Raw genomic sequence first — 44,230 nt, 5'->3', positions numbered from 1 at the left:
TGCGACCTGCCGGTCACGGACCGGGATCAGGGTGCCGTCAACGATCCATAACCGGTCGGTGCCCGGCACCGGCCTGGGCACCGGCTCCAGCGCGAACAAGGGTCGCAGGCGCTGGATGACACGGCAGACGGCGGCAGGTGAGCAGCCGAAGAGCGGGGCGAGCTGCCGCATGGTGAGGTTCGTGCGGTAGTACACGGCCACCAGCAGCACCCGCTCGGCCAGCGGAAGACACCACGGCCGGCCCCCACCGGGGCCATTGCCGCCTCGCTCCCGCACCACCCGCAGCAGCTTCTCGAAGCGCCCCATCCGCAACCCGGTGAACGTCTCCACCCACACCGGCTCGGCCTTCAACACCCCACCCATATAGGCAAAATGCCCGCAGCCAAGCCTTCTGCAACACCCTTTAGGGACGAGCCGGGCCTACTCCTCCATGCGTTCCGCGTCGTCGGGGACCCAGGGGAAGGGGGCCTGCGGCCAGCGGGCGGCGGCCCACCCGTCCAGGTCCACGGCGAGAACCGCGTCCATGAAAACCTGCGGCGGCTGATAGCCATGCGCGGCGACGTAGTGGCCGATCAGGAACGGAGCGGCGTAGGCCACCCCGGGAGGGCCCGGGATACGGATTTCCCTGTTCCCTTCTGGACCCTGCTCCGGCGGGCACAGGTCGCACTCATGCAGTCCCAGGCAAACGTTCATCCACTGGACTCTTTGGATAGCCTGCAACTTCTCCGTAAACGTGGCGGAGACCGGACCGGTCGGGTACGGCCTGCCAGCCTCCAGCTACCCGATGTTCAAGCGGGTGTACGCAGGGCGGTAGCTGGGACCGTAGAAACCCGATCCCTGTCCGTGAACTCGTCCTCGACCTGATAGTCGTACACGGTGAGATCCTCGTAGAACACTCGTGCATCATCGCCGCCCAAGGCCCTCAAGAGCCACGCGATTCGCTCCGAGCTACGACCCATCGGACACGGCCTGGTGTCGGAGGCCCTGGGGTCAAGCCGGCTAGAGATCATCCGCGCCGTAACCGGCGAGGGCGAGGTGAGCCCCCGACCGGAATCACCCGTTTTCCCGTCATCGGTGTTTGGAGGCGGTGATACTGACCGCATGGCGTTGTACGCACTCTTCGTGGGGATCGACGAGTACAGCGGACCGGTTTCGCCGCTGCAGGGATGTGTGGCAGATGTACGGGCGTTCGGGGAGTACTTCGGGGCGCTCGTCGCGCCGCAAGGGCTGCGGGCGCATGTCCTCCTCGACGCGGACGCGACCCGCGAGAACGTCATGGACGGGTTCACTCGCCACCTGACACAGGCGGGACCGGGCGATACCGCACTCTTCTGTTTCGCCGGTCACGGGTCGCAGGAACCAGTGGAGGAGCGGTTCTGGCATCTGGAGCCCAGCGGGTTCCAGCAGACGCTGGTGTGCGCCGACAGCCGTACTGGCGGCCTGCCGGATCTCGCCGACAAGGAGCTCAACGAGTTGCTCGGCGGGGTCGCGGCGGGTGGAGCGCATGTCCTCGCGGTCCTCGACTCCTGCCATTCGGGCGGCGCCACGCGGGAGGCCCACGGCCAGCGGCGAATCCGGGCCGCTTCACCGGTCACCCGACCGCGCCCGCTGTCGTCCTATACCCGGGGTGTCCGGGCGGCGCTCGCCGCAGGGGCCCTGCCGCAGACAGCCCGGCATGTGAGCCTGGCCGCCTGCGAGTCCGGGCAGACGGCCGCCGAGATGCGGATCGGGGGAAGCGTCCGCGGGGTCTTCTCGGTCGTCCTCCAACGGGCTCTGTCCCGGCTCGGCCGCTCCGCCACCTACCGCGACCTGATCGGAGCGGCCGCAGTGGGCGTCCGCGACCGGGTGCACGGCCAGGATCCAGTGGCCTTCGCCGCCGAACCGGACGATCTCGACCAGCCCGTGCTGGGCGGGATCGCCACGCCTCGCGTCTTCGACCTGCTAGTGGAGCGTTACCGGGGGTCCTGGTGGCTCAACGCCGGCTCGGTCCACGGCATCGTGCCACCGATAGGCGAACTCACCACAACGCTTGCGGTGGACACGGCACCGCTCTCCCGGGTGACGGTGACCGAAGTCGAGCCCGTCCGCTCCCGCGTCGCCGGCGCCGACGGGTTGGACCCGGCCGACCGCCATCCGGTGCGAATCGTCGGCGTCCCCTTGCCGCCGGCATTGGTCGATCTCCAGGGGGATCCGGCGGCGATCGCCCTGGTGCGCGAAGCGCTCGACGGATCCGCACATACCGCGGAGGGTGCGGATCCCGGCCCCGAAGGCGACCGGTTCCTCGTGCTGGCCACCTCCGACACCCTCACCGTCACGCGGGCCGACGGCACACCGCTGGCGAATACCTGCCCCGCGACTGCCGCCGGAGCCAGGCGCACCGTGTCGCGCCTGGACCACCTCGCCCGGTGGCACACGCTGCGCAGGCTCGACAATCCCCTCACCCGCCTTCCGGGATCGGTCTCGGTGGAACTCCTCACGGCGCTCCCCGGGGAATCCCCACCGCGGCCCTGTACCCGCGCACCCCTGACGCCAGCGGTAGACGGCGCCGTCCACCTGCCCTGCCCCTCAGCCCACCAGACACCCCAGGTCTACGTCTACCTTCACAACCTCAGCGACCGGCCGCTGTTTGTCACACTGCTGAACTTGACCGACCGCTATCGCTGCCATGCTGGTCTCTTCTCCGGCGACCACATTCCGGCGGGCGGCACCGCGGTCGCCCACGGAGGCCGACCGGTGAGTGTGTCGATCCCCCGAGAACGGCTCTCCCGTGCCGAACCCGAGGTCCGTGACTGGCTCAAGGTGGTAGCCGCCGAACGCCCGTTCTCCAGTGACGCCTTCGAGCTTCCCGTCCTCGACGGCGTACGCCCTCCCGTCCGCGCGGTGGGCGGAGGAATCCTGGAGACCCTGGCGCTGCGCCGCGACTTCGGCGACGCGCCGCAGGAAGTCTACGAATGGACGACCTCGATCCTCGAAGTCCGCACCCACCTGCCGAAGAATCCTCTCGATGCATAGGCGGCAGGCCCCCAGGGCGTACGCCGACCGCAGGCTCGCCCGCCTGCTGTTCAAGATCTTCGAGGACCGGAACGGGCTGGCTTGGTGGATGCCCACACGGCGGCTCACAGTCCTGGCCGTCCTGCACGGCGAGGTCGGCTACCCGGGCGACCTCGTCGGCCTCATCATGGAGGAGATCCGTAGAGGGGCGATTGTCCCCCATCGCCACCCGTATGAGATCCCCGAATACCAGCTCGTCAGCTTCGCACCTGTGTCGTTCGTCGATGAACTTCCCCTGCTGCAGTACCTCAGCGATCTCGGACTGTTGTTCCTGTACGAGGAAGCCGATCCCCCAACGGACGCGCCCCGTTACGGGCTCCCTGACGCGATCACCCGCCAGTTCCTCGACGCGGGTCTGGCCAGCCACCTCGACAGCATCGACCGCAGGTTGAGTAACCTCGGAACACCCTCTGACGAACTCGCCTACGAGGGGCTGATGGCAATGGCCCTGGCCAGCGCCACAGACGGCGGAGGTCATCCCGCGTTTTTTCTGCCCGAGGCCAGCCGGATCTGGGCGGCGGAAACCGAGCCGCAGTGGGCCAGGTTCGCCGAAGCCGAGGCATTCCTCCTCAACGAGCTCCCGCCGCGGCTGCTCGGATTCCCTGACGTCGTGGAGCTCGCCCGGTCCGCGTGCGAGGTCCGCGCCCGGCTGCTCGACGGCCCGATCGACCTCGAAAGGGAGTTCGCCCCCGTCCTCCACGCCGCGCGAAGCCTCGGCGCCTCCTACCGGGACGCCGCCCTGGCGACCGTTGACGGGATCACACTGTCTCCTGAAGGGCTCACCCTGGTCACCGGCCTCTACCCGGGCGACACCGTCCTCGCTACGGTCACCGCAGCACCTGAACTGGCCCTCCACCGCGCGGAAACTGCCCTGACGGGCCTGGCGGACGTCCCCAAGCTGCTGCTCGTGCCCGGCACGCGCCTGTGGATGCCGCCCCTTCACGACATGGTCCTTCACGAGATCTACGCTGGCGACCCTCCCCGGGAGGTCCACACCCATGCGCCCTTCTGACCGGGAGCAGGCTGCCCGCTGGTTCCAACTTGCCCTCGACCAGGGTACGGACGAGCCGCCACCGGCGATCGGTGGCCCGGACGCCTCGCTCTTCGACGCCGCCATCGAATGCCTGACGCTGCCGGACGACATCACGGCCGCTCTACGCGCCGCAGACCTCCGCGCCCGGTGCGCCGAGGCGGGCTGGCACCAACTCGCCGCGCTCCTCGACGTGGTCTGCCTTCTCCCCGCGCTTGGAGCCCCCTCTCATATCGAAGCCCTGACCGGCCCCGTTCCGACGCCCGACTGGAACATCTCGCATTTCCTCATGATGACCGAGGAGCGTCCGCCGAATCCCTCCGACGCCCTGTCGTTACTGCCGGTCTTCATCGCCGGTGCCCGCACCCGGCCACGGCCATCACGCGCGCCTGGGGCCGTGGACTGGCCCCGGTGCGAACGGCTGCTCGACCAGCTCGAAACGCTGATGGCCGCAGCAGACCGGAACGGACTGCCAGCGCTCGCCGAAACCGCGGGACTGCGATTCCAGGGCGGCCTCACGCTCCTCACCGCGTCGGCCGGCCGACACGGAGAATGGCCGCTGGCCCTGCGATACAGGGCAAGGTACCGGGTTCTGAACCGGCCGAGCCAGCCACCTGCGGATCCGTCCTTGGACCGTTCACGGATGATTCAGAAGCTCGCCGCCAGCCTGGCCACGATGCACGATTTCGGCGTGCGTCACGGCTCCCTGCTTCTGGAGAACGTGGGCGCCGACGGAAGACTGAGCAACTTCAGCGAGACACAGCACCAGGACCAGCGGGTGCGGGACCTGATCGATAGCGTCGTCGACCTGGCCGAAAGCGTCGTCGACGCGGTCGATGCCCCCGACCGGGTGGCCGAACAGGCGGCACTACTCGAAGGCCTGAGAGCCGAGCTGTGGGAGCCCGACACCGACGACGACGTGGAATGGCTAGTCGGGGACCTGATCCCCCTGCGCCACCAGCTCGATGAGGCCGAATGGGCGGCGGCGGCCGAGCAATACGTCACCGCGGCCCGGAGTTCCCGGGCCCGCGATGTCGTGTCCCGCGTCGACGCCGCCGTCTCCCAGGAGCAGATCGAGGCAGCCCTGGACTCCCTGCCGCGATGGACCCCGGACGAGCCGCACCTGGAGATCAGGCTCGCCGCGATCGTGGCACGCCACGACCCGGACGCCGACCCTCGCCTCGAAGCAGCGCTCGCCGACGCCCTGGCCCGGCCCTCTGCGGCCGAGCGGGCACACGCACTGATCGAGCTAATCGCGATCTGCGATCTCGTGGACTGGCGCGTCCAGGACCGGGCCATCGACGTACTGCTGCACCTGTTGGAAGAGATGACCCAGAGCGCGCCGACCGAAGCGGACGTGATCGCGGAATCCGGTGCCAGGGCCGCGGGGGCAATCGGGCACCGGCCCCTGCAGACCGCGCTGTCACGGGTCTGCGGCCGGAACCGCCCCGACGAGTCGCGCCCCGCCAACGAGCCCGACCTCCCATCACAAGACGTCCTTGAATTCCTGTCCGAAGAGGCCCTGCGCATGCTCGGCGAGCAGGATTGGGCGCGTGCGTCGGTCCTGCTGAGTGCCGAACTCGACGAACACGAACGCCGGGACCCCGGAGGCATGCCCTCGCTGCTGACCGCCGGATACCTGGGCCTCGCCCTGAGCTCGAGCATCGAACTCCACCCGGATCTCGGCGAGGGCCTGGCCCTCCAGATCCTCCGAGAAGGTGTGCGGTTCGGCCCCGGTCTGCTGGCCGCCGTCCGCGGCCTCCAGCGAGCGAGTCACCGGCTGGTCCTGAACGCTGCGGCCAACCTCGGGCATGCCATGGCCGCCCACTTTTCCGACCGCCGGGCCTCGCGCGAGGTTCTCCAGCTCGCGGCCGACCTCCTCTCCGAGACGCTGCTGCGCACCGACCCCGAACAGGAACCGCTCACCTACTCCACCCGCGCCAACAACCTGGCGCTGTGCCAGCTGACCGTCGCCGAAATGCACCAAGACGACGAACGGATCGCGACACTCCACAAAGCCCATGACCTGTTCCTCGAAGCCACCCGCATCGGCGAAGAGAACGTCGGCAGAGGAGCCGACACGCGGTTCATCGACTACAGCAACCTCGGCGCGACCCGCATGGCCCTCGCCCTGGCCACCTATGACGCCCAGACGATCGACCACAAGCCGGTGGAGTCCGCGCAGTGGTATCGGTTGGCTCTGGAGGCCTATCACCACGCGGCCGAACTTGCAGACCAGAGCAACTCCCCGGAGCACCACGCCGCCATCCTGCTAAAGGCGGCCGCCGTCACTTTGGATCTGTGTGACCGGTACGCGCTCGAACGCTATTGGGCCGGCGGGGATCTGACCGGAGCGTTCTACGACTGGCTGCGCGCCTTCGCAGGCGATCACATCAGGACGGACTGGCTGATCAGCGACTGGGCGAGCAGCGCTCTGGCTGGCATCTCCCACGCGGCGCGGATCGCCGTCGGGGGCAATCCCACCCTGGTCCTGACGTGCGTCGAGGCCGCCGTCCGTCTGTGGAGCCTCGGCCAATGGCGCAACGGCATCCCCCGCGCACATGCCCGTCACGCGCTCGCGCTCCTGGTTGAACTCACCGACGCGCTCGAAGACTCCGGCATGTTCGCCGCCTTCCCCGACCAACTGTCCGAAGCCGCCGAGCTACGGCCGCTCTGGCAGGCGCTCGCCCTGGTTGACGCGCACACCACCGGCAGCGCGAGCGAAGACCAGCTCAGCCTCGCCTCCCGGATGCTGCAGAATCTCGGACGTAGCCGATCTCCGCTGCTCAGGTCCCTGGCACTCCCCTACCGACTGTCTCACGAGTTCGAACGGCGCGCCGACGGTCTGCTGGTCAACGGATTGTTCCTCGAACCCGACGACGGCCGCCTGTCACTCGTCCTACCGTCCCTGCAACGCGCCATCCAGCTCACCGGGCTACGCATCGGCGAACTGCGCTGCGAGCGGCGCGACGTCCACCACCTCCGTACGGTCAGCCTGAACTCTCTGCGCCACCTGTCGCCTATGGTCTCCTGGGACGACCTGCCCGGAGAAGTGCTCGTCGCCCGCGGCACCGGCACCGTCGACAACACCCCCGTCTCCTTCGAGGCATTCCGGCTCCCGACCGGAACCTGGGAGACCTGGCTGATACACCTCGCTCGCCACGGCACCGGCGACACCACCATCGGCCTGAACGTGCCCTACCAAGGGATGTACGACCCGGTCTCCGGCACCTTGGACACTGGCGCCACCGGCAACGTCACCGACGACGTCCACGTGCTGGTCTTCGGCGAACAGGGCATCACCATCGAGGTCAGCATCCCCTTCGCCGACGCCGGACAGGCGCAGGCCGCGGATCGCGAACTGGTGATGCGCACCCACGAGATCGACCTACTCATCAAGAGCACGCCACGGATCGCATCCTCCGACGCCGCCTTCATCGTCAAGGACGACGGCAGCACTGCGGCGTCGGTCTGCGCCGCCTCCTTCACCCACGCGGCCCCGAGTATCAGCTTCCCCGCCAATGCCGTCCACACCTTCAGCCCCCTCTTCTACTTCCGCGACCGACTCGACACCGGCGCCAGGAACCTCCTCAACGAAGTCCGGCCACGGGAGATCGTCTTGGTCGGCGTACCCGATGACATCGAGGACGCTGTCGGGCTGCTCGGCGACCTGTTCGATGCGCGACGAGGCCTGCTCTGGCTGGTGGAACCGGACGAAGCTGATCGCGCCACGCGAGCGCAGGCCACCTTCGTCCAGCGGCTGGAGGAAGCGCCCGGAGCCCGCTACCTCCTGCGGGCCGCCTCCTCGGCGAACGCGGCCTACCGGCCCGCCGACCATCTGCAGATCGTCATCGTCCCCCGTGACCTGGCTGCGGCGGCCGCACAGATCGGCCTCGACCTAGCAGCCGCCCGGCGGCGGGACACAGAAAACATCCCCGTCGTGCTCGAAGGACAGCCCACTTACATCAACGGCAAAGGCAACGTGACCGGGGCACGCCTGCTGAAGATCCTGTTCGACGGACCGGTCGAATGGGACACCTACCTCGAACGCTACATCCCCCTTCTGGGCACCGGCGTGCACGGCCAGGCACTCCTTCACTCCTCACCGCAGACGGCGTCGGTCTTCGAGGCCCTGCACGCGACCATGGCACGCCGTCCCGTCCACATCCGCCACCACGACGAACCCGCCGCGATCGCCGCGCTCCCCCATGCCCGCCTCACCGGAGCAATCGTCCTCCCCGCGAACGACGAGTCCTTCGCCCTGCTGGAGCGCCTGAAACCGCCCGAGGTCCATATCCGGCAATCACTCACCAACGCCGTGCCTAGCGGCCCGTGGACCGTTCTGCCACTTCCCGAGGATCCCGCCGCGATAGCGCTCATGTTCCAAGAGCTAGCGCGTGAGGACCACAGACGCCGGATCGCCGACCTGCCTCGCACCCATCCGCACCTGGTCGGCAGCACGGAACTCCTCGCAGAGACCGGCCCCGCCGACTACGTCCTGCTCGGCCCGCGGGACCCGGCCCAACGAGCGTACGCCTACCTCGCCGCGAGCTATGCCGCCGCACTCAACGCCCCGCTCTATCTCATGACCGAACCCATCGACCCGCACATCGGAGGCCGGGCTGAAACGCTCGCCACCGCCGGATCCGGCAACAGCCGCAGTCCGGTCACCCGCGACTTCCTCGCCGACGAAGCCGACACCTTGCCCTCAGAACTCGCCGACATCTTTCCCGCGACCCTGGCCGACCTGGATCTACTGTCGCCCACCTATGTCTCGCTGGTCACCCCCTTCGCCGGATTTCCCATCGAACTCGTCGGAACCCCGCCGCTCGCCACCCGCTTCGCCCTCGGCAGGCTCGCAGGCCCGGACCTAGCTTCGACGGCACTGCTCATCGCCCGCGCCGCTCTCGCCGAGGACATCACCCGGCCCGTCAACGTCCACGCGGTCCTCACCGACTGCTCCGACGCCATCCCTGACAAGACCGTCCCCGACGCGCGGGCCGAGATTCTCGCCCTGCGCGACCAACTCGCCGCCCAGCCTCGTGTCCACGTCCGCCTGGTCGACGACCTCACCGGCTTCCTCCAGGCGGCCCCCGGCGCCGCTGTCCTCCATTTCGCCGGGCACTGCCGCTTCGTCAGCAACGACCCCGACCAAAGCGGTCTAGTCTTCCGCGAAGGCATCCTCACCCCGAGCACGTTCACCGCAGTCCTCGGCGCCCACCCCCTCGTGTTCGGAAACGCCTGCGAATCCGGGCTGCTCACCCCGGCCACGTCCTCGGACGGTGTTCTGTGGACGGGCATCGCCGCGGCATTCCTCGCAGCAGGCGCCGGCAACTATCTCGGCAGCCTCTGGCCAGTATTCGACGCCGGCGCCCGCCTCTTTGCTGAAGTCTTCTACACCACCCTCTGGGAAGGCATGCCCGTCGGAGAAGCCCTCCGGCACGCCAGGCTCCACGCCTACGAACGCGGCGACCCAAACTGGTCCGCCTACGCCCTCTACGGCTGCCCCCGTAACCGCTTCCGCCCCCCACGCCACCGGCTCCACGACCTCGGCACGAGCTAACAGGCGGCCTTTCCGGGAGGCCATTTTGCCGGGACGAACTCGCCGCCGAAATGGCAGGAGACGAGCGTCGGCATGCGGGTCCCTCGCTTACGCCGTCCGGGATTCCAGGAACCTGCGCGCTTTCCCGTGCGGCGTGTGGGAGGCGGTCTACATCATCGAGGGGCTGCTGAAGAACGAGTCCGAGCTGCAGCCAACCACGATCCACGCGGACACCCAGGGCCAGAGCTTCCCTGTCTTCAGCCTCGCGCGCCTGCTGGGCTTCGAGCTGATGCCCCGGATTCGCAACTGGAAGGACCTAGTGTTCTTCCGTCCCACCAGGCAGGCCTCCTACCTGCACATCGCGCGCTGTTCGGTCCGGCCGGGCGCAACGCCATCGACTGGGACCTCATCGAGACGCACTTCAAGGACCTCATGCGGGTGGCACTGTCGGTGCGCGAGGGCAAGATCTCCTCCGTGCTGCTGTTGCGGCTCCTGCGCTCCGGGTCGCACAAGAACGCCCACTACGCGGCGTTCCGCGAGGTCGGCCGCGTGATCCGCACCATCCATCTGCTGCGCTACCTGACGGACCCGCAGATGCGCCGTCGGGTGACGGCGGCGACCAACAAGGTCGAGGCGTTCAACGGGTTCTCCGAGTGGGTGCGCTTCGGCAACCGGGGCGTCATCGCCGACAACGACCCAGTCGAGCAGGAAAAGGCCGTCAAGTTCAACGCCCTGCTCACCAACTGCCTGATCTTCCACAACACCCTGGACATCGCCCAGGCGGTCCGCGAGCTGCAGGCCGAGGGCTGGAAAACCGACCCCGAGGACTTGGCCGAGGTCTCGCCCTACCTGACCGAGAAGATCATGCAGTTCGGCGAGTACTCCACTCACGAGCTCGACCTGCCCCAGGAGGCGTACGAGCCGCACCTAGATATCGACTTCACCAAGCTCGGCCCCGAGTACGAGGCAGGGTAGCTGTGCCGTTCCTCAAGGGCTCCCACTGAGCGTGGGAGGGAGCAGCCTGTGTGGGTCAGGCCGCCCCGTTGCCCGTCAGCGCAGTCCGCTGTAGGCAGCCATGATGATCTCCATGCCGCGGTTGTCCTCTTGGCGGTCCCGGTCGATCATCTGGTTCATGACGTAGGCCACCGTCATGCGTGAGTCGGGGTCGCTCGCGACCAGCGAGCCGCCCCAGCCGCCCCAGCCGAAGGTGTTGCCGAACTTGCCGAAGCCCACTGTCCAGCACATCGGGGTGCCCAGCACGCGGTCCCCGCCGCGGAACACCTCCTGCCAGGCGGGCTCACACCCCTTGGGGGACAGCAGCCGCACGCCGCCGGCCGAACCCTGGTTCGCCAGTACCGACTGGACGAGGGCGACGGAGCGGGCGTTGCCGAAGCCGTTCACCGCCGGGATCTGCGCGCGCCGCCAAGCCGGGGAGTTGGCGTCCTTGACCCGGATCGCCACTCCGGTGTTCTCCCGGCGTGTGCCATCCGGTCCGAGCGGTGCGCTGGCGGCGTACTCGTCGGTCAGTGACGGCGGCGGGATGAGCGGCGCGACGCGGTGATCATGTTCGGTGGGGAGCCCGATGTGAAAGTCCGCACCCAGCGGTTTTGCCACCTCTTCGGCGAAGAACTCGCCGAGACTGCGGCCGGTGATGCGGCGGACGATTTCACCCGCAAGGAAGCCGAAGGTTAGTGCGTGATAGCCGGCGGCCGTTCCCGGTTCCCATTCGGGCGCCTGCGCGGCCAGCCCCGCCGTCACGCTGTCCCAGTCGTAGAGCTCCTCGACCGTCGTCGGCCCGGACAGGTCCGGCAGCCCCGCGGTGTGCGACAGCACGTGCCGCACCAGCACCTTCTCCTTACCGGCCGCGGCGAACTCGGGCCAGTAGGCGGCGACCGGCGCGGACAGATCGAGCTCGCCCCGGTCGGCCAGGATCAGCGCGCACAGGGCGGTCATGTTCTTGGTCGTCGAGTTCACGCCGGTAAGGGTGTGTCGCTCCCAGCCGACGGAGCGGTCCGCATCGGCGTACCCGCCCCAGATGTCGACCGCCGGCTCGCCGTCCACGTAGACGGCCGCCGAGGCACCCACGTCGTCCTTGCCGAGCAAGGCTGCCAGGGCCGCCCGTACTGCCTCGAACCGCGGCTCGCAAAACCCCTTAATATCAGTCATGCGCGTAAGCCTCATGCCAGGTCAGGGCTTCCTGCCCGACAATTCCCGCACCGGTTTTGTCGGGCGGGGCGCGACCACATCTTCTCTACTCCAGCAAGGCGGCCTGACGGCCGCGCGGGACCGCTCCTGCCTTCGCCCCACGGTCGGCCGATGCCAGTTCAACGCCCAGTTGCGTGCGGCGGTGGAGAAGCAAGAAGAAAGGACGGATAGGCGTGCTGGAGCGGCTGAATCAGGCGCTGGACCACCTCGAGGCCTGCCTCGACCGAGAGGTCGACATGACCGAGGTGGCCCGGATCGCCGCGGTGTCGGAGTACCACTTCCGGCGGCTGTTCTCCGCGCTCGCCGGGATGCCGCTCCCGGTCTACGTGCGGCGCCGACGAATGACCCTCGCCGGGGCCGAGGTGCTGGCCGGGGACCTGACGCTGCTCGACATTGCGGTCCGGTACGGATACGGCTCGGGCGAGGCGTTCGCCCGGGCATTCCGATCGGTGCACGGCATCGGACCGGGCGAGGCCCGGCGCACGGGTGCGGTGCTCACCGCGCAGCCGCGTATGTCCTTCCGTGTGGTCGTCGAAGGGAGCACGACCATGCGCTACCGGATCGTGGAGAAGGAGTCGTTTCGAGTCATCGGCAAGAAGGCCCGGCTCCCGCTCGTGCCGGAGGGGATCAACGCGGCCGCCGCGGCGCACCTGGAGAGCCTGGACAAGCCGGCGATCGTACGGATGAAGGAGCTGGCCGGCCAGGAGCCGGACGGGATCTTGTCGGCGGTGGTGTACCTGACCGACAGCCGGGAGGAGGGCGCCGAGGCGGACTACTGGATCGGCGTGGTGACCGGTCCCGAGGCGGCCGCCGAGGAGCTCGACGCCCTCGACGTGTCAGCCGGGACCTGGGCGGTCTTCGACAACCACGGGCCCTATCCGAGCGCCCTCCAGGAACTGTGGCGAGACGTGTTCACGCAATGGTTCCCCTCAAACCCGTACACGAGCCGGATAGGTCCAGAGCTCCTGCGGACGCAGCCGGTGGAGATCGGCGCCGAGACCGACTCCCAGCTGTGGATCCCGGTCGAGCGGGACGGCGGGAGCGCCGGGGCGTGAACGCCCACCGGGACGCCGGGCCGGGGGCTGGCACACTTGACGCTCATGGACCTTGACGATTTAGTACTCCAGCAGCGGTTCGTGTCCTGAGCTGGTTTTTCGATAGTGGCAGCGGCGGGCGATGGCTTGACAGCGTCTCCTCCAGGCCGACCACTTCAGTGCGTGGGTGACGGTGTTGCGGTCGGCTCGTGGGTGAGGCAGGAGAGCGTCCAGGAGTCGCCGTATCTCTGCAACGGTAAGCGGGACGAGGGCTGATCCGTTTCTGCAGCCCCCTTTGCGGCATCGTCGGCCTGGGCTGCGAGTGCTGCCAGGAAGGCGTGGGCGAGCATCGCCAGGGTGATGTGCCGATACCAGCCGATGTAGCGGCGGACCTCGTACTCGTCCAGACCGCACTCGTTCTTCGCGGCCTGGAAGCACTCCTCGATCGCCCAGCGGGAGCGGGCGATGCGGACCAGTTCGGCCAACTCGATGCCGACGGGTGCGTAGGCGAGGTAGTAGGCAAGTTCGCCGGGATCGGACAGGCTGCGGCGGGCCATCACCCAGCGGTGATGAGTCGGCGGATCGGGGTCGAAGATCAGGTTGGCAGGAAGCGTGGCCGCGGCCCAGTCGTAGACGCGCGGGCCCTTGGCGCCGTCGCCGCAGGAAGGCCGCTGCCAGGCATCAAGGGGTGCTTCCTCGATGAGCTGGTCGATGCGCCAGATCCCGGCCAGGGACTTGATCGACTGGGACTTGGGCACCGCGACCACGTAGCCGACATCGAGTTGTTCGAGTAGACGGCGGAAATGCCAGTCCTGCCCATAGGCTTCGTCCGCGGTGACCCAGGCGGCGGGCAGACCCGCCGCGAGGCATCGGCGGACGATGTTCCGGGCCAGTTCTCCCTTGGTGGCAAAGCCCCGCTCGTCGGGGATCTTCGCCACCCGGCAGCGCTCGCGGTCGCAGGTCCAGGCTTTCGGCAGGTAGAGGTCCCGGTCGACCAGGGCCCGGCCCGAGCTGGTGGCGTAGGCGGCGAACACCCCGATCTGACAGTTGTCGATCTTTCCAGACGTGCCGGTGTACTGCCTCGACACCCCGGCCGACGTGGTGCCCTTCTTGACGAACCCGGTGTCGTCGATGATCAGTACACCGCCCGGACCGAGACGCTCACCGACGTAAGCACGGACATCGTCACGCAGTGCATCCGCGTCCCAGACGCTGCTGTTCAACAGCCGCTGAAAGCCGTCCGGAGTGCGATGGCCTGCCCATTCCGCGAGCTGCCAGCCGTTCTTCCTCGCCTGCTCGAACGCGAGCCGCAGCGCTAGTCGTTGGTGGTCCCCCAGTAGCCGATCTGCGCGGGCCGGTCGTCGCGGTAGAGCACCGTGCAGTTCCCCTGGCCACGGCCCGGGAAGGCCAGCCGCTCCGACTCAAGGGCAGCGTCCCATTCCTCGTAGGTGGGCCGGCCCTGAGGAGCCCACGCGCGCACCTCGGCGTCGGTCAGGGGCCGCATGAACGGGCCGTCGTCGGTGTCCGTGGCGTTGATCATTGAAGGGAAGTCCAGCACGCTGGCCGTGCCGCCGGTGAAGATGTGCTCCTGCCACTGCGGGTCACGCCACAGCTCCTCAACCGACCGGCCCTCGTAACCGTGGTTGTCCAGCGCCAGTTCCTCTTCCTGGGCCTGCCGGAACGCGGCCTCCAGATCACGCCGATACGGACCTGTGTCCTGCCATTCGTTGCCGCCCACCCCTGTCCCCTGCCCAGCTGAACCGTTCGGTCAAAGACGCAGCGTAGAAGACGGCACCGACAGTACGCCGCGCTTGATCACTCATACTCCCGCAACAGGCCCTCCATCTCGCGGTCGGCGAGTCGGTGCCCGCCGTCGATGCGCCTTGGCGCAACGGCTCAGCAGGACTTCGACGCTGCTGCCCGCACGCTCGGCGACGCCGAGGCCTACAACCAGCCCATCGTCCACCAAGCAGCACTCCAGCTCCTCGCCAGCCTCATATGGGCCCGGGAACGGGTCGCGTGATGGGAGAGGCATGCCCTCAGCCGCTATGTGCTCCGTGCCGGATGACGCCTGGTACTTGGAACTGGACCTTGTGGCCGGGCAACGGAACCTCGTGACCGCAATCGTTCCGACGAGGATCCGGCCCGGGAGCCGACGGTGTGCTTCAACCCGCTTGAGCCACACGTGGACGTTCCCTACGAGGTCATGCGCTGGTTCATGCACCAGGTCGAAGAAGAGATCCGCACCTCCCGTGCCTGGATGCGGCTGAGGCCCGAACTCGTCGAGATCATCCACTGGCTGTGTCAGTTTCCGAGGGAGTCATTTGGAGGCGGTTTCCGGAGTCACGTCGTGCGGCTCAACAAGATCAATGTCAGTGAGTTTTGATGTCACTGGCTCGCTGGGAGAGGGGCGAGACGTGTTCGTCGCCAGCAAAGACGGTCGTGGGCCTCGGCTGCTGCTGCCAGGGTGTGCTCATGAATACGACACCGGATGGACGGCCTATCCCACCCGCACTTGCCGACGAGCGCGCCATGCTTGCAGCGTGGCTGGACTTTCACCGTGCGACTCTCGCTCTGAAGTGTTCGGGCCTCAAAGATGATCAATTACGGCTTGCTGCGGCATCACCCTCGTCGATGACGCTGCTCGGTCTCGTGCAGCACATGGCTGAGGTGGAGCGCAACTGGTTTCAGCGCGTGTTCGCAGGTCAGGACGTGCCGCCGGTCTTCGGGGAGAACAACGCCGACGGCTTTGCCCTTCAGCCAGGACGAGGGCTCGACGAGGCGATGGCCGCGTGGCAAGCGGAGGTCGCTCGAGGCCGTGAGCTGATCGCTGAAGCATCACTGGACGACTCAGGCCGCCTGTCCGAACAGGAAGCGGGTCACGTCGGTGATCAGGGAGTCTCCCTGCGTTGGATCATGGTGCACATGATCGAGGAATACGCACGTCACAACGGTCATGCCGACCTCATCCGCGAGCAGATCGACGGATCTACCGGCGCATGAGACGTGCTGGCGCGGTCGCAATGACCGCGCCAGCACCCGGCATTCCCTCTCAGCCGGCGGCGGCCTGCTCGGCCAGGGCCTTGGTGTGGGCCAGGCGGTATGACTCGGTGCCGGTCTGGATGATCGCGCCGTTGAAGGTAAGACGGTCGACGATCGCCGCGCAGAGCCGGGGTCGGTGAAGGTCTTCGTCCAGCCGCTGAACGACTCGTTGGAGGCGATCGCGACGCTGTTCTTCTCCTCGCGTTCGGTCAGGACCTGGAACAGCAGCTCAGCACCCCGCCGGTCGAGTTCCATGTAGCCGAGTTCGTCAATGCAGAGCAGGTCGACGCGGCCGTAGCGGGCGATCGTCTTTGGCAGCTGCTTCTCGTCGGCGGCTTCGACCAGGTCGTTGACGAGCTTGGTGGCCAGCACGTAGCGGACTCGGAAGCCCTGCATCTGGCGGCCTCGGTGCCCAGCGCGATCAGCAGGTGAGCGCACATGTCCTGGGGGCTGGGATCGGCGGACCGCTGGGATCTGGACCAGACGACCGGCATCATCACCTGGACCTTCTCCGATAAGACTGCGACGGCACCTGCACAGATTCTCGGAAGTTTCAGCCCGGGCTCGGGCTCACGGGTGTGGGCCTGGGCTGACAAGAGCATCCTGCCCGACATGAGCCGCGACGCCCGCAGCTTCCGGGACTGGGCAGAAGCCAACGGGCATCCTGCCCTTGCCCAGCCAGAGATCAACGCCGGTGCGCAGGCTGCTTCGACCCTCGTGGCCTTGACCATCCGGGTTCGTGGGCCTGGTGGTGCGTTCACCGCTCACGCCGGCACCCCGATGCCCGGAGCCCGCCGACAAGGGCGCGACCTGCACGGTGGACGCGCACGGTGTGATGCGCGTGATCCGCCGTCTCCCCGGCGGCGCCGTAGGCATCACCCTCACTCGCCGCCACCCCGACGCGGAGGTCGAGGTCAGCAGCCAGTCCCTCGACGAATCGGGCCTGCGCCACGTGCTGCACACCTTGCACCCGCTGACGGACACGGAGCTGGAATCGCTGATGCGGGAAAAGGCGATCACCCAGGGCTACTGAGCCGGGCCGCCTCGGACCGACCACCCGCCGGTGCCGACAGCGGTCGCCGTCGCGCGGGACGGCCCTGTGCATGTTGGATGGGCACAAGCGGTGTGCGTCCACGCTGAGGAGGAGATGGTGCCCGGACGAAGCACTCGGCTCTTCGCGAGCGCCCTGTCCGCGGTCTGCATGTTGGTCATCGGCTCCAGCGCGCCGAACAGCGCCCTCCTCGCCAGGCCACTGCCGGTCGACGCCGCCGAGGCCGTCGTACCGAATCGCGTCATGACGTGGAACATCTGCAATCCCTGCAGTGGGAGCGGGTACAACCTCGGCCGGGCAGCAGAGATCGCCACATACGCACCCCAGGTCATCGGCCTGCAGGAAGCGTGCGTGCGTGACGTCGAGGAGATCCGGAAACTTCTGAAGAACCTCTACGGGCTGGACTACCACGTTGAGTACGGGACCGTGCTCCGGAACTGGAACCGCTGCGGGGGTCTGCCGTGGCGACCAGGAGCCTACGGCCAGGCCATCCTCTCGGCGGCATCCATGAGCGAGCGCATCAGCGTCGAATACCCCGAGGGCGGATCCGAGGACCGTGGGTACATGGCGGTCACCACCCTCGTGGGCGGCCGGCCCGTCCGTGTCTTCGACACCCACCTCGCCCAACGGCGTCAGGAGGCGGTCCGGGCGGACCAGGTCGACGTGCTCGCCCCACAAGTCGCCCGGTACGACCGCGTGATCGTGCTCGGCGACTTCAACAGCGTGCCGAACGCTCCCGAACTCGGGGGGATGTGGGCGCTGGCCTCGGACGCGGATCCCGAGTGCCGTCCGTCGCCCGCCGGCGCCTGCGAGACGACCAACGACTGGGACAGCAAGTTCGACTACGTGTTCCTGCGCGGCATCGCGCCACTCGCGCACGGTGTGCATCCGAGCCCGTACTCGGACCACCACCTCTTCCACGCCGACCTGGGGCCGGTCTGAGGCGTGTCCCGCCGGATCCCCGGCGTGCCGCTGGGCGGAAAAGGCGAAGGGCAAGGAGAGCCCTCTCCTTGCCACTCTCAACTTATAGCGCGGTGGGGGGCTTGCGGCAAGGCCCGGGCCACGGCGCAGAATCGTCGGCCGGTGCCACAACGTGGGGAAAAGAGGCGGCGATGCGATCGGCCACCGCGGTGTCACGGTGCCTGCCTGCCTCGGAGGGAGCTCAGTGATCGAGCGGTACGTGTTGGATCTTCGGGAGATCGACGAGAACCAGGTCGCGGTCGTCGGCGGCAAGGGCGCGCACCTGGGCGGGCTGACGCGGATCGGGGAGGTCCGCGTACCGGACGGCTTCTGCGTGACGACGGACGCCTTCCGGCGGATCATGGCGGAGGCTCCGTCGATCGATGATCAGCTCGCTCGGCTGTCGCGCTCGGACCCGGACGACCGGGAGACGATCCGCACACTCGGCGCGGAGATTCGCCGGACCGTCGAGGGGATCGTCGTCCCGGACGATCTCGCGACGGCGATCACCGGCGCGCTCGCCCGGCTCGGTGCGGAGACCCCTTGTGCCGTCCGGTCCAGCGCGACAGCGGAGGACTTGCCTACGGCCTCCTTCGCCGGCCAGCAAGACACGTACCTGAACGTGGTGGGGCCGACGGCGGTCCTCCGGCACATCAGCCGGTGCTGGGCCTCGCTGTTCACCGAGCGGGCCGTGACCTACCGCCAACGCAACGGCATCGACCACCGTACGGTCCAGATGGCCGTGGTCGTCCAGCGGATGGTCTTCCCGCACGCGGCAGGCATCCTGTTCACCGCCGACCCCGTCACGGGGAACCGGACGGTCGCCACCGTGGAAGCCGGCTTCGGCCTCGGCGAGGCCCTGGTCTCCGGCCTGGTGAACCCGGACGTCTTCACGGTGCGTGACGGCGAAGTCGTCACCAGAACGATCGCCGTCAAACAGCGTGCCGTGCACGCGCTGCCAGCCGGCGCAGCGCGGGAGGTGGCGGTCGACCCGCCGCGGCAGGAGCAGCCGACGCTGACGGATGCGCAGGTCGTGCGGCTCGTGGGGCTCGGACGGCGGATCGAAGCGCACTTCGGCCGCCCGCAGGACATCGAATGGTGCCTGGCCGACGACGGCTTCCAGATCGTTCAGAGCCGGCCGATCACGACACTGTTCCCCATTCCCGACATCGGCGACCAGGAGAATCACGTCTTCGTCTCCGTTGGCCACCAGCAGATGATGACCGACGCCATGAAGCCTCTCGGGCTCTCCATGTGGCAACTGACGGCCATGGTGCCGATGCACGAGGCCGGCGGGCGGCTGTTCGTGGACGTCACCCCGCGCCTGGCCTCCCCCGCCAGCCGCGCCGGCCTCCTGGACCTCATAGGGAGGGGTGATCCGCTGGTCAGGGACGCACTCGAGACCGTCCTCGACCGCGCCGACTTCGTCCCGTCGCTCCCGGACGCGGACCCCGGCGGGCCGCCTGTGGGCGGCGCGTCGGCCCCGATCGCGACCGATCCGGCCGTCGTCACCGAGCTGATCGAGCGCAGCGAGGCGTCCCTCGCGGCCCTGGAACGCGACATCCGGACGAAGACCGGACCGGCGCTGTTCGACTTCCTGCTGGAGGCCTTCGAGGAGCACAAGCGAGTCCTCAGTGATCCGCTGAGCATCCAGGTGATCATGGCGGGGATGGAGGCCACCTGGTGGCTCAACGACAGGCTGCGGGAGTGGCTGGGCGAGAAGAACGCGGCCGACACGCTCACGCTGTCCGCCCCCGACAACGTCACCTCGGAGATGGGCCTGGCGCTGCTCGACGTGGCGGACGTGATCCGTCAGCGGCCCGAGGTGGTGGAGTTCCTCCAGGGCGTCGAGGACGAGGGCTTCCTGGACGAACTGGCGAAGCTCGCGGGCGGGACCGAAGCGCGTGACGCCGTCGAGGCCTACCTCGACCGGTACGGCATGCGCTGCGTGGGCGAGATCGACATCACGAGGCCGCGCTGGCGCGAGCGGCCCGGCACGCTCGTGCCCGTGATCCTGGACAACGTCCGGAACTTCGAACCCGGCGCCGCCGAGCGGCGCTTCGAGCTGGGGCGTCGGAAAGCACGGCAGAAAGAACAGGACGTGCTGGCACGCCTGCGGGCCCTGCCCGACGGAGACCGGAAGGCCGACGAGACCAAGCGGATGATCGACCGGGTCCGCACCTTCATCGGGTACCGGGAGTACCCGAAGTACGGCATCGTCAGCCGCTACTTCGTCTACAAACAGGCCCTCCTGGCGGAGGCCGAACGCCTCGTACGGGCCAACGTGATCCCCGAGCAGGAGGACGTCTTCTACCTCACGTTCCAGGAGTTCCACGACGCCGTGCGCTCGAACCGGGTGGACCTCCGGCTGATCCAGCGCCGCAAGGACGCCTTCCGGTCCTACCAGGCGCTCACCCCGCCCCGGGTGCTCACCTCGGACGGCGAGGCCGTCACCGGGGCGTACCGGCGCGACGACGTACCGGCCGGCGCCCTCATCGGGCTCCCGGTCTCCGCCGGGACCGTCGAGGGAAGGGCCCGCGTCGTCCTCGACATGGCGGACGCCGACCTCGAAGCGGGCGACATCCTGGTCACGGCCCACACGGACCCCAGCTGGTCCCCGCTGTTCGTCGGCATCGCGGGCCTGGTGACGGAGGTCGGCGGTCTGATGACCCATGGCACGGTGATCGCCCGGGAGTACGGCTTGCCGGCCATCGTGGGTGTGGAGCGGGCCACCCGGCTCATCCGGGACGGGCAGCGGATCCGCGTGCACGGCACCGACGGGTACGTAGAGATCCTCCCGTGACCGACCACGGTTCCTGAGGTCCGCCTCGGTGGCCGAGAGACCGGCGAGGCGTGAACCGGCGTCACTTCAGGGCGGGAGGTGCCGCTTCGTGCCGGTGCCCCAGGAAGAGGGCGTCGAGCCGACCTGGAAGGACAGTTCGTGCAGCCGGCGGAGGCCCTCGGTGGTCAGGTACGTCTTTCCGTAGGCGGTGCCGTCCGTCCGCACGGACTGGATGCAGCGCTCGGTGTCCGAGGTGCCCGGCGCGCGCACGGTCTGTCGGCCCCGCGGGTAGTAGCGGCGGTCGAGCGTGATGTCGACGCGTTGGAAGACGGGCGTGGACAGGCCCAGGTGTTTCGCAGCCCTGGGCGCCGTGCTGCTCTATCGGTTCGTGAACGTGGGCACGCTCGGTCCACTGCCGAACATGTACGAGCCGGTCTGGGGGCCGAGTAAGACCGCCAGCGCGACCGCCGAGGCCGTCGGCGCCGTGACAGCGCTCGTCGGCTTTCTGATCAGCGACCCGCCGCGCTCTGCGTCCACTCGGGCCGGCGTTCCTCGGGGCGACACGGCCGACGGCGGGGGCGGCTGATCACGTGCCGCGCCTCACCCTCCGCACCGGACCCGGCAGCTCCTGAGGCTGCTGTGGCTGCTGCTGCCGCTGGCGGTGACCGCCGCCCTGCTCTGGTACGGCGGGGTGCGCACCCCCGAGTACCGGCACAGCTTCTTCGGGGCGCAGGGCCACGCCGTGCCCCTGCTCAAGGCCCGGCTGGGCAGCGCCCTGTTGGGACTGGCTCTGATCCAGTTGCTTCTCGCGCTGGGATGTACGGCCGACTGCCCGGCCTGCGCGCCGCGCCGCGCCGGTGGGCACCGCGCACCGCCTGATCGGTATGGTTCGCTTTCCTGTTCTCCGTCCCGATCGCCCAGCAGTGCTTCATCGCCTACGGCATCGGCCTGACCGGGCCCCGCGAGGCGCTGTACTCGCTCGCCGGCTGTTTTCTCTACAAGGCCTTCGTCGCCAAGGTCGTCGTGGTGCGCCACCGCCGCTGGCCGGGGCTGGGCGCTTCCGCTCGCCGGTGGCGCGCTCGTCACGGGGATCGCCCTGGCCTGGTACGCGGTGGCGTTCCGGTATCTGAACGGCTTCCGGGCGCCCGGCCTGTAGGCGGACGACACCCGTTCGGTGCCGTCTGCGGCCACTGTCGGCAGTGGTCACAGCGCGCCGACCCGCCGCCCTTCCCGAGGTGCGAGGTGACCGGTTCGCGTGAAAGCCGTTCCGTTCCTTCGGGGCGTTGGTGCCGCCGGTCTTGAGGTGCCCGGCGCCGCCACACCTCGCGTCCGGGGGCGGCACTGACAGCCAGCGCCGGGGCGGTGGTGGCAGGCTGCAGGCCCGGCCCGCAAGCACGCGCCTTGTATCCATGTGTCATATGCGAAAAACTCGGACGTACGGCACATGGTGCTGAAGGCAAGCGAGAGGAGTGCCTCATGATCGCCAAGCTGCTCGCCAAGTTGTCCTTCACCCGCAACTACGGTGCGTACGGGGCCCACGACTGGGGCACGCACACCGGCGACGACAGGGTGTGACCACACGTTCGGCGGGCGCCCCCGGGCTCCCGCCGGCTCCTGGCCGCGCTGCCGACGATATCGGCCTGACTGGTACGAGAAGTCAGGGGCGATCCCATGGATCGAGTGAATGAGCCCCCGCAGTTGCTCGGAGGCAGCTTCGCGGCCTGGAGCCGCGACCGGCTTGCACTGGCGCGCCGTGGCGCTGACGAGTGCGGGGACGTCTGGCGGCTGGAGCTGGGTGTCTACGTAGCCGCTACGGCCGGGGTGTGTGAAGCGGTCCTGCACCGCGCGCAGGACTTCACCAAGCCGTCCTCACCCCTCTTCCCGCCGTTGAAGCGGGCCGGCGGAGCGCCGATGCCCGAGGAGCGGGCGCACGCTCGCGCCGCCCGTATGCGCGGACTGCGCCCGCAGGCGGTTGCGGCCCGGATCGGTGAGATCGCGTCCGGGACCGCTCGGCTTGCCGATCAGTGGCCCACGGGCCGGGACGTCGAGATTCTGCCCCTGGTCCGGCCCGTCCTGGCAGAGATCGGTGTGCGCTACCTCTTCTCCGAAGACGCTCCCGCCCTGCTGCCCTTCGCATGGCAGCTCTTCGTGGCCCGGGAGGTGCTCGTACGCCCCTCGCACTGGGTATGGCCGCGCTGGGCCCCCACGCCGGCACGGCGGTTCCGCACACGGCAGCAAGTCGCCTTCACCAACGCTTTGCGGCCCATCCTCCGCCGACGCCGTTCATCGGGCCAGCTCGGTGACGACGTGCTGGGACAGATGCTCCGGCCCTCCCCCCGCTACGGCCGGCTGTCGGAAGACGTCATCCTCGACACCCTCCCCGGAATCACCGTCGCCACCTTCGAGACACCCTCCCGGGCAGCCGGATGGATCCTGCTCCACCTGGCCCGATACGCCCAGGCCGCGGACCGCGTCGCGGCCGAAGCCGCCCTGCTGCCCGCCGACCCGGCAACGACGACCAGCACCCACCTCGACAACCTGCAATACACCCAGGCGCTGGTACGCGAAGTGCTCCGACTGCACCCCCCGAGCTGGCTGCTCACCCGGCGCGTCCCGCGACGGACTCGGCTCGCCGACTACACCATCGACGCCGGATCCACCGTTCTCGTCTGCCCCTACACCGCCCACCGAGACGCACGGGAACACCCCGAACCGGACCGGTTCCGGCCCGAACGCTGGCTCGACGATTCGGGCTCGCCGGCGAAGCCCGGGGTCTTCCTCGGCTTCGGTACCGGGCCGCACGGCTGCGAGGGAGCCGCTCTGGCCATGGCCATGCTCACGCTCATGACCGCGCAGACAGCACGCCGCTACCACTTGAGCGAGCCGCCCGGCGCGGAATCCGGCTACCGGGTCACCACCTTCGAAGGTCTCGCAACCGCCGGCCTGCACCTGCGTGCCACCTTGCGCGACTGAGGGCAGTCCTATTTCCGGTGGCAGGCCGCCTCCACCCGCGAACAAGGAACGTCGATCAAGTCCGAGTCCCGTTCTACACGCGCTCGGATCACCGGCTCATGGTTCGCTCATCGTGTGTCGCCGGTCGAACTCGTTGACGAGCATGCCCATCATGACGAGGTCGTGGTGTCGGCCGGCGAAGAAAACGTGTTCCCGCAAGCGCCCCTCCTCGGTGAAGCCGAGCCCACGAAGCAGTGCCAGCGATGCCTCGTTGTGGGCCAAAACCGCCGCCAGGCATTTGTGATAGCGCCGCTCGGCGAACATGAAGCGCAGCAGCAGCACCACGGCTTCCGTCGCGTAGCCCTTGCGCCGGTGGCCTGCGCTGATGGTGATGTCGAACTCGAACCAGCCTGAGCGAGGGCCGGTGCGATGTGAGCCGACTGTACCGACCAGCTCTCCCGTGGCCGTCGCTTCGACCGCCAACCGGAACCGGTCGTCATCGCACTCGGCAACCGCCTGCTCCTTCGCCCAGGCACGGTAGCTCTCGGCGGACCTCGGCAGATCCAGCCGGCCCGCTCGCGTCCCGTCCTCGTCGGCGAAACGCGCGAACGCCGTCCAGTCGTCGGGCTCGACAGCGCGCAGGCGTACCCGATTACCGGTCCAGGACGATGCCATGCCCTATTTGATCACGCCGCTGTGCGCGCGAGGCCGACAGGCACGCCGATGCAGGCGTTGCCCGCCGTGCTCCGTCTCACCGCTGATCGTCGTCCTCGTCCGGAGCAGCGGGGTCGTGCAGCGGGCGCAAGTCCGACTGGGTCAGAGAGGGGCGTGCCGGTGCTGCCCCGCTACTGCTCCTCGGACTCAACGAAGGCAGAGCTGTCATGGGGCGGGAGGTCGGGGCAGCTCATGGCGGTACCCGTGGCGTTCGCCTCCCGGGCCATCGGACTCGCCGCTGTACGCTGATTTTGTGACGGTTTTCCGGCGTACCGTGCCACACGGTCTCCGTCGAAACGGCAAGTCCGAAAGAGCGCCGCTTGCCTAACCGAATTGCAACCGCACCAAGGATACGTCCCTGGTCAGGCGCTGATCGCCGAGCCGCGATGATCGATTCTTTCCATTGTGGACCCGACGAGCGCGGTGCACCTCCCGGCACTTCGCAGGGGTGGGCAGCGGCCGGATCCTCCCTGCGCGCGGGCAGCGGCCGAATCCTCTCTGCGCGCTGGGTGCCGGCTGAGGGTCTGCAGCTCCCACTCCGTGTGGAGGTCAGGGTGAAAGTTGTCGTTGATCTTTCCCGATGTGCGGGGTATGCGCAGTGCGCGTTCCTGGCTCCGGAGGCGTTCCGGATGCACGGCGAGGAAGCGCTCATGTACGACCCGAACCCGGATGAGGCCTGGCGCGGCCAGGTGCTGCGCGCAGCGACGGCGTGCCCGGTCCAGGCGATCCTGGTCGAGCTGGGGGCACGGCACGCACCGGCGGAGGCGTCGCCGTCATGACGCGTGCCGACGACCTGCGTGCGTTCAAGCGCGATGGCCGCATCGTGGTCGTCGGGGCTTCGCTGGCGGGGCTCCGGGCCGCGGAGGCTCTGCGCGACGAGGGTTTCACCGGATCGTTGACCATGATCGGTGACGAGCTGGGCGAGCCCTACGACCGGCCTCCCCTGTCCAAGCAAGTACTGACCGGGTGGGTGCCGGCCGGGGGCACCACACTGCCGCGCCGTCGGGACATCGACGCGGAGTGGCTGCTGGGCGTGCCCGCCAGCGGGCTGGACCTCGCGACGAACCACGTGCGTCTCGCCGACGGGCGCGAGATTCCCTTCGACCGGGTGCTGATCTCCACCGGGGTACGGGCCCGCCCATGGTTCGTCGAGTCCGAGGCGGCCCTGGACGGCGTGTTCGTCGTACGTACGCGCGAGCATGCCGAGAGCCTGCAGCGGGCCCTCGCCGCCGGGCCCTGCCGTGTGCTGGTCATCGGTGCGGGATTCACCGGCTCCGAGATCGCCTCCGTCTGCCGCGAGCGGGGCATCCCGGTGACCGTCGCCGAACTCGCGCCGGCCCCGCTGGTCGGGGCGCTCGGCGCCATGATCGGCGAGGTTGCGGCCGACATGCAGCGCGCTCACGGTGTCGACCTACGGTGCGGTGTCAGGGTCGCCCGGCTGGAGGGCGACGCGCAGGGACGGTTTCGCCGTGCTCACTTCGCCGACGGCAGTACGGTCGACGCCGATGTTGCGGTGGTGGCGCTCGGGAGCATCCGCAACACCGAGTGGTTGCGGGAGTCGGGACTGGCGGCGGGCGTACGGGGCATCACCTGCGACACGGGCTGCCGCGCCCTCGACATCCATGGCCGCGTCACCGACGACGTCTTCGCCGCGGGAGACGTGGCACGTTGCCCGAACCCCGTCTACGAAAACCGGCTCATCTCGATGGAGCACTGGGCCAACGCCGTCGAGCAGGCAGAGGTCGCGGCACACAACATGGTCAGCGCTCCGGAGGACCGCCGGCCCCACGCGTCCATCCCGTTGTTCTGGTCGATCCAGTTCGGCGTCAACATCAAGTCCGTCGGTGTGCCGACCTTCGCCGACGAAGTGGCCGTCACCCAGGGATCGCTGGCCGACCACCGCTTCGTCACCGCATACGGCTACCGGGGCCGCGTCACGGCTGCCGTGAGCTTCAACAACGCCAGGTGGCTGAACCACTACCGAAGGTTGATCGAGACGTCCGCACCTTTCCCGCCCCCCTGCCCCACGCCGGACCGGCCGGCCGACATGAAACCGGTTCCCGTCGACCTCCCCGGCCCCACCCTGCTCGCTCAGGGCGCCACCGTGGTCGTCACCGGACATGACCCGGGTGGGCGCCGCATCACGGCCGTGCACCGGCATCGGCAGGCGGAAGACCGGACAAGCACGAGCGGGACGCCTGGCACACTGCAACGGATCTTCGACTACTCCGCCCGGGCCGACCCGTACCCGCTGTATGCCGAGTTGCGCGAGAGGCCGGTGGCTCGGCAGGAGGACGGCAGCTACGTCATCAGTACCTATCGTGAGATCGCGGACACGCTGAACGACCCGCACCTGAGTTCCGACCTGCGCAATCTGTCGCATCCGATACCCCCGGTCGACGGAGGGGCCACGTCGTCGTTCATCCACCTGGACCCGCCCGAGCACGATCGCCTGCGGCGCATGGCGATGCGCCACTTCGGCCCCCCGCACACCCCGGGGCTGGTGACCGGCATGGAAAGCGACCTGACCGCCACCGTAGGCAGCCTGATCGACGACTTTGCGGGCAAAGGGCAAATCGACGTCGTCGACGATTTCGCCTTCCCGCTCCCGGTAACCGTGACCTGTCACTTGCTCGGCGTGCCACGCGAGGACGAACCGCGGTTCCACCGCTGGGTGAACGACATCATGAACTCGGTCGACTACAACCCCGAGACCGACCCGAAGGAGAAACTAGACAAGGGCGTACAGGCCCGCACGGACTTGCGCCAGCGCCTCGACGAACTGGTGGAACAGTGCCACGGCCGGCCGGGCGACGGTCTGTTGGGCCGGCTGGCCAACGACGACGGGCCCGACGGCCGGATGACCGACGCCGACATCGTCGCCACCGCCAGGCTGCTGCTCATCGCCGGCCACGAGACCACCGTCAACCTCATCACCAACGGCATGCTGACGCTGCTGCGCCACCCGCAGGTACTGCAGCGACTGCGCGACGACCCGGACCTCGTCGTGCCGCTGGTCGAGGAACTGCTGCGCTACGAGCCCCCCGTGCACATCATTCCCTGGCGGGTGGCGTACAGCGACATCACCGTCGCCGACACCGTCATCCCCCAGGGCTCGCAGATCATGCTCATGCTGGCCTCAGGCAGTCGCGATCCGAAGCGCTTCCACGATCCGGACCGCTTCGACCCGGACCGGCATGACAACCAGCACCTGGGGTTCGGCAGCGGCATCCACGTGTGTTTCGGCAGCCCGCTGGCCCGGCGGGAAACCCAGATCGCGCTGACGGAGTTGGTACGCCGGCTCGACCGCCCCAGGCTGGTCGACGACCCGCCGCCGTACCGGCCCAGCCCCGTTCTTCGGGGTCCGATCCATCTGGACATCGAGCAGGGTGACGGTTGACACGGCAGCTGAGGGCAGTTGCAAGGTCGCGCCGCGGACGGCCCGGCCGGCCGGCTCTGCATTCGACAGCAACTCTCTACCCTTCTCACTCCCATCCCGTCCACCGTCTGACCGCTACGGTCCTCCTGCCGGGGCGGGACCGGAACTGGAGAGGGGTTCGTCCCCCTGGCCATGCGTCGCTGACGTCGCCGGGGTCGAGGATCGCGAGTTGGATGCTGTCGGCCTCGGCCTGCTGGCTGAGCTCTTCCGCGGGCTCCCAGGGGCCCTCCCCGCGCGTGCGGGGAGCGGTCCGCGAGACTCGCTGACCCTCGGGGCGACCGTCCTTGTTGCCCTTGGCCTCGGCGGCGCGCAGTCCGTCGTAGGTCAGCTCGCGCTGGGGGGCTCGCTGGAGTTCGCCGGCGGCGATGACCTACGGCGGTCGACAGCCCCGACGAGGCGAAGGTCATGCGAAGCGGCCCGACGGCCGCAGGGAGCACGGCCACCGGGCGTACAAACAGTCCCCCGTGAGGAGATGGCCCCCGTCGAGGGGCCTTCCTCAATTCACAGTCGTTGCAGGGGCTTCGGCCGAAGGCGGTGAGGTTGCCCGGGCGCCCGGGCCGGGCTGATGAACGGCATCCGGCAGATTTACGGCCGGATTGCCGCCCCACCGTGCGCGCGCGGGTACCTCCTCGCCCTTCATGAGGAAGGAATCGGGCGCGAGCACCGCGCCGTCGCCCATCGTCACGCCGTAGTGCACATGGGATCCGATGCCCAGAGTGCAGCCGGTACCGAGCGTGGTCCGGTCGGATTTGAAGGTTCCGTCCTCCTGCGAGTGGCACTGGATCTTGCTGCCGGCATTGAGGATGCAGTAGTCGCCGACGGTGGACAGTGTTCGCTCGGTCATGTAGCAGCCGTCGTCGAACACCCGGCGGCCGATGCGTACGCCCAGCAGCCGCCACACCAGGGCCTTGAAGGGGGTTCCGTTGAAGACGTTCAGATAGCGGTCGGGCACCTTCCACAGGCGCTCGTGCCACCAGAAGTAGGGGTCGTAGATGGAGCAGAGCCGGGGCCGTAGCGCGCGGAACCGTCCGAGGCAGCGTTCCACCAGGGCGAAGTACGCGGTGGTGAAGGCGAGCGTGATGGCTAGGTAGCCGGCGATCACCGCGTCACCCAGCGCTCCGTACAAGTCGACCGTCGCGAGCCCGAGCAGGGTGAGCGCGAAGGTGTGCAGCCATCGCAGGAACAGCCAGAGGGCCATCGAGCGCAGGTTGTACCGGTTCTTCGCGGAGAGACTGATGCGCAGTTGGTCCCCGGTCCTGAGGTTGTCGAATCGCGCGTCGCGCTCCACTGACCGCGGGATTTCGAAGCAGGGCGAGCCCAGCAGGCCGACACCCTCGCGGACCGGGCCCTCCAGAGGAACCATCACCTTTGTCGCGAGCAGGCAGTTGTCACCTGTCCTGCCGCCAGAGGGGTAGGCGATGTTGTTGCCCAGGAAGTTGTGCGGACCGAGGGTCGCCCTGGACACCCGGAAGGACGTGCTGGAGAAGTCCGCGTTGACGACGGAGAGTCCGTCGGCCACCATCGTGCCGCTGCCGACGGAGACGAGCAGCGGATTCTCGTGCTGCACCTCGGTACCGAAGTTGGAGCCGGTCTGCTCGACCCGGGACAGGTCGTATCCGAGGATCTGGAGGTAGGGCACGATGTAGGAGCTGTCGCCGAAGAGCCAGGCGAAGAACCTGATGTTCGTGATGCGGGCGATCGCCCGGTGCACCGCGTAGTGGAACCCGTAGAGCGGATAGACCCGGTCGGGCTTGATGGCCAGGTGCAGCAGCCGCGGAACGGTGCGCAGGACGACGAGGCCCAGGACCAGGAAGCCGACGAACAGTGCGAGGGAGAGGACCAGCGCGTCGTCGAGCAACTCCATTGCGCTCAGCGCGGCCGTCTCCGGGTCGAGCCGCCGGCCGATCGCCGGTACCTCGGTGAAGAGCATGTACATCCCGCCGACGGCCAAGGGTATGTACAGCAAGAACAGCTGAACCAGCGTGACCAGACCGAACCAGGCCCGGCGCGGGGTGCCGCAGCTGGCAGGCGGGATGCGCACGTAGTCGACGTCCGTGCGCTGCGCCGGGGAACCGTGCCAGTGCTCACCGTCCGGGACCGCCATGCCGCGGTGCAGCGCCGACGAGTGGCCGAGCTGTGCTCCGTCGCCCATCGCGGTGTCGATGTCCAGGACGGTCTTCTCGCCGATGAACACGTCATGGCCGAGCGTGATCCGGCCGGTCTGGATGCGGCCCGCGTGAGCTCGGTAGCCAAGGAAGAACGCGTCCTTGCGGATCACGCTGCCGGCGCCGACCGTCAGCAGGTCGGTGCAGACCGGCACGGACCGGGTCAGGATCGTCACTCCCCTGCCGATGCGCGCGCCCAGCGCCCGCAGGTACAGCACATACAGCGGATTCCCGACGAAGAGGATCATCGGATTCGCGTGGAGCAGCGACTTCACCAGCCAGAAACGCACATATGAGAGCCCCCAGAGCGGGAACTCATCCGCTTTCCAGCGGCCGACGAGAAGCCATTTGGCGGCGATCGGGAAAACGCACAGTGCGATGAACCCGATGCCACCAAAAAGCAGCGATCGCACATAGATGTCGGCCAAACCCGAACTGTTGTCGATCCATCGGTATCCGGAGGCAGTGACGAAACCCGCTACGACGGAATAGGTGAGGAAACACAGCAACTGGGCGGTCCCGCAGAGGAAGTGGGTCAGCCCGCTCGCGGCCGTCACCGGGGTCGGCGGCACGGTCTGCGCCGGCGATGACGAGAGGTTCGGCACCTCGGTGGTGTCCGCGATGCGCTGCGCGAACGCCTCCGCCAGGCTGCGGATCGTGGGATGCTGGTAGATGTCCTTCATGGACGGGGACGGCAACTCGGGCTGCTTCCGCACTCGGGCACAGAACTGGGCCATGACCAGGGAGTTGGCGCCGAGGTCCGTGAAGAAGTGACTGTCGATCGGAACGCTCTCGGCGCCCATGAGGTCGGCCAGCGCATCCGCGAGATTCCGCTCGATCTCCGTCCTCGTAGGGCCGGCGCCGATCCGCTGCGTGACGGTATCTTCGTCCAGCCCGATTATATGGACCTCTGATGACTGCTCCACCATTCGATCTCCTACAGGACGTTTGATCGCCGTGAGCCGCCGACAAGTGCCCAGGCCCCGCGCTCCAGCTGAACGGCCCGCCGAACCTCGGGAGCCTCGAAGTGCGTGCTCTGATCACGAGCCTCAGCGCTCAGTGTCGGTCGACTTTCGTTCCGTTGCCACTTCGAGGCGACCGCCACGCACGACGGAAAGCGCGCTTTGGGCCCGTTTTCTTAGGCCCTTCGCACAACGCGGCCGCGTAACGAATCACCCGAATGGCGGCCCCTCGCCCTCAGGGCGATTGGGGAGGTCGCGGACCGTGCGGTGGCGCAGATCGGTTGAGTCCGGGCCGGCCAGTGGCCGCCGTCGGGGCGGAGCACTGTCGCGCGGCGTCCGGCGGCAATGTTGGTGTGGTCGGCGGTGCGGAACCGGTTGACGGCGAAGCTGCGCTGGGTGGCCCTGTTCTCCGGGTTCAGGCCGCAGCGAAGATCACAGCAGCCGATGTTGCAGGTCTCGCTCACCAGCAGCGCGACCAGCGAGGTCTTGATGTCCTCCATGCGCGTCCGGTCGTCGCCCAGGGGCACAAAGGCGTTCAGGAACCCGGTCCAGGAGTCGACCTCGAACAGCAGGTCCGGCAGGTCGATCTTCTGGAGCATCTTCGCGGTGGTCTGGCGCAGCCACTTCGATGAGGCGCTCTCGCCGAGTGCGCCGAGCCGGTCCACGTTCAGTTTCAACCGGCCGTTGGGGTGGATCTCGAAGCTGAGCTTCACGTCCTGTCCGCGGAGGACGGGCTGCTGACCGCAGCCGACCTCGCCACCATGGACCTGTCCGGCAACGGACTCGTCGTGATGTCGGCCTGCGACACGGGTCGTGGTCTGGTCGCCGTCAGGCAGGGCGTGTACGGACTACGCCGGTTGGTGGGAATCGCCGGCGCGCGGACTCACGTGATGAGCCTGTGGCAGGTCCCTGACCGGGAGACGCAGGAGCTAATGGAAAATTCCTACGGTCGCAGGACTCGATGGTTGTTCCACCAGGTAGTGAACTCAGGTGTCGCCAGTCTGAGTTCACTGACGAGGTCGGCGAGCTGGCGGTCGTGAGGGTAGCGGCCTGCTTCGAGCCGGAGGATGGCCACTGTCTCTGCGGCGATCCGTCGGACGACGGTGGCATTCGGGACAGCGGTGCGCACGCCACGCAGGCCTCAGCCGACCGGGGCGTCCACGGCGGCCTGCGCGGCGGAGAGGACGTCGGCCGGCTCGCCATCGAGCTGAAGCGTGAATGCAGGGCGATGAAGCTTGCCGATCGCCTTCTGATTTCGCCTGGTCGTTCGACGAGCATTGTTCTCCGACCTCGCTGGCGGGCGTCGTCCTTGGCTTGGCGCGCCGACGTCCTTCAAACGGAGCGCGCTTCTACGGGTTGCCGCAGGATCGTCCTGAGCTTGGTGGGGTCGGTCCTGCGTGGGTCGCTGAGGTAGATCTCGTGATGCAGCCCCGCCTCCTGCAGGTTGTTAGCGGGGAGGTATTCGTGGTGCAGTCGGGCCAGGATCGGTGTCTCGTCGTCGTAAGGGCCGATGTGGAGGACCTGGGCGCTGGTACCCTCGTGCAGCGTTTCTGACCGAACATGTGGAATGGTGGGAAGGTTCTTCTTGGTCAGGGCGGTGTACTTGGCGTCTTCGATCAGGCTGACGGTGATCCAGTCAGGAATGTTGATGAGCAGCCTCCATCGCCAGTTGCCCTTGCGCCTGGCCAGGAAGTCGTCCATGTCGTCTGCCCACCACAATCCCTCAAGCGGGCCGACGACGAAGTCCTTGCCGAGGTCGCCTCTGTTCGCGAACTTCGCGGTATAGGCGACTGCGTAGAGCGCCTCAACCGCGTGGCGGTACGCGGTGGAGGTGTTCGGATCGCCGCACCCCTCAATGGCGAGGAAATGGAGCTCGGGGATGTCAACGAGCTCCCAGTCAGTGTTCTTGGGCGAGTAGCACTTCTTGAGCTCGCGCTTGACGTCGTACTTGGCAGTCATACCGAGGAACCCTCCTGTGAGTCATTGTCATCACAGCCACGGGCCGGCCTGGAGCAGCGGCCCCTGAGCGGGACTCCCCGACGGCCGGCTCCCCAACGGCCGCTTAGAAACTCCCGTGCCCTGCCAGATGAGTTCGGCGCCCTGGTCATGTAGGGACGTTAGCCGCTGCCACTGACAAGAAGTCCGATCAGGTGGTGCGGCACCGGGCCGGATGGCGCCAAGGCTGAACTCCGATGGGCGGGGCGCGAGGCCGTGGGGCCGGAAGGCCGGAAAATCGAATGAGCGCAGATCCCCGGTCGGTGGGCGCGGAGGTGTGAGTGGTCGTGTGGCGGTCGGGAGTGTGCTATCGCCCTTGTGTGCCGACGCGTTGGGGCACGGATGCGTCCGCTCGTATGGCGGTGCCCTTCGGAGTTCGGGGGCGGTAGCGGGAGATGGCCACCCCGGTCAGGCACAGCAGGCCCCCCAGCAGTGTCAGCCAGGCCGGGACTTCACCCAGGAGTATCCAACTCAGAAGGACGACGATGGCCGGCACGGCGTAGGTGGTTGCGCCGAGTTTCCCAGCCGGCATCCGTGCGAGGGCGTAAGTCCAGGTGGTGAAGGCGAGGGCGGTGGGGACTACGCCCAGATAGACCATGTTGAGGCTGGCGGAGAGGGGGGCCCGGGGGATTTCGGCGACCAACTGCCCGGTGAACGGCAGGCACGCCAAGGTCCCGGTGAGGCAACTGTATGTGGTGATCTGCAGCGGTGTCCCGTAGGAGAGTGCGGGCTTCTGCGCGATGACCCCTGTCGCGTATGCCACCGCCGCGAGCAGGCACAGCGCCACCCCGAGCACCGACGTCGAGCCGCCGCTTTCGGACGACATCGACAGGCCGACGACTACGGCGCCGGCGAAGGAGACCGCTGTGCCCGTAAGCAGCCGCGGCGGCAGGCCCTCGCCCAACAGGCGCGCGGCGAGGAGTGCCATGAGAATCGGCCCGGTATTCACGAGCAGGGACGCGGTCCCCGCATCGACGAGGCGTTCACCCCAGTTGAGCGCGACCATGTAGCCGGCGAACCATACGAGTCCGGACAACAGGATGCCTTTTCGGGCGCCGCGCGGAGGGAGGCCTTCGCGGCGCAGGAGGAGCAGCGTCACAAGAACGAGCGAGGCGACAAGCAGTCTGCCGAGGGCGAGTGCCCCCGGGGAGTAGGCGGCTGCGGCGCTGCGGATGGAGACGAATGCGGATGCCCAGGCGAACACGGTGAAGCAGACGGCGCCGCCGGTGAGGAGGGCAGAGGGAAGGGCACGCGAACGGGGCTTCATACCTGCCGACCCTACACCCAAACACTTCGGCACTCACCGAACTATTCGCAGGAACGTGGTGAGTCTCAGTGCCGCCGGGCCAGCCCCCTAGTTCCATGCCTGTGGGGTGAGGCCCAGGAGTTCACCGAAGGCCTCCTCTCCTGCCCTTGTCACCAGCAGGGCCCGCCCGCCGCCCTCCGGGCGTACCACCCAGGCTTCAGCCAGGGCCCGCGCGCACAGCCTCGCTCCGACCAGGCCGCCCAGATGGCGCCGGCGTTCGGTCCAGTCCAAGCAAGAACTCGCCGAAGGCCTGCGCCCCGCGCCCGTCACGTCGACGCCGACCTCCTCACACCAGTCGAATCCGGCTCGAGTCAGTGCGAAAACGCCCTCCGTGCACAGCAGACCCCGGTCCGCCATCGCGTCCGTCACCGCCATGCCGAGCCTCCCCGCGAAGTGGTCGTAGCACGTGCGGGCCCGCACCAGGGGGTCCGGTGCGGCGACCACTGGCACGGCGTGGGCCGCATCGCGGCCCGGGACGGCGTGTGAGGCAAGTTCGTCGACCAGACGGGCGGTGGACGCATCAGCGATTCGCACGTAGCTGCACCGTCCCTGTCGCTCCGTGACGCACACCCCCGCGTCGAGGAGGCGGGTCAGATGCCCGCTTACGGTGGAAGGGGCCACCCCGGCGGCGCGGGCCAGCTCACCCGCCGTCCAGGCACGCCCTTCGAGCAAGGTCATGCAGATGGCAGCCCGAGTCTCATCGGCCAGGGCCGCGGCGAAAGAGGCGAGCCGCGCGGCTGGAGCCGGAGCATCCGCCGGTCCGGAGGCAGGTACGTGTGTCATGACTCCAGGATGCCGCATCACTTCGGCAAACAGCGAAATAATCAGGCTGCGATCCGGTGGCATGGAGCAGTGAGCCACGCGCGCCCATCGGCATGCCCTTCAGCGGCCGACCGCATCATCGAAGACTTCGACACCGAACGTACCTCGGTGTCCGTCCCATCGGCCAGGGCTGCCATCACCTGTGGCATTCCTCGCCGAGGCGGCAGACCAGTTGTTCGCCGGAGAGCTGATCGCGGCGGGGGGTGTCTCCACGTGGTCGTTCCGTCGGGCGGCTACGAGACCACGTTCGCGGCGGCGGCGGAAAGGAACGCACGCCTCCCCTTCCTCGACCAGGCGGCGGGCATCACCTGGCTCGATCACGTGACGCCGCGCGAAGCTGCCTACGCCGCCGTGGCCGCTGGGTGACGCAGCAGTGCGAGGCGCACTCCAGCAGCCGCCGGGTGATCCGGGGAGAGACGACGGCGTCTCCGGCGGCGACGTCGCGAATGGCGGTGAGCAGCACTTCGGGCCGGATGTTCTTCAGCAGGAAGCCCGCTGCACCCCCGCTGAGCCCGGCGAACGCGTACTCGTCGAGGTCGAAGGTGGTGAGCATGAGTATCCTGCTCTGCGGTGAGACCCGGGGGATGCGACGGGTCGCCTCGATGCCCGTCCGTACCCGGCATGCGGACGTCCATGAGGACGACGCCGGAGCGCAACTGCCGGGCGAGCCGGATCGCTTCGTCGCCGTCCGCGGCGCCCCCGACCGCTCTCATGTCCGGCTGGGCGTCCAGCACGGTGGTGAAAGCCACGCGCAGCAGTGCCTCGTCGTCGGCGAGGAGAACGCGGATGGTCACGCCACCACGTCCGCTTCCCGGCCGAGGTCGAGGCGGGCGGCGACCTGCCAGCCACCGCTCGGCAGCGGTCCGGCTCGCAGCGTCCCGCCGTGGGCGGCAGCTCGTTCGCGCATACTGCGGATGCCGAGTCCCGAGGGTGCGTCGGCCTCCGCGCGGGGCGGTCCGTCATCCGTGACGTCGACCGTGACGGTGTCGGTCAGGCACTGGATTCTGATGCCCGCGCGGGTGCCGCGAGGCGTGTGTTTGAGCGTGTTGGTCAAGGCTACCTGCACCAAGCGGTAGACGGTCAGTTGTGCGGCGACAGGGACGGGGGTCGGGTCGCCCCTGATCTCCAGACGGGTCGGCAAGTCGGCCGGCGCATCTGCTCGGCGAGGCTCTCCAAGTCGGCCATGCCGGGCGGCGGGTGCCGATGCGCGTCCGGCTCGTCGGTACTCAAAAGGTGAAGTGAGCGCCGCATGTCGGTCAGCGCCTGCCGGCCGGTCTCGGAGACCTCACGCAGTGCGGCTGACGACGTGTCGGCCGACTGTGCGTACGGAGCGGAGTCGGCCAGGGCGACCATGACGGACAGGTTGTGGGTGACGATGTCGTGCATCTCGGGGGTGATGCGGCTCTTCTCCCCGGCCACTGCGAGCCACGCCCGCTGGTCCCGTTCGCGTTGGAGCCGTGCTGCCCGCTCCCTGAGAGTGCGCGAGTTCGCCCCGAGGGAGGCGGCAGCAGCGGCGAGCGCGCTGAGCGCGACAGCGGTGGACAGCCAGTGTCCCTCGGTCGCCCAGCGCTGGCAGGCCAGCAGCATGCCGCCCTCCATGACCAGGCAGGCGATCAGCACTCGCTGCCGCGTCGTGTACGCGGCCACCGTGTAGAGGGCTACGAGCAAGCTGACCTCAGCAGGCAGTTGGTAACCCAGCAGCCACTGGGCGAACGCTGCGGCGGCCACGGCGCAGAACACCGCCCCGGGAGTCCGGCGGCGCCAGATCAGGGGCAGCAGAAGACCTGCGCTGACCGCCACTGCCGCGGGTTCGGCGGCGACCGCGGGCAGCGTGGCCGCCCCCAGCGCAGCCACCAGCAGGACGTCCCACGCGAGGGGCGGGATGATCCGAGCGCCGACATGACGACGGCCGTTGCCGGCCGGGCGGACAGAAGTGCGTGGGCACGGAGCGGTGTCATCGATCACCGGGTCTTGGTGGCGGGCCGGTTGCGTGCTGGTCCTGCCCTCCCACGACAGCACCTGCCGGAGCTGACCCCTCGTCCCGCCGGGGCGGCCCCTCAGGGCGAGTCAGTCCGCGGACTTGCTTGGTACCTGTTTTCGATCCCGGAATCGTCGCTGGGGAGGGGATAGCCACTGGCGGTGGGGCCGACGGTGCCGGCCATCTGGTGCGCGTGCTGAAGGTACGCCACGCTGGTCACCGGCAGGACCAGAGGGGCGTGATGAGGTTGTTCGCTCGCGGCGATGAACATGCGGTCGTCGTCGACTCCGTGATCGCCGATGAGGCTGCCTTGCCCGGAGATCGAGCTTGACCGCGGCTGAGCGGCATTCGAGGCCGGCTCCCCGCGGTGTCATGCGCTGGCCATTGGGCCTGCACATCATCGTAGTACTAGTGCTGGCCGTGGCCACAGCGCTCACAGTCCTGGGACTCCTGTGGCTGATTCTGGGGGAACCGCGCATCCGGGTGTCTGGACCGCTCAAGCCCGGTGATACCTACGACGCCATCAAGATCGCATTGGCTGTGGTCGCGGGAGTCGGCGGGGTCGTGGCACTCGTGGTCGCCTATCGACGCCAGTATCTCAGTGAAGCGACCGACCTCCGTGAGTATGACAAGGCGCTGATCGAACGGTTCGGCGCCGCGGCCGAACAACTCGGAGCTGACCAGCCAGCCGTACGCATGGCCGGCGCGTACGCGATGGCACGGCTTGCCGATGAGTGGCCACAGGAGCGGCAGATGTGTATCGACGTGCTATGCGGCTATCTGAGAATGCCGCATGCTCCGGATCCACCCGCCGATGATCAGGCGCTGGCGTCGTGGCAGCGCGAGCGGGAAGTACGCGTGACTGTTCTGGGACTCATTGCCGCCCACCTGCGCGACGATGCGCCCGCGTCCTGGCAGGGTCACGACCTCGACTTCACCGGTGCTGTCCTCGATGAAGCCGACTTCCGTGGCGCCCGCTTCAGCGGCGGCGACGTGCTCTTCGTCAAGAGCCTCTTCGCCGGCAACGGAACGGACCAGATCGTCTTCGACGAAGCCGACTTCGCCGAAGGCGCCCGCGTCTACTTCCGGCTCGCCGAGTTCCGTAGTGGCACGGTCCGCTTCAACCGTGCCACCTTCAGTGGCGGCTGGGTCACCTTCGACAGTGCCTACTTCACCGGCGCCCGTGTGAACTTCCGAGACGCTGCCTTCACAAGAGGAGAAGTCCCTTTCGAGAGTGCTGAGTTCTCCGCCGGCATCATCGACTTCACCGGCGCGATCTTCACCGGCACCACCGTCAACTTCGGTGAACACCACCTCCCTTCCATCTACCGCACGGCACCGCCCGCCCGCTTCAGCGGCGGCACCGTCGACTTGTCCCAAGTAGCCGACTTCAGCCACCCCCCGAGATTCGGCCTGCAGGTGATGCCCTCGGGACTGCTGCTTCCCACGGGCACCAGCATTTCTGACCTGCCTTGAGCTCGGTCCTGTCCGGTTCGCCAGCCCAGAGACCGGTCAGCCGACTGCCGGCGCCGGCTTCCCCGGCCAGCTGAGGTGGCGCCTTGCGGGCCAGGCGGCGGGTCAGGTGATGGCCGCCCAGGTGATCAGCGTCTTCGAGTGCTGGATCAGCCGTTCGTAGTCCCTCGCGTGACGCCGTCCGTGCGTCATCCACGCCAGCGAGCGTTCGACGACCCAACGGCGGGGCAGCACGACGGACCCGGCGGCGTCCTCGGGGCGGCTGACCGGCTCGGTCGTGATCGCGGTGGAGCTGTCGCAGTCGTGGCCCACCGGCAGCACGTTCCGCCGTCACGGTGGCTGGCCCTTCTTCGCCATGCCGTAGCGGACGTTTAGCATGCGGTATCGGCCGAACTGCGGAGCCTTCGCCCCCTCGATCCGGGACACCTCGTGCGCACGCGCGGGAGTGGTGGGGGCAAGGAGATGGGGCCGCCCGACGGCCTCGCGGCCCGCTGCCTCAGTACCGTTCACCCGCCCGGGGGCGTCCCGGGCTGGCAGAGCATGAGCGCGCCCGACGTCGGCACGGCGCAGCGAAGGCCACCAGCCCAGCAGGACATCTACGCGGTGCCGCCGCAGCTCGCGCACTGGGTGCGCTGCAAGCGCGACCGACGACCGGCAGGTACCGGCCGGGTGCGCCGCACGTCTGACGCGGACCCCAGCCAGGTCACGCGTTGACCCCTGAGGGTGAGGCCCAGTGCATAGGCAGCGCGTCTCGTGTCCGGGTCCAGGGCCTCGCCGTGGCAGGTCGGGACGCAGCCGGGATCTCACTAGGACGCGTGGGCCGGGTTGCGCCGACCCGCCGTCAGTGTAGCTCCGCACCCTTCCCACCCCGGGCATGGCCCGGGTCAATCGATCTGCACGCAGTGTGGGCCCGCGCGTACCGCTCGGCCGTCCATCCGGTGGTGCCAGCGCGCAGACCGGACGTCTTGCGGGTGCCGGGTGCGCTGCCGCTGTCGTAGGCCAGCGCACCCGTCACCAGGCCCCGTCCGCCATATCGGCGTACACCCTGTCACCCCGGTGGAGCAGGCCGAGTGCGGTGCCGTTGCCCGGTGGTGCGCAGCCGCACGCCGTCGCCGGTCACCTGGTAGCCGCAGTGGTTGAAGCGCGGCCCCGCCGCGACCGTGGCCCAGGGTCGTGGCGGAGGCCTGCGGCAGGCAGACGGCGGACGCGAGGATGGCTCCGGCCGCCGCGAGAATGAGTCGTCGGAAGACCTGGGGGCACCCCCAGGTCCGGGAGTGGTTTCGCGATCGCTGCTTCCTCCGCGGCCCGTTGCCCTACTCCGACGACACCGTCATCGCGGTGACTGGCATCATCGTGGCGGGGCCAGTCCCGTAGCTGGACCGCGCTGATCGCGCCACACTTCGTCAAGGTCGGCAGGACGGTCGGACGCTGAGCAGCTCGGTCCGCAGCACGGGCGTGCCGTCGACAGGCCCCGGTTCCTGAGCTGTTGGTGCGATACCGCCAGCTGCGACCTTGTCGAGCGTCTCCAGGCCGGCGGCACCGACCGTGCCGAACACCGTGTAGTTCGGTCGCAGCGCGGAGTCGCCGTAGACGACGAAGAACTGCGAACCGTTCGTGTTCGGCCCGGCGTTGGCCATCGCCAGCAAGCCGCGACCGTAAAGGCGACGGACGCCGGTCGGATCACTCGGTGCCGGCGGCAGGTCCACCGGCAGCTCGTCCTTGTACTTGTACCCCGGCCCACCCTCGCCAGTGCCGGTCGGGTCGCCACACTGCAGGACCTTCAGCGTCGGATACGCCGTCAGCCGATGGCACACCGTACGGTCGTAGAACCGGTGCTGCGCCAGATGCACGAAACTCTGGACCGTGCACGGCGCCTTCGCCCGGTCCAGACGCAGCGGGAGCGGGCCCTGGCTGGTCCGGACAGCCACACCGGCCGTGCCGTGACTGGGGGTGCGTCGTGGGTCGGGCGGCAGGGGCACCGGCCGCGCCGCCGGCTCGTCCGGGGTCTGGGTGTACTGGCAAGGACCGTGCGTGGTTCGCGGCGGGGCATCGGAAGCGGAGGCGGTGGTGCTGCCACCGGACACGACCAACGCTGCCGCTGCCAATGCGGTCATGAGAGTTCGGTTCATGCTGCACACCCTCCAAAAGATCGCCAGATTTCGGAGCGGTCGCAGTCTAGGGCGCGGCCTGGCGGGCGAGAACCCGCCCGCAAGCCACATCGGGCCACCGTGAGGGTGGCGACCATCAGGTCTTCGACCGCGTGATCCTCCTCCCCCGGTGAGGGCCAGGCTGCAAGTGAGGACGGACGGCAGCAGAGCGACCGCGGCGTCACACATGTGCTTGCCGTCGGGAGAGGAGAACACGAAGGCGTTGTAGCCGGAGATCCCACCGGTCATCGCCACGGCATCCCCACATCGCAGCTTGTACTCGTACAGTCCGAGCCCGTACTTCATGCTGGGCGCACCTGCCGGCAGGCCGACCATGTTCACGTTGGCGTTGAGGATCTCCCGCCGCTGCTCGGGCTTGAGGAGGTGGCCGCGGACGAGGGCGTCGGTGAAGGTGTGCAAGTCCTTCAGCGAGTCGTGTTGGCTTGGCGGTTCGGCTGGTGGGTGATTCAGCAGGCCATGGTGCGGACGAGGACGAGTTCGGTGCTCGGCTTGTGCAGGGTGGCCCGCTCGGCCGCGCGGTCAGAGACCAGTCCGGCGATGGCGCGGTGGTCTCGCCGTACTCTTCCCTGCGCCCGGTGTACCGCTGGAGTGGGCGCCACTGCCGGTGCTCCGCGTTGGCGTGCTCGACGCAGATCCGGTTCGAGGACTGGCGGCGGCGCATCTCGCGCCACCCATAGTGTTCGGTCAGCGGCGCGTTGTCGGTGTCTTTCGGCTTCCTCGGCGGTGCGCTGATCTGGTCGGGGAACTCGTTGGCCAGGCCCCGGTAACCCTCGTCGACCTCGACCTTCACCATGGGGTGCTGCCAGAGCAGATCGGCGATGCCCTCCGTGCGTACGGCGGTCTGGTCGTGCATCCGGCCGGGTCGGACGGCTCCGGACCACAGGGTGCGGCCCTGCTGGTCGCTGATCGTGGTGGTCTTGATCGTGCTCTGCCTGCGCTTGCCGGAGACAAAGGCCCGGCGGCCGGGGCAGTGCGCCTTCGGGCGGCGGACCTGGGTCTCGGTGCCGTCGATCCGCAATGTGATGTTCTCAGCCGCTGCATAGGCGAACACGTCCGCCAGGGTTCGCAGCCGAATGCCAGGCCGGTCAGGCACCGCGAACCCGCGCTCGGCCAGCAGCGGTCGGATCTCGCTGATCTCGCGGCCGATGGTGGAGGAGCCCACCTCGTAGATCACAGCCAGTGCCTCGTGAGACAGACCAGTTCGCAGGTGGACAAGGGTCGCCAGGACACGGTCGGTGAAGACCAGTTCGTACTTCGGTCCGGCCCCTGCGTGCCGTCGGCGAGCGCCCCTGCGCCGTTCGCGCCGAACGGACTCACAACGCGCCTCCCAACGTGGCGCCAGTTCTTCGATCAACTCGCCGAGATGCTGGCGCGAGAGGCCGCACAAGGCAGGATGCGACATGGCCGCGCGGGCCTGCTTGATGTTCACACCACAAGAACCCGCGCGGCCGATGCCATGTCACGGCCCGCCTAGTGGAGAGACGTCAGACCCGCTCCAGGGGCCGGTGCGGCCCGCTGGGAAGCTCCGCTTTGATCGTGTCACCCGGGCGCACCGCGCCGCCCTGCTTCACGATGCTCATGATTCCGGCCTTGCGTACGATGTTCCCGGCCTCATCGCGGCCAACAACCTGCTTCAGCAGCCCGTCCCGGAAGTTGTCGATCTGCAGGCAGGGATTGCGCAGGCCGGTCACCTCCAGCACTGCATCGTCGCCGATGCGCAGCAGCGTGCCGACCGGCAGGCCGAGGAGATCGATGCCACGGGTGGTGATGTTTTCGCCGAGGTCACCGGGTACCACCTTGAATCCCTCTGCACCGACCTCGGCGAAGAGCTCTTCATGGATGAGGTGGACCTGACGCAGGTTTGGCTGGGTGGGGTCCTGCGCGACGCGTGAGCGGTGCTTGACCGTCACGCCGGCATGCACGTCGCCCTCCACACCGAGCCCGGCGAGCAGTGTGATGCTGTCCCGGTTCGGCTTGGTGAATGAGTACTCGCCGTTGCGGCTGACTGCCGTGACTATCCCGCTCATCCTCGAAAGCCCCCTCCTCAGTGACAATGATCAGCCACGACCCTAACCCTCAAGGCGCAGCAGCCACGGTCAATCGCGGGTGAGGCCGTAAGGAACGCCGCCAAGAACGGCACGCCGATCAGCGTTTCCGCCATCGCCCGGCAAGCTGGAGTGGACCGCACGTTCCTCTGTCGTCACCGCGACCTGCTCGAACTTGTCCATGCGGCCGAATGCGAACCGGGAGCTCAGGACCCGGCCGGCGGCTCGCCGGTGAGCCGGGCCTCGCTCCAGGCCGACCTTGCCAACGCTCAGGCCCGCAACACCCGCCTGGCGGCCCGCGTCCAGCAGCTGGAGAAGCGGCTGTCGCAGGCGTTGGGTGCTCAGGCATGGCTGGAGTCGGGGCTGGGCGCCCCGGCGGACATCGACGAGCTCCAGCGGAAGATCACGAGGCTGGAGCAGCACAACGTCGAACTGACCTCCGCGTTGGAGGAGGCCCGATCCGATCTCGATGCCGCGAGGGAGGCCAACCGGGACCTGACCAGAGCGCTGAACCAACGCGGCTGAGTCAGGTCCAGCGCCCTTTCTGCTGTTCAGCGGGCGCTATCAGATGTGGAAGCTCAGTGGTGAGGCCGGATGCATGGTGGGCTTGTCCATCCGGCTGGCACCCGTTCACAAGGGGCGTATCCCGGATGGCTGGTGACCCTTGTTGTTCCTAGCCTCAGGTCATGATCTTTCGTCGTGTGTGGTTATCAGCTGCGGTGCTTGCGCTGGCCGTGTCGTCTCTGCCGTCCGTTGCGGCTTCGGCCGCGCCAGGCCCCTCCGGCACGGCTTGGTCTGTGCAGCGTGACGCCGACGCTCTGCGGGATACCGGGGTCACCGGAGTAGCAGTCCGCCTGGAGACCCCACGCGGGACAACCACGGCCCGCTCTGGGGTGGGAGACCTGGTCGCTCATCGCCCGGTCTCGAACGACGGCTACCTGCGTCTGGGCAGCACCACCAAAACGTTCGTCGCCACCGTCGTGCTGCAACTGGTGGGCGAAAAGCGGATCTCCCTTGACCAGACGGTGGAGCAACTGCTGCCCGGGGTCGTGTCCGGAGCCGGAAACGACGGCCGGACCATCACCGTCCGCGACCTGCTGCAGCACACCAGCGGCCTGTCCGACTACATCTACGACGTCTTCCCCGACCCCAGTGCCCAGACCTACTTCGCCAACCGGTGGAGTGCCTACAAGCCCGAAGAGCTGGTCGCCCTGGCCATGCGCCATGAGCCTGCCTTCCCAGCCAGCACTCGCTGGGCGTACTCCAACACGAACTACGTACTCGCCGGAATGATCATCGAGAAGGTCACCGGCCGCACGTGGGAACAGCAGGTCCACGACCGCATCCTGCGTCCCCTCGGCCTGCAGCACACCGACACCCCGGGCACAAAGCCTTTCCTCCCGCATCCGCACACGGCCAACTATCAGCAGTTCACCGTCGACGGTCCGCTGGTCGACACCACGATTCCCTACCGTCCCTTCGACAGTGGGGCCGACGGCTCGATGACCGGCACG

Annotated in this window: 36 protein-coding genes and 11 pseudogenes (1 of these 47 only partly in view); 24 read left to right on the top strand and 23 right to left on the bottom strand. The window is 68.4% G+C overall.

The features are described from left to right. The coding region (locus ACZ4SF_RS32655) for a helix-turn-helix domain-containing protein (RefSeq protein WP_468391652.1) at window positions 1-363 on the bottom strand (363 nt) is incomplete at its 3' end. A 57-nt stretch (window positions 364-420) separates the two neighbouring features. After that, window positions 421-720, bottom strand: a complete 300-nt coding sequence (locus ACZ4SF_RS32650; protein ID WP_468391649.1) for a DUF7919 family protein — start codon at window positions 718-720, stop codon at window positions 421-423. Between the two features lie 252 nt (window positions 721-972). Here ACZ4SF_RS32650 and ACZ4SF_RS32645 point away from each other — a divergent pair, with 252 nt between their 5' ends. The 5 genes and pseudogenes from ACZ4SF_RS32645 to ACZ4SF_RS32625 all read left to right on the top strand — a co-directional run bounded on the left by ACZ4SF_RS32645 (window position 973) and on the right by ACZ4SF_RS32625 (window position 10,598). Beyond that, complete coding sequence (locus tag ACZ4SF_RS32645) at window positions 973-3,012, top strand: caspase family protein (protein ID WP_468391646.1); 2,040 nt, start codon at window positions 973-975, stop codon at window positions 3,010-3,012. An 88-nt stretch (window positions 3,013-3,100) separates the two neighbouring features. Continuing rightward, entirely contained in the window at window positions 3,101-4,063 is a 963-nt protein-coding gene (locus ACZ4SF_RS32640; RefSeq protein ID WP_468391644.1) for a hypothetical protein, read from the top strand. After that, on the top strand, window positions 4,050-9,644 hold the full coding sequence (locus tag ACZ4SF_RS32635; protein ID WP_468391641.1) for a CHAT domain-containing protein: 5,595 nt from the start codon (window positions 4,050-4,052) through the stop codon (window positions 9,642-9,644). Before ACZ4SF_RS32640 ends, ACZ4SF_RS32635 begins: the two co-directional genes overlap by 14 nt. Window positions 9,645-9,669: 25 nt before the next feature. Continuing rightward, a pseudogene (locus ACZ4SF_RS32630) lies at window positions 9,670-9,981 on the top strand (Tn3 family transposase); the annotation flags it as partial. Continuing rightward, window positions 9,930-10,598 (top strand): Tn3 family transposase, encoded by a 669-nt coding sequence (locus ACZ4SF_RS32625; protein WP_468391700.1) that lies wholly within the window; start codon window positions 9,930-9,932, stop codon window positions 10,596-10,598. The pseudogene ACZ4SF_RS32630 and the gene ACZ4SF_RS32625, both read left to right, overlap by 52 nt. A gap of 75 nt (window positions 10,599-10,673) precedes the next feature. On the opposite strand, the gene ACZ4SF_RS32620 is transcribed toward ACZ4SF_RS32625, so the two are convergent. After that, window positions 10,674-11,789 carry a serine hydrolase domain-containing protein gene (locus tag ACZ4SF_RS32620; protein ID WP_468391697.1) on the bottom strand — a complete coding sequence of 372 codons (1,116 nt, stop codon included), beginning with the start codon at window positions 11,787-11,789 and terminating at the stop codon, window positions 10,674-10,676. A gap of 212 nt (window positions 11,790-12,001) precedes the next feature. On the opposite strand from ACZ4SF_RS32620, the gene ACZ4SF_RS32615 reads away from it, so the two are divergent. Continuing rightward, entirely contained in the window at window positions 12,002-12,883 is an 882-nt protein-coding gene (locus tag ACZ4SF_RS32615) for an AraC family transcriptional regulator (RefSeq protein WP_468391640.1), read from the top strand. A 155-nt stretch (window positions 12,884-13,038) separates the two neighbouring features. Here ACZ4SF_RS32615 and ACZ4SF_RS32610 read toward each other — a convergent pair whose 3' ends face one another. Both ACZ4SF_RS32610 and ACZ4SF_RS32605 read right to left on the bottom strand, forming a co-directional pair. Then, window positions 13,039-14,244: an IS701 family transposase gene (locus ACZ4SF_RS32610; RefSeq protein ID WP_468391694.1), complete on the bottom strand. Its 1,206-nt coding sequence runs from the start codon at window positions 14,242-14,244 to the stop codon at window positions 13,039-13,041. Further along, the gene (locus tag ACZ4SF_RS32605) at window positions 14,178-14,600 is read right to left on the bottom strand and encodes a hypothetical protein (RefSeq protein ID WP_468391637.1); all 423 of its coding nucleotides are present in this window, start codon (window positions 14,598-14,600) and stop codon (window positions 14,178-14,180) included. The genes ACZ4SF_RS32610 and ACZ4SF_RS32605 overlap by 67 nt, the downstream gene beginning before the upstream one ends. A gap of 138 nt (window positions 14,601-14,738) precedes the next feature. On the opposite strand from ACZ4SF_RS32605, the gene ACZ4SF_RS32600 reads away from it, so the two are divergent. From ACZ4SF_RS32600 to ACZ4SF_RS32590, 3 genes and pseudogenes are all read left to right on the top strand, one after another. Further along, entirely contained in the window at window positions 14,739-14,885 is a 147-nt protein-coding gene (locus ACZ4SF_RS32600; RefSeq protein ID WP_468391634.1) for a hypothetical protein, read from the top strand. 10 nt (window positions 14,886-14,895) lie between these two features. Continuing rightward, window positions 14,896-15,170: pseudogene (locus ACZ4SF_RS32595) on the top strand (hypothetical protein); the annotation flags it as partial. 167 nt (window positions 15,171-15,337) lie between these two features. Next, on the top strand, window positions 15,338-15,865 hold the full coding sequence (locus tag ACZ4SF_RS32590; RefSeq protein ID WP_468391632.1) for a DinB family protein: 528 nt from the start codon (window positions 15,338-15,340) through the stop codon (window positions 15,863-15,865). Between the two features lie 49 nt (window positions 15,866-15,914). On the opposite strand, the pseudogene ACZ4SF_RS32585 reads toward ACZ4SF_RS32590, so the two are convergent. Continuing rightward, window positions 15,915-16,338, bottom strand: a pseudogene (locus ACZ4SF_RS32585) (ATP-binding protein); the annotation flags it as partial. A 4-nt stretch (window positions 16,339-16,342) separates the two neighbouring features. Here ACZ4SF_RS32585 and ACZ4SF_RS32580 point away from each other — a divergent pair. The 4 genes and pseudogenes from ACZ4SF_RS32580 to rph all read left to right on the top strand — a co-directional run. Next, a pseudogene (locus ACZ4SF_RS32580) lies at window positions 16,343-16,621 on the top strand (DUF6882 domain-containing protein); the annotation flags it as partial. A gap of 22 nt (window positions 16,622-16,643) precedes the next feature. Further along, a complete protein-coding gene (locus ACZ4SF_RS32575; protein WP_468391709.1) occupies window positions 16,644-16,937 on the top strand; it encodes a hypothetical protein in 294 nt (97 codons plus the stop codon). A gap of 114 nt (window positions 16,938-17,051) precedes the next feature. After that, a complete protein-coding gene (locus tag ACZ4SF_RS32570) occupies window positions 17,052-17,897 on the top strand; it encodes an endonuclease/exonuclease/phosphatase family protein (RefSeq protein ID WP_468391629.1) in 846 nt (281 codons plus the stop codon). Between the two features lie 223 nt (window positions 17,898-18,120). Further along, window positions 18,121-20,718, top strand: coding sequence for a rifamycin-inactivating phosphotransferase (gene rph, locus ACZ4SF_RS32565; RefSeq protein ID WP_468391627.1), 2,598 nt, complete (start codon window positions 18,121-18,123; stop codon window positions 20,716-20,718). Window positions 20,719-20,784: 66 nt separating this feature from the next. Here rph and ACZ4SF_RS32560 read toward each other — a convergent pair whose 3' ends face one another. Then, entirely contained in the window at window positions 20,785-21,009 is a 225-nt protein-coding gene (locus ACZ4SF_RS32560) for a hypothetical protein (protein WP_468391691.1), read from the bottom strand. A 22-nt stretch (window positions 21,010-21,031) separates the two neighbouring features. Here ACZ4SF_RS32560 and ACZ4SF_RS32555 point away from each other — a divergent pair, with 22 nt between their 5' ends. From ACZ4SF_RS32555 to ACZ4SF_RS32540, 4 genes are all read left to right on the top strand, one after another. Next, complete coding sequence (locus ACZ4SF_RS32555; RefSeq protein WP_468391624.1) at window positions 21,032-21,283, top strand: hypothetical protein; 252 nt, start codon at window positions 21,032-21,034, stop codon at window positions 21,281-21,283. 75 nt (window positions 21,284-21,358) lie between these two features. Continuing rightward, complete coding sequence (locus ACZ4SF_RS32550) at window positions 21,359-21,649, top strand: DUF6529 family protein (RefSeq protein WP_468391622.1); 291 nt, start codon at window positions 21,359-21,361, stop codon at window positions 21,647-21,649. Continuing rightward, window positions 21,595-21,999 (top strand): DUF6529 family protein, encoded by a 405-nt coding sequence (locus ACZ4SF_RS32545; protein ID WP_468391689.1) that lies wholly within the window; start codon window positions 21,595-21,597, stop codon window positions 21,997-21,999. Before ACZ4SF_RS32550 ends, ACZ4SF_RS32545 begins: the two co-directional genes overlap by 55 nt. A gap of 369 nt (window positions 22,000-22,368) precedes the next feature. After that, window positions 22,369-23,670 (top strand): cytochrome P450, encoded by a 1,302-nt coding sequence (locus ACZ4SF_RS32540; RefSeq protein WP_468391619.1) that lies wholly within the window; start codon window positions 22,369-22,371, stop codon window positions 23,668-23,670. A 96-nt stretch (window positions 23,671-23,766) separates the two neighbouring features. Here the strand turns inward: ACZ4SF_RS32540 and ACZ4SF_RS32535 are convergent, their stop codons facing one another. Then, window positions 23,767-24,324: a GNAT family N-acetyltransferase gene (locus tag ACZ4SF_RS32535; RefSeq protein ID WP_468391616.1), complete on the bottom strand. Its 558-nt coding sequence runs from the start codon at window positions 24,322-24,324 to the stop codon at window positions 23,767-23,769. 593 nt (window positions 24,325-24,917) lie between these two features. On the opposite strand from ACZ4SF_RS32535, the gene ACZ4SF_RS32530 reads away from it, so the two are divergent. The 3 genes and pseudogenes from ACZ4SF_RS32530 to ACZ4SF_RS32520 all read left to right on the top strand — a co-directional run bounded on the left by ACZ4SF_RS32530 (window position 24,918) and on the right by ACZ4SF_RS32520 (window position 27,763). Continuing rightward, window positions 24,918-25,142, top strand: coding sequence for a ferredoxin (locus tag ACZ4SF_RS32530; protein WP_468391614.1), 225 nt, complete (start codon window positions 24,918-24,920; stop codon window positions 25,140-25,142). Then, window positions 25,139-26,509, top strand: a pseudogene (locus ACZ4SF_RS32525) (NAD(P)/FAD-dependent oxidoreductase); the annotation flags it as partial. The gene ACZ4SF_RS32530 and the pseudogene ACZ4SF_RS32525, both read left to right, overlap by 4 nt. Window positions 26,510-26,512: 3 nt before the next feature. Continuing rightward, window positions 26,513-27,763, top strand: a complete 1,251-nt coding sequence (locus tag ACZ4SF_RS32520) for a cytochrome P450 (protein WP_468391686.1) — start codon at window positions 26,513-26,515, stop codon at window positions 27,761-27,763. Window positions 27,764-28,298: 535 nt separating this feature from the next. Here the strand turns inward: ACZ4SF_RS32520 and ACZ4SF_RS32515 are convergent. Both ACZ4SF_RS32515 and ACZ4SF_RS32510 read right to left on the bottom strand, forming a co-directional pair. Next, the gene (locus ACZ4SF_RS32515; protein ID WP_468391611.1) at window positions 28,299-30,896 is read right to left on the bottom strand and encodes a Pls/PosA family non-ribosomal peptide synthetase; all 2,598 of its coding nucleotides are present in this window, start codon (window positions 30,894-30,896) and stop codon (window positions 28,299-28,301) included. 469 nt (window positions 30,897-31,365) lie between these two features. Continuing rightward, window positions 31,366-31,612: pseudogene (locus ACZ4SF_RS32510) on the bottom strand (Tn3 family transposase); the annotation flags it as partial. A gap of 78 nt (window positions 31,613-31,690) precedes the next feature. Between ACZ4SF_RS32510 and ACZ4SF_RS32505 the strand changes: the two are divergent. After that, window positions 31,691-31,816: pseudogene (locus ACZ4SF_RS32505) on the top strand (CHAT domain-containing protein); the annotation flags it as partial. A gap of 56 nt (window positions 31,817-31,872) precedes the next feature. Here ACZ4SF_RS32505 and ACZ4SF_RS32500 read toward each other — a convergent pair. The 8 genes and pseudogenes from ACZ4SF_RS32500 to ACZ4SF_RS32465 form a co-directional block, all read right to left on the bottom strand. After that, window positions 31,873-32,058, bottom strand: coding sequence for an MmyB family transcriptional regulator (locus ACZ4SF_RS32500; protein WP_468391608.1), 186 nt, complete (start codon window positions 32,056-32,058; stop codon window positions 31,873-31,875). Window positions 32,059-32,261: 203 nt separating this feature from the next. Next, window positions 32,262-32,888 (bottom strand): GyrI-like domain-containing protein, encoded by a 627-nt coding sequence (locus tag ACZ4SF_RS32495; protein ID WP_468391605.1) that lies wholly within the window; start codon window positions 32,886-32,888, stop codon window positions 32,262-32,264. Between the two features lie 343 nt (window positions 32,889-33,231). Further along, a complete protein-coding gene (locus ACZ4SF_RS32490; RefSeq protein ID WP_468391602.1) occupies window positions 33,232-34,191 on the bottom strand; it encodes a DMT family transporter in 960 nt (319 codons plus the stop codon). Window positions 34,192-34,278: 87 nt separating this feature from the next. Further along, entirely contained in the window at window positions 34,279-34,764 is a 486-nt protein-coding gene (locus ACZ4SF_RS32485; protein ID WP_468391706.1) for a hypothetical protein, read from the bottom strand. Window positions 34,765-34,809: 45 nt separating this feature from the next. Further along, window positions 34,810-35,013, bottom strand: a pseudogene (locus ACZ4SF_RS32480) (helix-turn-helix domain-containing protein); the annotation flags it as partial. Window positions 35,014-35,437: 424 nt separating this feature from the next. Continuing rightward, a pseudogene (locus tag ACZ4SF_RS32475) lies at window positions 35,438-35,846 on the bottom strand (response regulator); the annotation flags it as partial. Next, complete coding sequence (locus ACZ4SF_RS32470) at window positions 35,843-36,118, bottom strand: ATP-binding protein (RefSeq protein ID WP_468391684.1); 276 nt, start codon at window positions 36,116-36,118, stop codon at window positions 35,843-35,845. The gene ACZ4SF_RS32470 and the pseudogene ACZ4SF_RS32475, both read right to left, overlap by 4 nt. Window positions 36,119-36,132: 14 nt before the next feature. Continuing rightward, window positions 36,133-37,017, bottom strand: a complete 885-nt coding sequence (locus tag ACZ4SF_RS32465) for a sensor histidine kinase (protein WP_468391599.1) — start codon at window positions 37,015-37,017, stop codon at window positions 36,133-36,135. A gap of 424 nt (window positions 37,018-37,441) precedes the next feature. Here ACZ4SF_RS32465 and ACZ4SF_RS32460 point away from each other — a divergent pair, with 424 nt between their 5' ends. After that, a complete protein-coding gene (locus ACZ4SF_RS32460; RefSeq protein WP_468391596.1) occupies window positions 37,442-38,506 on the top strand; it encodes a pentapeptide repeat-containing protein in 1,065 nt (354 codons plus the stop codon). Here the strand turns inward: ACZ4SF_RS32460 and ACZ4SF_RS32455 are convergent. From ACZ4SF_RS32455 to ACZ4SF_RS32435, 5 genes and pseudogenes are all read right to left on the bottom strand, one after another. After that, window positions 38,421-38,785 (bottom strand): annotated as a pseudogene (locus tag ACZ4SF_RS32455) (hypothetical protein); the annotation flags it as partial. The gene ACZ4SF_RS32460 and the pseudogene ACZ4SF_RS32455 overlap by 86 nt on opposite strands. Window positions 38,786-39,906: 1,121 nt before the next feature. Next, window positions 39,907-41,070, bottom strand: coding sequence for a peptidylprolyl isomerase (locus ACZ4SF_RS32450; protein WP_468391594.1), 1,164 nt, complete (start codon window positions 41,068-41,070; stop codon window positions 39,907-39,909). 47 nt (window positions 41,071-41,117) lie between these two features. Further along, window positions 41,118-41,270 carry a hypothetical protein gene (locus ACZ4SF_RS32445; RefSeq protein ID WP_468391703.1) on the bottom strand — a complete coding sequence of 51 codons (153 nt, stop codon included), beginning with the start codon at window positions 41,268-41,270 and terminating at the stop codon, window positions 41,118-41,120. Between the two features lie 35 nt (window positions 41,271-41,305). Beyond that, window positions 41,306-42,073: pseudogene (locus tag ACZ4SF_RS32440) on the bottom strand (transposase); the annotation flags it as partial. 82 nt (window positions 42,074-42,155) lie between these two features. Beyond that, window positions 42,156-42,698: an MOSC domain-containing protein gene (locus ACZ4SF_RS32435; RefSeq protein ID WP_468391591.1), complete on the bottom strand. Its 543-nt coding sequence runs from the start codon at window positions 42,696-42,698 to the stop codon at window positions 42,156-42,158. Between the two features lie 150 nt (window positions 42,699-42,848). Between ACZ4SF_RS32435 and ACZ4SF_RS32430 the strand changes: the two genes are divergently transcribed. Both ACZ4SF_RS32430 and ACZ4SF_RS32425 read left to right on the top strand, forming a co-directional pair. After that, window positions 42,849-43,241, top strand: a complete 393-nt coding sequence (locus ACZ4SF_RS32430) for a hypothetical protein (RefSeq protein ID WP_468391588.1) — start codon at window positions 42,849-42,851, stop codon at window positions 43,239-43,241. 161 nt (window positions 43,242-43,402) lie between these two features. Beyond that, on the top strand, window positions 43,403-44,230 hold the 5' portion of the coding sequence (locus ACZ4SF_RS32425; protein WP_468391586.1) for a serine hydrolase domain-containing protein. The gene runs 348 nt beyond the window's last position; the window shows 828 of its 1,176 coding nt (coding positions 1-828); its start codon is at window positions 43,403-43,405; the stop codon falls past the right edge of the window.

It is taken from the genome of Streptomyces sp. NPDC027663 (assembly GCF_055566415.1).
The sequence above is the reverse complement of the archived record's forward strand: the minus strand, read 5'-3'. Positions and strand labels throughout refer to the sequence as shown.

Coding starts and splice junctions, on each gene's coding strand:
- ACZ4SF_RS32600 (WP_468391634.1), top strand. CDS start 14,739: ATGCGCCTTGGCGCAACGGCTCAGCAGGACTTCGACGCTGCTGCCCGC.
- ACZ4SF_RS32495 (WP_468391605.1), bottom strand. CDS start 32,888: ATGACTGCCAAGTACGACGTCAAGCGCGAGCTCAAGAAGTGCTACTCG.
- ACZ4SF_RS32570 (WP_468391629.1), top strand. CDS start 17,052: ATGGTGCCCGGACGAAGCACTCGGCTCTTCGCGAGCGCCCTGTCCGCG.
- ACZ4SF_RS32540 (WP_468391619.1), top strand. CDS start 22,369: ATGGATCGAGTGAATGAGCCCCCGCAGTTGCTCGGAGGCAGCTTCGCG.
- ACZ4SF_RS32535 (WP_468391616.1), bottom strand. CDS start 24,324: ATGGCATCGTCCTGGACCGGTAATCGGGTACGCCTGCGCGCTGTCGAG.
- ACZ4SF_RS32635 (WP_468391641.1), top strand. CDS start 4,050: ATGCGCCCTTCTGACCGGGAGCAGGCTGCCCGCTGGTTCCAACTTGCC.
- ACZ4SF_RS32435 (WP_468391591.1), bottom strand. CDS start 42,698: ATGAGCGGGATAGTCACGGCAGTCAGCCGCAACGGCGAGTACTCATTC.
- ACZ4SF_RS32640 (WP_468391644.1), top strand. CDS start 3,101: ATGCCCACACGGCGGCTCACAGTCCTGGCCGTCCTGCACGGCGAGGTC.
- ACZ4SF_RS32515 (WP_468391611.1), bottom strand. CDS start 30,896: ATGGTGGAGCAGTCATCAGAGGTCCATATAATCGGGCTGGACGAAGAT.
- ACZ4SF_RS32490 (WP_468391602.1), bottom strand. CDS start 34,191: ATGAAGCCCCGTTCGCGTGCCCTTCCCTCTGCCCTCCTCACCGGCGGC.
- ACZ4SF_RS32620 (WP_468391697.1), bottom strand. CDS start 11,789: ATGACTGATATTAAGGGGTTTTGCGAGCCGCGGTTCGAGGCAGTACGG.
- ACZ4SF_RS32590 (WP_468391632.1), top strand. CDS start 15,338: ATGAATACGACACCGGATGGACGGCCTATCCCACCCGCACTTGCCGAC.